Annotated in this window: 53 protein-coding genes, 1 tRNA gene and 7 pseudogenes (2 of these 61 running past the window's edge); 43 read left to right on the top strand and 18 right to left on the bottom strand. The window is 36.6% G+C overall.

Annotation, left to right across the window (positions count from 1 at the left end):
- From ACZ47Z_RS02325 to ACZ47Z_RS02355, 7 genes are all read left to right on the top strand, one after another.
- On the top strand, positions 1 to 136 hold the 3' portion of the coding sequence (locus ACZ47Z_RS02325) for a hypothetical protein (protein ID WP_054752112.1). Its footprint begins 548 nt before the window's first position; only the last 136 of its 684 coding nucleotides appear in the window; its start codon lies off the left edge, out of view; it ends in the stop codon at positions 134 to 136.
- Between the two features lie 86 nt (positions 137 to 222).
- A complete protein-coding gene (locus ACZ47Z_RS02330; RefSeq protein WP_464525825.1) occupies positions 223 to 648 on the top strand; it encodes a P-loop NTPase fold protein in 426 nt (141 codons plus the stop codon).
- Between the two features lie 40 nt (positions 649 to 688).
- Positions 689 to 1,555: a P-loop NTPase fold protein gene (locus ACZ47Z_RS02335; RefSeq protein ID WP_464525826.1), complete on the top strand. Its 867-nt coding sequence runs from the start codon at positions 689 to 691 to the stop codon at positions 1,553 to 1,555.
- An 809-nt stretch (positions 1,556 to 2,364) separates the two neighbouring features.
- Positions 2,365 to 3,009, top strand: coding sequence for an ATP-binding protein (locus ACZ47Z_RS02340; protein ID WP_464525827.1), 645 nt, complete (start codon positions 2,365 to 2,367; stop codon positions 3,007 to 3,009).
- A 188-nt stretch (positions 3,010 to 3,197) separates the two neighbouring features.
- Positions 3,198 to 3,998 carry a hypothetical protein gene (locus ACZ47Z_RS02345; RefSeq protein WP_054752122.1) on the top strand — a complete coding sequence of 267 codons (801 nt, stop codon included), beginning with the start codon at positions 3,198 to 3,200 and terminating at the stop codon, positions 3,996 to 3,998.
- A tRNA-OTHER gene (locus ACZ47Z_RS02350) sits at positions 3,984 to 4,082 on the top strand. The genes ACZ47Z_RS02345 and ACZ47Z_RS02350 overlap by 15 nt, the downstream gene beginning before the upstream one ends.
- Positions 4,083 to 4,124: 42 nt before the next feature.
- Positions 4,125 to 4,676 carry a hypothetical protein gene (locus tag ACZ47Z_RS02355; protein WP_117860672.1) on the top strand — a complete coding sequence of 184 codons (552 nt, stop codon included), beginning with the start codon at positions 4,125 to 4,127 and terminating at the stop codon, positions 4,674 to 4,676.
- Positions 4,677 to 5,209: 533 nt separating this feature from the next.
- Here ACZ47Z_RS02355 and ACZ47Z_RS02360 read toward each other — a convergent pair.
- From ACZ47Z_RS02360 to ACZ47Z_RS02395, 8 genes and pseudogenes are all read right to left on the bottom strand, one after another.
- Positions 5,210 to 6,399 (bottom strand): annotated as a pseudogene (locus ACZ47Z_RS02360) (site-specific integrase).
- 35 nt (positions 6,400 to 6,434) lie between these two features.
- Positions 6,435 to 6,590, bottom strand: coding sequence for a DUF3173 family protein (locus ACZ47Z_RS02365; protein WP_117498799.1), 156 nt, complete (start codon positions 6,588 to 6,590; stop codon positions 6,435 to 6,437).
- Positions 6,591 to 6,620: 30 nt separating this feature from the next.
- Positions 6,621 to 7,520, bottom strand: coding sequence for a sensor histidine kinase (locus ACZ47Z_RS02370; RefSeq protein WP_464525828.1), 900 nt, complete (start codon positions 7,518 to 7,520; stop codon positions 6,621 to 6,623).
- A gap of 9 nt (positions 7,521 to 7,529) precedes the next feature.
- Positions 7,530 to 8,267, bottom strand: coding sequence for an ABC transporter permease (locus ACZ47Z_RS02375; RefSeq protein WP_054752124.1), 738 nt, complete (start codon positions 8,265 to 8,267; stop codon positions 7,530 to 7,532).
- A 15-nt stretch (positions 8,268 to 8,282) separates the two neighbouring features.
- Positions 8,283 to 8,978, bottom strand: a complete 696-nt coding sequence (locus ACZ47Z_RS02380) for an ABC transporter permease (protein WP_054752127.1) — start codon at positions 8,976 to 8,978, stop codon at positions 8,283 to 8,285.
- The gene (locus ACZ47Z_RS02385) at positions 8,956 to 9,894 is read right to left on the bottom strand and encodes an ABC transporter ATP-binding protein (protein ID WP_054752128.1); all 939 of its coding nucleotides are present in this window, start codon (positions 9,892 to 9,894) and stop codon (positions 8,956 to 8,958) included. Before ACZ47Z_RS02385 ends, ACZ47Z_RS02380 begins: the two co-directional genes overlap by 23 nt.
- A gap of 101 nt (positions 9,895 to 9,995) precedes the next feature.
- Positions 9,996 to 10,682, bottom strand: a complete 687-nt coding sequence (locus tag ACZ47Z_RS02390; RefSeq protein ID WP_055303146.1) for a response regulator transcription factor — start codon at positions 10,680 to 10,682, stop codon at positions 9,996 to 9,998.
- Positions 10,683 to 10,851: 169 nt separating this feature from the next.
- On the bottom strand, positions 10,852 to 11,721 hold the full coding sequence (locus tag ACZ47Z_RS02395) for a conjugal transfer protein (protein ID WP_157050414.1): 870 nt from the start codon (positions 11,719 to 11,721) through the stop codon (positions 10,852 to 10,854).
- Positions 11,722 to 11,756: 35 nt separating this feature from the next.
- Between ACZ47Z_RS02395 and ACZ47Z_RS02400 the strand changes: the two genes are divergently transcribed.
- Complete coding sequence (locus tag ACZ47Z_RS02400) at positions 11,757 to 12,374, top strand: sugar O-acetyltransferase (RefSeq protein ID WP_054752135.1); 618 nt, start codon at positions 11,757 to 11,759, stop codon at positions 12,372 to 12,374.
- A gap of 107 nt (positions 12,375 to 12,481) precedes the next feature.
- Here the strand turns inward: ACZ47Z_RS02400 and ACZ47Z_RS02405 are convergent, their stop codons facing one another.
- Positions 12,482 to 12,835, bottom strand: coding sequence for a cupin domain-containing protein (locus tag ACZ47Z_RS02405; protein ID WP_054752137.1), 354 nt, complete (start codon positions 12,833 to 12,835; stop codon positions 12,482 to 12,484).
- A gap of 143 nt (positions 12,836 to 12,978) precedes the next feature.
- Here ACZ47Z_RS02405 and ACZ47Z_RS02410 point away from each other — a divergent pair.
- From ACZ47Z_RS02410 to ACZ47Z_RS02425, 4 genes and pseudogenes are all read left to right on the top strand, one after another.
- Positions 12,979 to 13,056 (top strand): annotated as a pseudogene (locus ACZ47Z_RS02410) (winged helix-turn-helix transcriptional regulator); the annotation flags it as partial.
- An 82-nt stretch (positions 13,057 to 13,138) separates the two neighbouring features.
- Positions 13,139 to 14,047, top strand: coding sequence for a LysR family transcriptional regulator (locus ACZ47Z_RS02415; protein ID WP_464525829.1), 909 nt, complete (start codon positions 13,139 to 13,141; stop codon positions 14,045 to 14,047).
- An 89-nt stretch (positions 14,048 to 14,136) separates the two neighbouring features.
- Positions 14,137 to 14,721, top strand: coding sequence for a LysE family transporter (locus ACZ47Z_RS02420; RefSeq protein WP_464525830.1), 585 nt, complete (start codon positions 14,137 to 14,139; stop codon positions 14,719 to 14,721).
- A gap of 53 nt (positions 14,722 to 14,774) precedes the next feature.
- Positions 14,775 to 15,121, top strand: a pseudogene (locus tag ACZ47Z_RS02425) (alanine:cation symporter family protein).
- Positions 15,122 to 15,426: 305 nt separating this feature from the next.
- On the opposite strand, the gene ACZ47Z_RS02430 reads toward ACZ47Z_RS02425, so the two are convergent.
- Both ACZ47Z_RS02430 and ACZ47Z_RS02435 read right to left on the bottom strand, forming a co-directional pair.
- Positions 15,427 to 16,281 (bottom strand): sugar phosphate isomerase/epimerase family protein, encoded by an 855-nt coding sequence (locus tag ACZ47Z_RS02430; protein WP_055146643.1) that lies wholly within the window; start codon positions 16,279 to 16,281, stop codon positions 15,427 to 15,429.
- A gap of 195 nt (positions 16,282 to 16,476) precedes the next feature.
- Entirely contained in the window at positions 16,477 to 18,048 is a 1,572-nt protein-coding gene (locus ACZ47Z_RS02435; protein ID WP_464525831.1) for a Na+/H+ antiporter NhaC family protein, read from the bottom strand.
- 501 nt (positions 18,049 to 18,549) lie between these two features.
- On the opposite strand from ACZ47Z_RS02435, the gene ACZ47Z_RS02440 reads away from it, so the two are divergent.
- From ACZ47Z_RS02440 to ACZ47Z_RS02475, 8 genes are all read left to right on the top strand, one after another.
- Entirely contained in the window at positions 18,550 to 19,362 is an 813-nt protein-coding gene (locus ACZ47Z_RS02440) for a BtpA/SgcQ family protein (RefSeq protein ID WP_054752152.1), read from the top strand.
- Positions 19,363 to 19,384: 22 nt separating this feature from the next.
- Entirely contained in the window at positions 19,385 to 20,209 is an 825-nt protein-coding gene (locus ACZ47Z_RS02445; RefSeq protein ID WP_147322148.1) for a Cof-type HAD-IIB family hydrolase, read from the top strand.
- A gap of 35 nt (positions 20,210 to 20,244) precedes the next feature.
- Positions 20,245 to 21,036, top strand: a complete 792-nt coding sequence (frlD, locus tag ACZ47Z_RS02450; RefSeq protein ID WP_117542073.1) for a fructoselysine 6-kinase — start codon at positions 20,245 to 20,247, stop codon at positions 21,034 to 21,036.
- Positions 21,037 to 21,088: 52 nt separating this feature from the next.
- Entirely contained in the window at positions 21,089 to 21,955 is an 867-nt protein-coding gene (locus ACZ47Z_RS02455; protein ID WP_055146655.1) for an amidohydrolase family protein, read from the top strand.
- Positions 21,956 to 21,960: 5 nt separating this feature from the next.
- Positions 21,961 to 22,389: a secondary thiamine-phosphate synthase enzyme YjbQ gene (locus tag ACZ47Z_RS02460; protein ID WP_054752161.1), complete on the top strand. Its 429-nt coding sequence runs from the start codon at positions 21,961 to 21,963 to the stop codon at positions 22,387 to 22,389.
- Positions 22,390 to 22,620: 231 nt separating this feature from the next.
- Entirely contained in the window at positions 22,621 to 24,021 is a 1,401-nt protein-coding gene (locus tag ACZ47Z_RS02465) for an MATE family efflux transporter (protein WP_242953192.1), read from the top strand.
- 115 nt (positions 24,022 to 24,136) lie between these two features.
- The gene (locus ACZ47Z_RS02470; RefSeq protein WP_117569742.1) at positions 24,137 to 24,856 is read left to right on the top strand and encodes a GntR family transcriptional regulator; all 720 of its coding nucleotides are present in this window, start codon (positions 24,137 to 24,139) and stop codon (positions 24,854 to 24,856) included.
- Positions 24,857 to 24,877: 21 nt separating this feature from the next.
- Complete coding sequence (locus tag ACZ47Z_RS02475) at positions 24,878 to 25,645, top strand: GntR family transcriptional regulator (RefSeq protein WP_004614184.1); 768 nt, start codon at positions 24,878 to 24,880, stop codon at positions 25,643 to 25,645.
- Between the two features lie 112 nt (positions 25,646 to 25,757).
- Here ACZ47Z_RS02475 and ACZ47Z_RS02480 read toward each other — a convergent pair whose 3' ends face one another.
- The gene (locus ACZ47Z_RS02480; RefSeq protein WP_055158210.1) at positions 25,758 to 27,287 is read right to left on the bottom strand and encodes an FGGY-family carbohydrate kinase; all 1,530 of its coding nucleotides are present in this window, start codon (positions 27,285 to 27,287) and stop codon (positions 25,758 to 25,760) included.
- A 64-nt stretch (positions 27,288 to 27,351) separates the two neighbouring features.
- Positions 27,352 to 28,905: an amidohydrolase gene (locus ACZ47Z_RS02485; RefSeq protein WP_054752165.1), complete on the bottom strand. Its 1,554-nt coding sequence runs from the start codon at positions 28,903 to 28,905 to the stop codon at positions 27,352 to 27,354.
- A 557-nt stretch (positions 28,906 to 29,462) separates the two neighbouring features.
- Between ACZ47Z_RS02485 and frlC the strand changes: the two genes are divergently transcribed.
- The 7 genes from frlC to ACZ47Z_RS02520 all read left to right on the top strand — a co-directional run bounded on the left by frlC (position 29,463) and on the right by ACZ47Z_RS02520 (position 36,048).
- Positions 29,463 to 30,299 (top strand): fructoselysine 3-epimerase, encoded by an 837-nt coding sequence (gene frlC, locus ACZ47Z_RS02490; protein WP_054752167.1) that lies wholly within the window; start codon positions 29,463 to 29,465, stop codon positions 30,297 to 30,299.
- A 170-nt stretch (positions 30,300 to 30,469) separates the two neighbouring features.
- Complete coding sequence (locus tag ACZ47Z_RS02495) at positions 30,470 to 31,816, top strand: amino acid permease (protein WP_278461549.1); 1,347 nt, start codon at positions 30,470 to 30,472, stop codon at positions 31,814 to 31,816.
- 35 nt (positions 31,817 to 31,851) lie between these two features.
- Complete coding sequence (locus tag ACZ47Z_RS02500; RefSeq protein ID WP_054752169.1) at positions 31,852 to 32,583, top strand: GntR family transcriptional regulator; 732 nt, start codon at positions 31,852 to 31,854, stop codon at positions 32,581 to 32,583.
- A 17-nt stretch (positions 32,584 to 32,600) separates the two neighbouring features.
- Entirely contained in the window at positions 32,601 to 33,395 is a 795-nt protein-coding gene (frlD, locus tag ACZ47Z_RS02505) for a fructoselysine 6-kinase (protein WP_022075166.1), read from the top strand.
- 22 nt (positions 33,396 to 33,417) lie between these two features.
- Complete coding sequence (locus tag ACZ47Z_RS02510) at positions 33,418 to 34,143, top strand: GntR family transcriptional regulator (protein ID WP_054752171.1); 726 nt, start codon at positions 33,418 to 33,420, stop codon at positions 34,141 to 34,143.
- Between the two features lie 10 nt (positions 34,144 to 34,153).
- Positions 34,154 to 34,954: an alpha/beta hydrolase gene (locus ACZ47Z_RS02515; protein WP_055146685.1), complete on the top strand. Its 801-nt coding sequence runs from the start codon at positions 34,154 to 34,156 to the stop codon at positions 34,952 to 34,954.
- A 29-nt stretch (positions 34,955 to 34,983) separates the two neighbouring features.
- Positions 34,984 to 36,048 carry an SIS domain-containing protein gene (locus ACZ47Z_RS02520; RefSeq protein ID WP_055146688.1) on the top strand — a complete coding sequence of 355 codons (1,065 nt, stop codon included), beginning with the start codon at positions 34,984 to 34,986 and terminating at the stop codon, positions 36,046 to 36,048.
- Between the two features lie 365 nt (positions 36,049 to 36,413).
- On the opposite strand, the gene ACZ47Z_RS02525 is transcribed toward ACZ47Z_RS02520, so the two are convergent.
- Both ACZ47Z_RS02525 and ACZ47Z_RS02530 read right to left on the bottom strand, forming a co-directional pair.
- Positions 36,414 to 37,358, bottom strand: a complete 945-nt coding sequence (locus tag ACZ47Z_RS02525) for an IS3 family transposase (protein WP_464526040.1) — start codon at positions 37,356 to 37,358, stop codon at positions 36,414 to 36,416.
- On the bottom strand, positions 37,313 to 37,990 hold the full coding sequence (locus ACZ47Z_RS02530) for a helix-turn-helix domain-containing protein (RefSeq protein ID WP_015528018.1): 678 nt from the start codon (positions 37,988 to 37,990) through the stop codon (positions 37,313 to 37,315). Before ACZ47Z_RS02530 ends, ACZ47Z_RS02525 begins: the two co-directional genes overlap by 46 nt.
- Positions 37,991 to 38,201: 211 nt before the next feature.
- On the opposite strand from ACZ47Z_RS02530, the gene ACZ47Z_RS02535 reads away from it, so the two are divergent.
- A complete protein-coding gene (locus ACZ47Z_RS02535; protein ID WP_083475163.1) occupies positions 38,202 to 38,321 on the top strand; it encodes an ABC transporter transmembrane domain-containing protein in 120 nt (39 codons plus the stop codon).
- A 42-nt stretch (positions 38,322 to 38,363) separates the two neighbouring features.
- Positions 38,364 to 38,657: pseudogene (locus ACZ47Z_RS02540) on the top strand (ABC transporter ATP-binding protein); the annotation flags it as partial.
- Positions 38,658 to 38,669: 12 nt separating this feature from the next.
- On the opposite strand, the gene ACZ47Z_RS02545 reads toward ACZ47Z_RS02540, so the two are convergent.
- Entirely contained in the window at positions 38,670 to 39,266 is a 597-nt protein-coding gene (locus ACZ47Z_RS02545; RefSeq protein ID WP_054754275.1) for a TetR/AcrR family transcriptional regulator, read from the bottom strand.
- Between the two features lie 132 nt (positions 39,267 to 39,398).
- Here ACZ47Z_RS02545 and ACZ47Z_RS02550 point away from each other — a divergent pair, with 132 nt between their 5' ends.
- From ACZ47Z_RS02550 to ACZ47Z_RS02605, 12 genes and pseudogenes are all read left to right on the top strand, one after another.
- Positions 39,399 to 41,327 carry an NAD(P)/FAD-dependent oxidoreductase gene (locus ACZ47Z_RS02550; RefSeq protein WP_117542330.1) on the top strand — a complete coding sequence of 643 codons (1,929 nt, stop codon included), beginning with the start codon at positions 39,399 to 39,401 and terminating at the stop codon, positions 41,325 to 41,327.
- 265 nt (positions 41,328 to 41,592) lie between these two features.
- Positions 41,593 to 42,696, top strand: coding sequence for a Gfo/Idh/MocA family protein (locus ACZ47Z_RS02555; RefSeq protein WP_117542329.1), 1,104 nt, complete (start codon positions 41,593 to 41,595; stop codon positions 42,694 to 42,696).
- A gap of 20 nt (positions 42,697 to 42,716) precedes the next feature.
- A complete protein-coding gene (locus tag ACZ47Z_RS02560) occupies positions 42,717 to 43,145 on the top strand; it encodes a C-glycoside deglycosidase beta subunit domain-containing protein (protein WP_117542328.1) in 429 nt (142 codons plus the stop codon).
- Positions 43,146 to 43,160: 15 nt separating this feature from the next.
- Positions 43,161 to 44,135: a sugar phosphate isomerase/epimerase family protein gene (locus ACZ47Z_RS02565; protein ID WP_464525832.1), complete on the top strand. Its 975-nt coding sequence runs from the start codon at positions 43,161 to 43,163 to the stop codon at positions 44,133 to 44,135.
- A gap of 16 nt (positions 44,136 to 44,151) precedes the next feature.
- A complete protein-coding gene (locus ACZ47Z_RS02570) occupies positions 44,152 to 45,534 on the top strand; it encodes an MFS transporter (RefSeq protein ID WP_117542326.1) in 1,383 nt (460 codons plus the stop codon).
- 164 nt (positions 45,535 to 45,698) lie between these two features.
- Positions 45,699 to 48,125, top strand: coding sequence for a GH39 family glycosyl hydrolase (locus tag ACZ47Z_RS02575; protein WP_464525833.1), 2,427 nt, complete (start codon positions 45,699 to 45,701; stop codon positions 48,123 to 48,125).
- A gap of 188 nt (positions 48,126 to 48,313) precedes the next feature.
- Positions 48,314 to 49,360, top strand: a complete 1,047-nt coding sequence (locus ACZ47Z_RS02580; RefSeq protein ID WP_464525834.1) for a Gfo/Idh/MocA family protein — start codon at positions 48,314 to 48,316, stop codon at positions 49,358 to 49,360.
- A 19-nt stretch (positions 49,361 to 49,379) separates the two neighbouring features.
- A complete protein-coding gene (locus ACZ47Z_RS02585; RefSeq protein WP_464525835.1) occupies positions 49,380 to 50,294 on the top strand; it encodes a sugar phosphate isomerase/epimerase family protein in 915 nt (304 codons plus the stop codon).
- An 11-nt stretch (positions 50,295 to 50,305) separates the two neighbouring features.
- The gene (locus ACZ47Z_RS02590; protein ID WP_464525836.1) at positions 50,306 to 51,247 is read left to right on the top strand and encodes an ROK family glucokinase; all 942 of its coding nucleotides are present in this window, start codon (positions 50,306 to 50,308) and stop codon (positions 51,245 to 51,247) included.
- 17 nt (positions 51,248 to 51,264) lie between these two features.
- On the top strand, positions 51,265 to 52,353 hold the full coding sequence (locus ACZ47Z_RS02595) for a substrate-binding domain-containing protein (RefSeq protein WP_464525837.1): 1,089 nt from the start codon (positions 51,265 to 51,267) through the stop codon (positions 52,351 to 52,353).
- Between the two features lie 200 nt (positions 52,354 to 52,553).
- Positions 52,554 to 53,968: pseudogene (locus ACZ47Z_RS02600) on the top strand (sugar ABC transporter ATP-binding protein).
- Between the two features lie 19 nt (positions 53,969 to 53,987).
- The gene (locus tag ACZ47Z_RS02605) at positions 53,988 to 55,001 is read left to right on the top strand and encodes an ABC transporter permease (RefSeq protein ID WP_464525838.1); all 1,014 of its coding nucleotides are present in this window, start codon (positions 53,988 to 53,990) and stop codon (positions 54,999 to 55,001) included.
- A gap of 222 nt (positions 55,002 to 55,223) precedes the next feature.
- Here ACZ47Z_RS02605 and ACZ47Z_RS02610 read toward each other — a convergent pair whose 3' ends face one another.
- A complete protein-coding gene (locus tag ACZ47Z_RS02610) occupies positions 55,224 to 55,475 on the bottom strand; it encodes an AraC family transcriptional regulator (protein ID WP_054754294.1) in 252 nt (83 codons plus the stop codon).
- Positions 55,476 to 55,604: 129 nt separating this feature from the next.
- On the opposite strand from ACZ47Z_RS02610, the pseudogene ACZ47Z_RS02615 reads away from it, so the two are divergent.
- Positions 55,605 to 55,823: pseudogene (locus ACZ47Z_RS02615) on the top strand (thioredoxin family protein); the annotation flags it as partial.
- 25 nt (positions 55,824 to 55,848) lie between these two features.
- Positions 55,849 to 57,541, top strand: a pseudogene (locus tag ACZ47Z_RS02620) (FAD-dependent oxidoreductase).
- A gap of 10 nt (positions 57,542 to 57,551) precedes the next feature.
- On the opposite strand, the gene ACZ47Z_RS02625 reads toward ACZ47Z_RS02620, so the two are convergent.
- On the bottom strand, positions 57,552 to 57,671 hold the 3' portion of the coding sequence (locus ACZ47Z_RS02625; RefSeq protein ID WP_464525839.1) for a Crp/Fnr family transcriptional regulator. The gene runs 540 nt beyond the window's last position; 120 of the gene's 660 nt are visible here — the last part of the coding sequence; its start codon lies beyond the right edge, outside the window — the gene reads right to left on this strand; its stop codon occupies positions 57,552 to 57,554.

Here is a 57,671-nt window from a genome sequence, read left to right on the forward strand (position 1 = left end):
TTGTTGTGTGTCAGAGCATACGGATAATCTTAGGTGTGGTAAGCCTGAGGTTGAAAGTGGGGATGAGAAGATGAGGATGCTGATACGGTCAGAGAAAGTACAAAGGCTAATGAGAGATATTACTTTGAAAGAATAGTTTAATAAGACTATATTTTTCATAATGCATAATAAATGATACATTAATAACACAAATTTTTAGCAGAAGAGCAAAGGGAAATGTGAATGCAGGAAACAGTTGATGTTTTGAATAGAGGACAATTTATTGATATGTTATATCAGCTTGTCAACACTATGTCAGATTTAAAACAAGGAAAAATATTTTCAATTGATGGAACTTGGGGATATGGAAAAACTTATGTATTAGAAGAACTTGAGAGAAGATTATCTCCTGTTGTTAATGAAGAAACCTATGATGATAAATTTTATGTTTTTCATTATAATTGTTGGCAATATGATTATTATGAAGAACCTTCTGTTGCGATAATATCAGCAATGCTAGAGACCTCTGAAAATTCACTAGAACATAGAATTAACAAAGTGGCAAAAGCAGGTTGGGAAACAGCGAAAGAAATATTGACAGACGTAGCTGGACAGTATGTAAAAAATAAAATAGGTGTTGATATTGTAGAAACAAACATTTCAAAGTGAAAAGACGGGCATTGATAATCAAAAATTTAAATTTGATCAAATGTTTGCATTTAAGAAAACTTTAGATGAAACTAGGGAAAAACTTAAACGAATGTCGGAAATAAAAACTGTTGTAATAGTTGTAGATGAACTAGACAGATGTATGCCTGAATATGCAGTTAAAGTTCTTGAGAGACTTCATCATTTATTTGAGGGTATCCCCAATACAATTGTTATTATGGCTGTTGACAGTAAACAACTTGAGAATTCCGTGAAAAAAATCTTTGGAAATGCAGTTGATACAGGTAGATATCTGAGAAAATTTATTAGCTTCAATTTGGAATTAGGCGTGGGAGAGCTTCAATCTAAATATGTAGAAAGATATAATTATTATTTTGAAAAATTTGAGGAAAGGGATGCGGCAGCAGAGGAGTTACAAACATTAGTTACTTTGTGCCAAATTGACATTCGAAATTTGAATAAGCTAATTGAAAAATTGGATATAATTCACACACTTGCATTTAAAGGGAAAATGTCAGAATCAGTTTTATGGTTTGAATTAATGTGGGGAATGATAAAATATAAAATATCTTTACCTAATAAAGAAGGAAAATATAGTGATTGGTCTGATGATTTGTATTGGCTACCTGAAATAGACCATGCGACCTATGGAGGGCTAGTTAACTATCTTTCTAAAGATATAATTGAATATTTAAAAGAGAAAAAGAACATTGCTATGACACATACAAGAATAATAGGAATGAATAGTGAAGAAATAATGGTTTCGAATGATTTCAATGGAGAGGCATGGCATATATTAGATCAGCTTTTGGCACATAAAAAAACGTTATATATGGACCCTGTTAATCAAACAGTAGATATTGATGAATGTAAGAAGTTTATTGAATTTGCAAAAATATTATGGTAGTCTAAAATTCAGTAGGTTCATATCTCAGAATAAAATTAGTTAATTTATATGTGGGCTATAAAGAAATAGAGTTGGCAGATTTGATAAAAAATCTTGAAAATATTATTCTGGCAATTTAGCTAAAGGAGCGGAATGAATTTGTTATTTAACTTGGCATATTGAATTATATGTCAGGTTAAAAGCCAAGTTAGATGTATAATTAGAATAATTCGATGCCTTTTTCAACGCATAAAAAGCGACGAAAAAAGCGATGAATTATTATATCAATCAAAAGAAAGTTAAAATTGATGTCAGATTAGTTCAAAACCATAATGAAGCTACATAAACTTAATTAAATTCATTCATAGCATCCACATATTCCTGTAATCCATTAGGTTTACAAGCCAATTCAGCATATAGCAGAGGACTTTCCTGTGCCAGCCGATATAGATACGCGATATCATCAGGTATATCGAGCGAGACGGCTGAATTGCATTTTTCACAACTGATAGTAAGAGGCGTGCCGGTATATGTATCATTGATGGCATTAACAATAACAGAATTTGTATCAGGTTCATACATACCAAACAAGTAACAAGGGTTATTTTATTTCATGGTGTTCTCCTTCCCACAGATACTTGGCACAATCAAGCAGATCAATGATGGCTGTAAGCATATTGTTATAGTCGGTTTGCAGTTCCTTGATTTCATCGCTTGTAGGGAGATTGTTTAAAGCTTGATGTTCACAGCATTCGGTAAATGTTTTCTGCATTTTAAGTAATTGCAGATACAGAGCATTAATAGTCTGTACAAGATATCCGGATAGAGCAGTGCTTGAAGGGGTAGTAAATGCATTGATTCATAGAAATTATATGGAGATAGGCAGCGAAGTCCATATAGATATGTTTGATGACAGAATTGAAATATATTCACCGGGTGGAATGGTAGGCGGAATATCTTTAGAGGGAAAAGATTTATTGAAAATTCCATCAAAGCGAAGAAATCCGATATTAGCTGATATATTCAGCCGCTTGAAGTACATGGAGCGTAGAGGTAGTGGATTTAAGAAAATATTGGCAGACTACGAGGGTCAGGTTGAATTTGACGAGACCAAGAGGCCAGTCTTTGATGCAGATAATGATGATTTTACATTGACTTTGTATAATCTGAATTATGGCACTAATTATGCAACACAGGTGAATGAAAATGTCATAGAAAATGTCATGGAAAATGTCATAGAAATTTCGGAAGAAAAAATGAAGCAGTTAATGCCAGAGTATTCTAAGAAGAAGCTTACTAAAGCATGTGAGATCCTAAAAATGATTTCCGAAAACCCGAATATTTCTATTGATGAATTAAGAATAGCCTTAGATGTCACAGATAGAACAATTGCTAGATATATATCAGAATTAAAGGATAAAGATATCATAGAACGAAAAGGGCCAGATAATGTTGGTAAATGGGAAATTAGGTAGGTAAATGACAGTAAATTTGGCACTCAATGTGACACCCAAACTTTTACTCAAGAATATTCCGAAGTTAGTCTCAATGAAGTTTCTCGAGATTTGAGACTGAGGAGGTTCAAAATCATGGACATAAGCAAAAGGAATTGGAAATTATTTCGAGAAAGATTATCAGGCCGGTTTATTAGGAAATAGATAAAATGTATGAGAAGAATGCACTAAATAATTTTAAAGATGTATTGGGAAAATATTGTGCAATTAATCAGTTTGTTGAATTGTCAAAAAGGTGTTTTGTGGTTGAACATCAAAACGAGATACAGAAAAGGGATACATTTGTGAAGTTAGCAACAGAATATGCAGTAACTCTGACAAATTATGATGCAGATTCGATGGTTTGCGAAATATGCAGAAGTTATATTGTTAATGTTCATTTGTGTTTTGAAACATTTTTGAAAGATGTATGCCGGCAGATAAATAAATACGGAAAGAATGAATATAAACCGAGAATTCAAGAAGAGTCATATTTATCATGTGCAGTCAGAAATATTTGTGGTAATAACTTATCTGATGATATGAAACCTTTGTATGAGTTATGTGAATACTATCGACTGATAAGAAATACTTCGGTTCATGATTTATGTGAGGTTGATTCTCATGAAAAAGAATATCGTAAATTACAAAAGTATAATTTTAAGACCGAGGCTAAATTTTCAAAGCTAGTAGCACCAAATAAATATGAAGAAATATCATTCGATGATTTTGTTATGTTTTCTAGATCTTGTGTTGAATTGGCAACATACATTTTTGAGAAAATGGCTTATGATTATACAAAAATAGCTTTGGATATTCCAGATAAGCAAATAAGTAAATGGCGGAAATATAGTAAAAACCGTCAAGAGAAAGCGCTTTGCTCGTACATAAAGACCTTGTATAAGGTGGATGAAGAGTTCATAGAGCAAATACCAAAACTTATTAGCATGATTATTGACCCGATAGTCTAATGGTAGGGCGTCCCCCTTCATAAGTGCATTTGCAACAGTGCACTTATGAAGGGGAAAGATGTGGTTCGAATCCACATCGGGTCTTTTTATAGATATTACTAACGAAAACGCAGGAGAGAGGTGTTAATGATGGCGAGTTCTTATTATCAAAACTTAATTAAACGTGTTTTAGAAGCATCTACAACGGATAATTGGGAAATAGCAGTGCGGGAATGGGATATTGTTGATTGTGAAGAAGATGAGGAACATGCATCAGAATGTGTATGTGGAAAAGAGAATCTGAGATACTTATTTACGATTAGAAATAGAGAAACAGGTAGAAGTTTATACCCGATAGGATCTTCTTGTATAGAAAAATTTGAGCGAGATGATTTAGATTATGAAGTAGATGTTCAAATGGATATGTATCGTTTAGCGCATGCTATGGAAAGAGGGGAACGAATAGAATTAACTTCAAAGTACTTTTCGAAGAAATTACTATATGCATTGTATGAAGAAGGAGCATTTGCACCCAATAAATATAATAGGTATGATGGAACAAATGATTATCAGTTTATGTTGGATATGTTCAATAAAAGAAATAAGAGTGAGATTACAGAACAGCAGCATAGAAAGATAAGAGGTTTGATAGCATATTCCATCAAGCCATTTTTAAGAGAACGACTAAAATATAAGTGAAGTTTATATAAATAACAATAGAAACAAATAGTAATTTAGCAAAAGGCATGATTTATCAGATTTTTACTGACGATTGTAGCAGAAAGTAAAGTATACCTGAGCAGACAAGTTAAGAGAAATCTTGCAAAGGCAATTGATTTTATTCAGTACATAGAAATTTTGTGGTACTGCCAATTAGTACCACAAAATTTCTAGTTGCAGAAACATCGTCTGGAGATTATAATTTCCATAGGTTGACTTGCAAACCATCAGATTATTATTTTCTGAATAGTAAACAAACCTGCAAGCCACCAGAACTACACACAATAATGACAATATAGCAATGGTACTGGATTGGTACTAAAAATATGTGAAACGAAAAATAACGTGTGGAAAAGGTACAACTTATCAATACACAATAGTATAGATAACTGTATTGAAATAATCTGAATCAAACCAGACTCTGCGAGTTTGAATAGTTGAAGCTGAGCTGTAAAGCCTTTGTTTACAAGGGTTTTACAGCTTTTCCTTTATAGGATTGCATTTTCATTGCATTATTTTTCTTCAACTGTTCTGTGATAGATTGCTGTATGTTGATTGCTGGTATAATTAGCAATGCTTTCAGTAGCAGATTGTACTTGTAATATTCCAGTCAGTTTTTTAGCAACTTCAAGATTCGTATTTGGATACAGATGACCATAAGTGCCGAGTGTTGTCTGTATTTTTTCATGTCCTAAACGTTCCTTGATAAGTAAAGGATTTTCGCCCATGCTGATAAGCAATGAAGCGTGTGAATGTCGCAAGGCATGAATTTTAATACGATGAACACCTGCTAAATTTGACAACTTTTCCAAAGCTCTGGGAAGCGTTGTTTTACTGGTTGGAGTTCCGTTATAACTTAGTACAAGTGGACAATCGGGAAGAACCTGTTGTTGAACACTTTGCCAAGCCTTTAGCTCATTGAGTGTATCTGAATCAATATAAATAGTACGGATACTTGCCTGTGTTTTCGGCTCAACGAATTTATAGTCCGTCATTGTTCGGTAATATAATGTTTTGGTAATGCTAAGCAAGCCTGTTTCAAAATCTATGTCTGACCAATGTAATGCTGACGCTTCGCCAATTCGCATACCAGTCATAAATAATAACCAGAACGATATAAACAGATAATGTTCATAATAGTCTTTCTTACAGAGTAAGGAAATAACCTTTTGAAATTCTTCTAATGTCCAGAAATCAACTTTGGTTTTCTTGCTTTTGATATTGCCTATCATACGAGAAGGATTTTTCTTCGCAATTCCAAGAACAATAGCTCTGTCAAATGCGATAGAAAGCATTCCCTGTACGATACGAATGTAATTAGGGCTAAAATCTTTTGCAAGTTTCAACTGCCAGTTTTGAACATGGATAGGTTCGATTTCGTCTGTTTCCATTTTGTAGAAATAGGAAAAATGTTTCTTGATGGTAGTAGCACGATTAAGATAAGTGCTTTCTTTTACCTGTGTTTTATACCATGGCAGGTAGGTTTCTTCTATAAATTGCTGAAAAGAAACGCCATCTTTTTTGTTGTTAATTCTTCGGTAGAAGCTAACACCAGTTTTGAATATTCTTCCTTTGCTTCTTTTTTCGTTCTGAATCCACTTCGGTATTTCTGTATCTGTTTTCCGGTAATGGGATTGTAGCCTAAATTAGCTCTGAAATAATAAGTTCCGTTATCTGCTTTCTTAATAGGGGCTTTTGCCATGATTTCACTCCTTACATGATATGCAAGAAGTACAATCAATCGTTTGTGTCTGATAATGTAATCCCTAATAATTCTTCCACGGCTTCTTTGGGTACTCTGTCCAATTTACGGGATTGGTAATAAGTATGCCCTTTTTCAATCATAAGTTTTTTTGCTTTTCTTATGATGTCTGCCGATGTCCACTCTTCAATGAATTATCATACGAATATATCTTCAATACTTTATAATTCAAGAGTAATAATAAGGCTATTGGCATGTACTTTTGCAACAATATTTCCGCCAAGAATGGCAACAAGTGTTTTTACTACCGCAAGTCCCAATCCTGTACTTCCATTATGTCTTGATTTATCGCCTGTATAAAAACGGTCAAAAAGTCGATTGCAATCAATTTCTGAACTGTCACTCATTGGATTTTCAATGGTAAATATAATATTATTATTTTCTTTCTCCATAAGTGTTATTTTTATCGTTCCAACAGAATACTTAATTGCATTTGTCAACAGATTTTGTAAAATTCGTTCTACCATATTTTTATCAGAATATACGTATATTGAATAATCTGGGAGATTTATTTCGGGTAAAATATTCTCCTTTTCTAATGCAACGGCATTTTCCGTAATTAAATTTATTAACATATTAGATATATTAAACTTTTCTTTTTCTGGAACTGTCTGCTGTTCCTCCAAAATAGAAAGGTCATAGAATGTTTCTACCAATTCTTTCATTTTTTCGGCTTTGCTAAAAATCACTTTTACACGCTGTGCTTGACTGGATTCCAAATTTTCTTTTTGCAATAATTGTAAATGACCAAGAATGACTGTAAGAGGTGTACGCAAATCATGTGATATATTAGCAACAGATTCTTTTAAATACTCTTCATTGCGTAATACGCCTGCAACAGCCTGTCGTTGTCTGATATTATATTGATTCAATATACCAGCCAGTTTTTCTAAATCTTTATCAATCAACGAAATGTCTAACATCTGCTGTGAATTTCCAGAATTCAATTCATTAACTTGATCCGCAAGATTACGGATTTGTTTTTTTAATTGAATATATCGAAATAGCAGTATTACTAAAAATATTATTATGATAATTAAAATCCATTCTATGTTAGACATTTTCTCCACCTATTTAAAATCACATTTACAAAATTTTATCCACGAAAGCAATACCAATATACCAGACCATATACATCCTACTAAAATAGCTATCGGTTGAAAAAAGGTTTTCATGCTGACAACGATTCTGATTTGATAAGTAGGTAAAAAACCGACTGGTAATCTCAACATCATTCCATAGCCAAGATATAAGCTAAGACCAAAAATAATAATTGCTGTAACCGAAGTTGCTTTTACAGCATCCTGTAAATAGCAACAAATAAGTATTGCAATTAGAAATATCGCACTATTAAGCAGACAAGAATAAATGATTGCTTTTATAATATTGTAAAAAAACATTCCCACGTCTGCAACACCAAAGCGTCCAAATTCCCTTATGCACCCTGAAACTGGATAGACAAGAGCCATAAGATTAAAAGCAATTAAATACGATATTATTTTACTTGTAAAAATTTGTTTTCTGGAATGTCCAGCACTGACCTCTAAGTTTATTGTTCTCTTAGAAAATTCCTGTCCTAAAATCAATGCAAGTATAGCCGACATGATGATAAGAAGAAACGTAGAATCATACACCATTCCATTAAAAATATCAGCAAGAGAAGAAGCAATTTCTTCTGTCGATCCCATGACCTCTGTAACATAAGTATCTGCTGTAAAAAATCCTAAAATAAATATTCCAATCATACCACACCAGTAAATAGAATTATGTAACAACTGATATTTTTCCAGTTTTAATAATTTATCCATAAAAAACACCTCCGGTTATTTCAAGTCTGTATGTAAAAAAGCACTACCTGCAATGAAATATAAAATAAAATTCCATAAAAAATCTACAAACAAGCAAAAGTTTGTCGAATAGACCTTTTGCAATGAAATTAACCTAAGTTGTCCCATTGGTATTATTCTGCTGATTATTTGTGCAGATTCACTGTTCAGCAAAAAAATCATAACAAAAAATAAAACCATTGAAACTGTCAGTGTTTTCCCCATATCACGAAAAATAAAAGCAAAAAACATCGGTAATGCACACAGTGTTATCATGGCAAACAGAGTTAGTAAAACCATAGTATATGTGCTATCATTCCAAAAAAGTTTTTCTCCAATATAAAATTGACTAATAATTCCATGTACAAATAATGGAAATACCAGAATGATAATACAACCTATTTGAGATACAATTAACTTTACTCTAAATATAGAACTTCTTTTATGTCCGGCAGTAATATAAGTATTTAAAGTTCTTCCACTAAAATCACTTCCAATGAACAATGCTATAAACACTATAATCAAAAAATAGAGTAACGGAATATTGTATAATGATGCCATAATTAAGTTTGAAGAGCGTTCTTTACTATCTAACAGCAATATGCTACTTAAAAGGAGATTGAATATTCCAATTCCCCAAAAATACCAACTGTGAAACAACTTATATAACTCAGTTTTTAGGAGATTTGACATCTTTTGTTCCTCCTATTTTGCTCAAAAAATAGTCCTCCAAAGTATCGCCAGATACAGAAAGTCCTGTTACAAGAATGTGCGATTCTGCCAAAGCAGACGCAACTGTCTCTAAATCATTCAAATAATCATACAAACGAATTATGCCATCTGGCATTAGTTTAAAGTTATCTGTATGAAGATTCTCTTCCAAAACCAGAACCGTTTTCTGAACATCTGTTGTTTTAATTGCTATATGTCGTTTACACCGTTCATTTAATTCATAATCAGAAATCTCTTCTATAATTTTTCCATGGTCAATCAGAATAAATTCTGATGCTGTTTGATACAATTCTTCTAAGATATGGCTTGAAACCAAAATGGTCATACCATATTCTTTATTCAAAATTTTTAATAAATTTCTGATTTCTACAATTCCAGCAGGGTCAAGACCATTGATAGGCTCGTCTAAAATCAATAGTTCTGGTGTATTTAAAAGTGCAATCGCTATCCCCAATCGTTGACGCATACCTAATGAAAAATTGCGGACACTCTTTTTACCTGTATCTTGCAATCCAACCATATCTAATGTCCTTTTAATAACTGATTTATCTGGTATGCCTCGTTGAATACGCTGTACTTCCATATTTTGATAGGCAGTCATTGACGGGAATAGAGCAGGCGTTTCAATCATACTTCCAATTCGTTTACGCTGTTTCTGCAATTCTTCTGTTCTAGAATTTCCCCATAAAGAAAGTGTACCACTTGTTGGAAACGCAAGCCCTGTGACTAATCTTAAAAAAGTAGTCTTACCTGCTCCGTTTTGACCAATAAATCCATAAATTTTTCCTTTTTTTATTTGTAAATTTATGTGGTCTAATGCTAATGTTTGTTTATATTCTTTGGTTAAAGACTTTGCTTCTAAAATAATTGAACTCATATCCCAAACCTCCTTTACTTAAACCAGTATAACGGGCAATTTTAAAGAATTTCTTAAATCGTAATGAGAAAAGTTAAAAAAATAATAAAGCTAAGGAACGTTTAATCCTTAGCTTTATGTAGGCGGTAGCCAATGCCCCAAACAGTATCAATAAATTCTGTATCAGAGCATATCGCTTTTAATTTATTGCGTAAATTACTGATATGAACATTAAGTGTATTATCTTCAGCAATATATTCTGTATCCCAAACACTTTGAAAAAGATTCGATTTTGAAAATACTTTATCTGGATATTTCATCAACAATTCTAAAATGCCAAATTCTTTAGCGGTTAAGGATAATTCTATTCCATTCAAAAATGCTGTATTTTTCTCTAGGTCTAAAGTCAAATTGTTATATTGCAAACATTCTGTCTGGCTATTTTGAAATTGTACTCTTCGCAGATTACTTTCAATTCTGGCAAGCACTTCTTCCATATCAAAAGGTTTTGTGATATAATCGTCTGCTCCCAGACGAAGCAAGTCGATTTTATTTTGTGTAGTTTCTTTCGCTGAAATGATAATAACAGGTATCGTAGATTTCTTGCGTACATCAGATAAAATAATATCACCACTCCGATAAGGAAGCATAATATCAAGTATAATCAAATCAATTTTTTCTTTATTCAAAAAATCCAGAACATGAAGTCCATCATATTGGCAATGCACAGCATATCCTTTTTCTTTTAGAAAATCAGCCAATAACGCATTTATTTCTAAATCATCTTCAATAATCAATATTTTATTCATTAGCCTACCTCATTCCTGCAATGCTACTTTCCCATTATACATTTAAGGTTGTATTTCCTCAATACCATTGCAACCAATTATATGAGAGGGATTCTTATTTTGTCAATCTAATTGTAAGCAGAATAGTATAGATTGGATAAACAATTACCATACTATTCTGCTGTAACATTTATTCTACAATCTTCCAGTTATCGTCCTTATGAAGCACAAGCTCATACTGTGAGATTTGCGTCATTTTCGACTTGTTATCCAGATACTTTACGGACACGCTGACTTTGAGGTTGTCGCCGTCTTTGGTAAAGACAGGGTTTACCAGTTTCGAAAATACATAGTCGCCGGATACAGGAGCAAGCACACCGTCTTTGACATAGTAGGCAAGTTCCTTTTCCGTAGCTGTCGGATAGAGCTTAAAGAATGTTTCCAAGAAAGCGGTAGCGTCCTTAACTGTGTCGGAACTGACACTGACATCGGCTTCCTGTACTTTCGGTTCATACTTTGATTTCTGTACCGACGGAGCAAGGGTAGGATTCTGGGTAATGACCATTGCACCGTCCTTATCTACATGAACGGTCACGGTATAGTTTTCTGTGACTGCCTGTGTCTGTTCTACATTCCAGACCAGCACATTTGTAACCGTAACACTGGTTGGTATGTCCGTTCTGATGGTATCAGCGTTCAAGTCCTGTAATTCTTTGGTAAGGTATTTACTGATTTCCGTTGTTCTTGCTTCAATGGCTTCCTTGTTGGTATCCCATGAGTAGTAGGCTTTCGCAAAGTTCTTGACGAAATTCTCAATACCGTTGGTATCGTTCAATCTTAGTTGAATGATTTCTTTTTCATGTACCGTGTGGGTGTCAATGACAGTAAAGTTCTTATACACACTAAAGCTGGTGCTTGCCAGAAGCACCGCCCACAACAGCAGGACAGATTTTTTATGTGTCCCGACTTTCATGATACGCACTTTCTTATTCGTAGGTGCTTTCTCTGTTTTTTCTTTATATAAAAAAGTGCTGTAACTGAAGAAAAAACATGATATCATGCGAGTAACAAACCAAAATTTGGAGGCTATTGGAAATGACTGAAAGAGAAAAAATGCTAAGTGGAGAGTTATACGATCCAACAGATAAAGAATTGGAGCAACTACGCCTGAATGCGCGTAAATTAGCAAGAAAATACAATTTGATAGATGAAGATCAGCCAGAAGAGCAAGCACAGATATTGCAAGAATTACTGCCAACAACAGAGGAGCTTCCGTATTTGCAGGCACCTGTTTACTTTGATTACGGATGCAATACTTTCTTTGGGAAATTCAGTTCTGCTAATTTTAATTTTACATGTTTAGATGTAGGTGAAATACATATAGGCGATCATGTGATGATTGGTCCAAATGTTACATTGGCAACTCCTATGCATCCATTATTACCTGAAGAACGCAATATCCGAAAGAGAGAAGATGGTAGTTTTTATAATCTTGAATATGCGAAACCAATCACTATAAAAGATAATTGTTGGCTGGCATCTAATGTAGTTGTTTGCGGTGGTGTCACCATAGGAGAAGGGTGTGTAATTGGTGCAGGAAGCGTTGTAACAAGAGATATTCCACCTTATAGTCTGGCAGCTGGAAATCCATGCCGGGTTATTCGTAAGATAACTGAGAAAGACCATATGCCAGATGTAATTGAAAAGAATTGAAAACTTCAAGTTTGAAAAATTGAGAAATCGTAAAATGGAAGAAAAAAGAAATGCACAGTTCTTAGCTTATCGGGAGCTGTGCATTTCTGTAAATAAATACTTTTAATTTAGCCGATTACGGCATCCTCTGCTGTAAAATGTTCCAGAGAATTTTCTTTTACCTGAATGCAGATATAAGTAATTCCGGAAATATCGGATGCAAAAAACTGACGCTTTGCAGCAGGTGCGATTTTTAGCCAGTCTCCAGTTGAAAGGCTGATTTCTTCTCCATCAATTATGGCTTTGCCGTTACCTGAAAGAATTCCATAGATTTCTTCATTTTCTTTATGAGAATGAACAAATGGGATATTTGCTCCTGCAGGTAGTTCGTTTAAACTGATTTCTGCACCTGTTAAAGACAACTTTTCATGCAGCTCAATTCGGTTTTCCTTTCCAATAGTTGTTTTTGTGTAATTTGCCATAATAATACCTCCATAGTTAATTTGTAGTTTCAGGGTTGCGTGGTATTAGTATAGTGTGAGACATATGCAAAAACAAGTACGCACCTTTTTGTAACTGTACATTCAAAATTGAATGTATTACAATAGACTCGGAGGTGAGAATTATGCGAGCAAAAGAAGAATTACCGGAATGCCCGGTTGCAACAGCAGTATCTCTCATCGGAGGAAAATGGAAATTATTATAAATCAATCATAGATTGATTCTTTGTTTGGAATTTAAGCAACATAGAAATCGAGATTTGTAAGAATAAAAAGGAAAAAGAAATGACGGTTCAACAATTAAAATATATTTTGAAGGTAGCAGAAGTTGGCTCTATTACTGAAGCGGCAAAAATGCTTTTTATATCACAGCCAAGTCTGTCCAACTCCATCAAAGAAACGGAAAAAGAGGCTGGTATCACCATTTTTCACCGCAGCAGAACCGGAATTACTCTGACAAAAGATGGTGCTGAATTTCTCGGTTATGCTCGTCAGGTAATACAGCAGATGGAACTGCTGGAGGATCGGTATGTTACAAATCTTCCGGGGAAAGTGACATTTGGAGTATCTTCTCAGCACTATACTTTTACGGAAAACGCTTTTGTGGAGTTAGTTAAGCGTTTTGGACAAGAACGATACGCTTTTTATTATAATGAAACCGGAACACATCAGATATTGGATGATGTGAAAAATCGTGTCTGTGATTTAGGCATCCTTTATTTATCGCATGAAAACGAAGTCGTCATGCGGAAAGTGATAGAGGAAAACCATCTGGTGTTTACCAAGCTATTTTCAGCAAAGCCTCATGTTTTTTTGCAAAAAGATCACCCATTGGCATCGAAAAAAGTAGTTTCCGTCCATGACCTCGCACCTTATCCGCGGCTAAATTTTGTACAGGGAGAGTATGAATCTGTCTATTTTTCAGAGGAACTATTCAGTTCCATTCCGGTGGATAAGGAAATTCGGGTCAATGACAGAGGGGCTATTGTCAACTTCATGCTTGGACTGAATGCATATACTATTTCAAGTGGCATTTTCCCGAAATATTTGAACGGAGAAAATATCATCTCCGTTCCGCTTGCAGAAAATGAAACAATGCATATTGGATATGTGCTGAATGAAAATCAGGAATTAAGCGAACTTGGAAAAAGCTACCTGGAAGAATTACGGAAATATGCTCCAGCCAATCCATAGTCATAGGCTATGGATAATCATATAAAATAGGTGTTATGTATGTACCGCTGTTTGCTGATATAATAACAGCAGAAAGGTGGTTGATGATTATGCCTATGGCAGTGCTGAGCAATTTTCTGATTTATTGCGTTATAAATGCTTTTACTCCGGGACTGGGAAATATTCTGGCATTAAATACCGTAACAAACTATGGATATAAAAAAGGAAAGCCGCTGTTCTTTGGGATTTTTGCAGGCTACTATGTAGTACAAATCTTATGTGCCATTTTCGTATATGGGGTTAATTCTTTGCTTCCAAATACAATGGAAGTGATGAAGTATATCGGAGCAGCCTATATCCTATGGCTTGCGATTCATATTGCTTTCAGCAAGCCGTCAACAGAAAACGCAGAGCAATCGGCATCGTTTCTGAAAGGCTTCATGTTGCAATTTGTCAATGTGAAGATTTATATGTTCGGAGTTACCGCACTAACGGGTTATGTTGTAGAATATATGTCCTCCTTTCCGGCTTTGCTGTTTTTTGAGCTGGTTATTGCAACGATCGGAACGATCGCAACCTGTACTTGGACTGGCTTGGGCGTACTGATTCAGAAGTTTTATCTGCGGCATTTCCGTGTTATTAACATTATCCTTGCACTAACATTACTGGAGTGTATTTGTGGAATGTTAAGATAATTGTTGCTTTTAGTGAAGCATAATCTGGATTATTTAAAATGATTACAGTAGCAATGGTATTTTTTTCATTTACAACTCTGCTCGGAAACTGTTTTTATTGTGACAATCTTTTAATCTACATTCACAAAAAACAGCCGGAAAAAGCTTTTATGAAAGGCTTCAGACTGGTATCGGCACTTGCAATCTTTCTGGGAGCAGGAATGGAGATGTCTCTTTTGTGGGATCTTTCCGATGCACTGATGGGGTTATGGCACTCATTAACATTCCGGTTATCCTGATTTTATCAGAGCTTGCATTTAAAGCGGTCCAAGATTATGAAGCACAGTTAAAGAAAGGAATTAACCCTGTTTTTAAAAGCGCAGACATCGGGCTTAGTCAAAAAACAGATTTCTGGAGATAGGTTTAACAAAAGCTAAAAGAATAATAAGATGATTACAATTAATACCGCCGATATAGGATATAATAAATCCTTCAAGCGAGTTCTCTTTTACCTGGATACATAAGTGATTTCTGAATCTTCTTAAGCAAAGAAATGTGATGGAAAGGACCTGCAGGACACATTGCAGGCAAACCGGAAAAGGTGCGTTGGTATGGCGGCAGAAAGAAAGACCAAGAGTTCCACATTATGAACTCTTGGTCTTTCTTTTTTCGGGACTTATTCTTTTTCCACAACCCCTTTTGCTTATATTTAAATTAAGTAAATATTTATTTAAATATATTTTTCTTTAGATAATCAACAGATCTTTCTACTGAGCTATGAGGATCATCCCAATATATTGAATCGTTTATTTCTAAATCGATAATACCTGTATAGTTATGCTTTTCAAGAATTTCGATGTATTCTTTTAGTGGATAATTACCATCCCCCAGAATATAATGTCCGGAAGGATCGCCATCTGCAAAATGGATAAACTGTATAGTATCTTCACCAAGAACCTTGTAATAATCTTCAAGATTCTCATGCGCTACTTCCATAGCGACCAAATCGACACAAGTCTTTAATGCTGGACTATTGACTTCTTCCAACATAGCTTTCATTTGTGGCAAGTTGACCAACAAATTACTCTCGTATGGTTGAAGTTGTTCAAGTAAGATTGTAACTCCACGTTTATGCGCCATTTCACATACTTTACTAATTGTTTCAACTGCACGCTTCCAACTATCTTCTCGAGGAATATCGAGAGGACCACAACCAGAATTCATAAATAACCTAGTTGTTCCTAAAGTAAGAGCATCATCAATAGCCATATCAAAGTAATCAATTGTTCGATCGCGAATAGGTTGTTCAGGAGCACTCAAGCTGTAGGGATATGCTAAAGTTTCTGGCGTATACATTACAAATTTAAGTCCTAAATCTTCAGCTTTTTTTCTGATCTCACGAAGTTTTCGTTCGGCGGCAGATGAAGTGAGATAATCTAATCTGCAATAATGTGGCGATGCTCCCCATAAGTCGAGATTTTTAACTCCACAACGATGCATGGAATTAAGATAATAATCGAGTGTATAATGAAAATATTGTACACCCATAACAGCTACTTGATCCATTGTGATATTTGACATAATAACACCTCCATAATTTTTTTGATATACAAGTAGTTAAAATAAGATACACTATAATAATAGAATATCATAACTTGTATAAATGTCAATGGTTATATTTCATTATTTAGTACATATTAAAATAAAAATTTGTTTAGAGAATATAAAACTAAAAACAATGGATGTACGTAACGATAATGTATACTTCTCTTTATGTTAGAGTGATAACATTGGGTCTTGTTGTGTTGAACAAATATCTTTTTTGTTTAATATTGTTTTGGAACGACGATGCATGATGAAAGTAAAAATACACAGAATGAAAATAGACGTTCCAAGTGAAAGTAGTAGGTTTCCATTTGTAATACCAATAATTAAATATCCGATTAAACTACATCCAGCGACTGTTAGAGCGTAAATCATCTGTGTTGAAACATGGGTAAGATGGTTTACACCAGCACCCGCACTAGAGAGAATAGTTGTATCAGATATTGGAGAACAATGATCTCCAAAAACACTTCCAGCTAACGTTGCAGCAAGAGAAGAGAGTAGCAATTCAGGACAAATTGATTGAGCAACAGGGATTATAATAGGAATTAAAATACCAAAAGTTCCCCATGAAGTTCCGGTGGAAAAACTTAAGAATGCAGCAAGTATAAATACAAGTGCAGGAAGCAAAGCACCTGGAAGTCCGGTAGTTTCTATAAAAGTTTTTACAAAAACAGGTGTACTAAGTAAATCGCGACATACACTACCGATTGTCCATGCTAGCATAAGTATACAACCGGAAGTAATCATTTGTTGCATGCCTTTTGTAAAGTTATCCATGAATTCTTTAAATGTCATGATTTTTCTCGGTATATACATAAAAAATGCAGTAATAATTCCAGCAAAACTTCCCCAAACAAGGGCTTGAGCTGCAACACAGTTTCCTAGAGCAGCGGTGATAGTGTGAAGTGAAGGATCATTGCTCCAGTAGCCACCATTGTAAAGCATGCCAAGGATTGCAGTTACAATGAGTACAAGAATTGGAACAATCATATCAGCGACACGTCCAGATTTTGGCTGTGCCAATGAATCTTTTTGTTCATCAAGTCCGCCGAGGAAACCTCTTTCAGCTAATACCTCCTGTTTTGCCATAGGACCAAAATCCAAGGAAAAGACACAGAGGAGAAAAACCATAAGAAGGCTAAGAATGGCGTAAAAATTGTATGGAATAGCCGTAATAAAGGCTTTAAATTCAGAGTCAAAAGCACCTGTATTTTTAAGATAACTACCGACAGCAGCTGCCCAACTTGATATAGGTGCGATGATACAGACGGGTGCAGCTGTTGCATCAATAATGTAAGCAAGTTTTGCACGGCTGACATGATGTCTGTCAGTTATAGGTTTCATAACTGTTCCCACTGTCAAGCAATTGAAATAATCGTCTAAAAAAATCAAACAACCAAGCAAACTAGTAAGTAATAGAGAGGAACGTTTTGTACGAATGATTTTTGATGCCCATTTTCCATAAGCTTGAGCTCCTCCAGAAGCATTGATTAGATAAACTAATCCGCCCAACAAAAAACAGAAAATGATAATATTCATATCAGCTTTTTGTATCATAACGTCAAATACAGTAGAAACGGGACCAACAATCGGATTCATACCAGAAGCGATAGAGTAAATAATGGTTCCAGATAAAACACCTGCTATAAGTGAAAATAGAACCTCTTTTGTGATTAATGCAAGAATAATAGCAATCATAGGCGGAAGAATAGACAACCACCCAACATATACAGCATCCATAATAAAAATCTCCTTATCTGTTTGTTTTTTAATAGTAAAAAATAGAATTAAAAGAATTGCCACGATTAGGTAAGGAGAAAAATTTCATTACCTAACATGGAGAATTCCGTTTTAGGAATTCGCACAGAATTTTCCGTGAAGTAGTTAACACGTGTTCTCATAAGATAGACCTCCTTATATTATAAAGTAGTAGTGTTTATAGACCCTCTCCAAGGTCTGTATGCTACGCAAATAAGTGGAATAACATAATTTGTATTAAAAAAATAAAATATGTATATGTACTAGATGAGTGAATTATACCGCGAACTGGAATTGTATGCAATAAAAATAAAAAGAATATGATAAGATTGTGTAAAATAACTAAAAACCGTACATTTATAAATTATAGATATTTTTTTATAAGATAATTAAAATAGAATATTGACAATATTCATACAAGTGATATAATTTATACATATCGAATGTATCAAAAAATACAAAGTTGTTTAGGAGGCGAAGGAGATGTTATGGACTGAAAAGATGTTTGGAGTTAAGAAACCAATTATTGCAATGCTCCACATTGATCCACTACCAGGAGATCCATTATACAAGTCGGAAAATGATATGGATAAGGTGGTAGAACATGCACGTGAAGACTTACATGCACTACAAGATGGTGGTGTAGATGGGATTATTTTTAGCAATGAATTTAGTTTGCCCTACCAGCGAAATATGGATATGGTGACTCCTGCGGCAATGGCATATGTAATTGGGAATTTACGATCTGAGATTAAGGTACCATATGGAGTAGACGCAATTAGTGATGGGCGAGCATGTTTAGAACTTGCAGCTGCGGTAAAAGCGCAATTTGTTCGCGGAACATTTTGTGGTGTGTATGTGGGTGATGGTGGACTTTATAATAATGATTTTAGTAGTTTACTAAGAAGAAAAGCCGCACTTCCTTTAGAAGATTTGAAAATGTTATATTTTATTAACCCAGAATCGGATCGGAATTTAGATACTCGTCCATTAGCAGAGATTGCTAAGAGTACAATTACGAAAGCAGCACCAGATGGATTGTGTATTTCAGCAAATGCAGCTGGTCAAGATGTAGATGATACATTAATTGCAAGCGTAAAGGAGGCTAATCCTGAAATAGTTGTGTTGTGTAATACAGGATGTCGTGTGGATACTATTGAAAGAAAATTAACAACGGCAGATGCGGCTGTTGTAGGAACCACATTTAAGTATGGAGGTATCTTTGAAAATCGAGTTGATGTGAACCGTGTAAAGGAATTTATGCAGGTTGTTTACAAGTATCGAGAAACATTGTAATATCAAGATAAAGGAAAAGAAAATGAGACGAAAACTGCTAGCAATGGATATAGACGGAACTGCTGTACGTGACGACTCTAGTTTAGGGGAAAAAAGCAAAGAAGCAATTAAACTAGCACAGCAAGAGGGACATAAAATTGCATTTGTAAGTGGCAGAAGAGATAGTGATATGGGGTCATTAAAGGATGAACAATGGCTTGTGGATTATCAGATTCTTAACACTGGGGGAAAGATACTACGATGCAAGGATAGAAAAGTGCTTCATAATGATTTAATTCCTCCGCATGTGTGTAAAAGGCTAATTACACATTGTCTTGAGCAGAATATACAGCTTCAAATTTATAATGGTATGACGTGGCAAGTTACAAAGATGACAGATGAAACCCTAGAGTATGCAAAGAATGTCGGTGTAATTCCTGAAATAATTAATTCGCTTGAAGAAACAGATTGGAAGTATGGATTGGAAGGATTTATGGCAACACAGGATATGACCGATGTGGCCGCTTATATTGATGAGTGTATTCCGGAGGTATACTACGTAAGTTCGGAGCCGAACTGCATTGATGTTATGGCTAAGGGTGTGTCAAAATGGAATGGAATACAGTTACTTGCAGATATGCTTGAAATTTGTAAAGAAGATATTATAACTGTTGGAAATTACTATAATGATTTGGACATGTTGCAGCATGCAGCAGTAGGAATAGCTGTAGCAAATGCAGTGGATGATGTGAAAAAAGAAGCAGATTTTGTAACAGAGAAGAACAACAATCAAGATGCCGTAGCAGAGATTATTACAAAAATGTTAAATCATGACTATGATGTAGTTGTAGAAAAATGCAATGAATGAAAGAATTAAAAAAGTAAAAAAGGAGGACAATGAAAATGAGAGTTGCAGAAATAGGAGACAATTGTATTGATGTTTATGAACGTATTGGGAAAAAATATCCAACAGGGAATGTTGTTGATACAGGTGTGAATCTTCAAAAACTTGGAATCCCTGTTTCGATTATCAGTACAACAGGTAATGATGAAAATGGAAAATGGATGTTAGAGACATTAAAAAAAGAAGGGGTAGACATTAGTCATTTAAAAATTGGCGATGGTGCCACAGCAGTAACTTATATGGATATGGATGGAAAAGACCGTGTGCATGGCGATTATGTAGAAGGTGTATTGGAGAATATTGTTTTTGATGAAGAAGATATTGAATTTGCGGCAGAGCATGATCTCGTTCATACAGCACTTTGGGGAAAAGCTGAGAATACCTTACCGATGATTGCAGCAAAAGGAATTCCAATTGCTTTTGATTATGCAGATAGACTGGATCATCCGTTAGTAGAAGAAACCTTACCATATGTTACTTATGGATTTTATTCTTATCATGAAGGAAGGGATGCTAAGATTGAAGAGTTTTTAAAAGATAAAGTGAGTCGTGGAATGAAAATTGCTGTTGTCACATTCGGTGAAGATGGTAGTCTTGCATGGGATGGTGAAAGATTCTATGTAGGTGGTATTGAAAAGGCAGAAGTAGTCAATACAGTTGGAGCTGGAGATAGTTTCATTGCAGGATTTCTTTATGGAATATTGAATGGTAAAAGTATAGATGAATGTTTAAAAAAAGGTGCAGAAGTAGCGGCTTCGGTAGTTCAGGTATTTGAACCATGGGTAGAGTAGAGTATGGGAAAAAGAAATTAGATATTGATAAAATACAGAAAGGAAGAGAAATATGTTTATAGATATGCATGTTCATCCAGCTTTTTATGAACCAATCAATCAAGATTCAGAGTTGGAAGAACTAAGACATAATACATTAGATATTCATAAAAATGGAACGGCGCCATTGGAACATATTTTTAATCAAATGAAATGTGCAGGCTTGGATTATTTATGCTTACTTCCAGAAGATTATCGTACACAGCAAGGTGGAAAAGTGCTGGTAAGCAATGAGGAAATTAGTCAACTTGTTAACATGGCACCAGATAAGTTTATTGGATTTGCGGGGGTTGATCCGTTTGCAGAAGATGCGGCTGAAGAATTGGAGAAAGCATTTGCAGAATTAAAATTAAGTGGTTTGAAATTACATCCAGGTAAAGGGCATTTTTATCCAACGGATGAAAGAATGATGCCACTGTATGATATTTGTGAAAAATATGAAAAACCAATTATTTTCCATAGTGGAATGTCATGGGAACCGGATACATTAACAAAATATTGTCGCCCAGAAATGTTTGAGGAACTGGCAGCAGCAAGACCAAAATTAAAAATTTGTCTTGCACATTTTGGATGGCCATGGTGTAGAGAGACAGCTATGTTGATGTTGAAGTATACTAATGTATATACAGATACTGGCGCATTGTATTTTGATAATGCTAAGGAGTTTTATACACAGATGTTGACAAGAGATGTTCCGATGACATGGATTGATCGGAGTTTGAGACATCAGGTAATGTTTGGAAGTAATAATCCGAGATTTGAGCAAATCAGAATGGCACATGCAATTAAAGAACTGGGATTTCGTGAAAGTACTTTGGATTTAATTTGTGGGGAAAACGCAATTGAGTTCTTAGGTGGAATTCCTAATAGAAAGGCGTAAAGAAGATGTATGTTGAATCAATTACATTATTAACAAAAGAATATAATGAATATACAGTAATTACTCCGAAAGTTTTGGATATTGTAAAAAGAAGTGGAGTTCAGAATGGAACCGTTACGGTTCTTACAAAGCACACAACAACAGGTGTAACTGTGAACGAAGCATTAGAATGTCTGGAAAGTGATATTGAGAATTTCCTGGGACGATTAATACCAGAAGATTATCCGTATAGCCATGCAAGAATGCTTCGAGATTATGGTAGTACAGCAGGAAATCCAACAGGACACTTGAAAGCAATGCTTACTGGAAATCATTGCCATTTTCCAGTGATAGATGGTGAAATGGTAAGAGGTGGTGCTCAAGAAATATATTTCTGTGAATTTGATGGGCCGGCACATCGTACAATTAACGTGATTATCCAAGAAGAAAAATAAAATATATACCGCTCATATTCTATTGACTGAAGTCAGAGATTTGGGCGGTTTTTTTATGCAAATGAAGATACTGTTCTTCAGTGTTTATACGATTGTGATAATTGACATAAATATGCCTCAATGATATAATTTGAAATAGACAAGTGGTAAAAAAAACAAACAAAAATAGTGGTAAAATAAAACGTCATATATAATTCGAAAGCTAATACAAGTGAAATGGAGGCGACAATCATGCCTGATTTGAAAGAAAAAAATAGGATAATCTTGAAGAATTCAAAGATGCATGAATTGTGGGATTTAGGAGCACCGACAATACTGGAACAGGCTCTGCAAACCATTGTAGCTTATGTAGACACTGCAATGGTTGGTCAGATTGGTGCGATTGCAAGTGCTGCTGTCGGTCTGACAACCACTGTAAATTGGTTGTTAAATGGAATTTTGTTTGCTGTTAGCATGGGAATGCTTTCGTTTATTGCCCAATATACTGGACAGGGAGATTTGGAAGCTGCTCATCATACTTCAGCACAGGCAATTTGGATTATTTTTGTTCTTGGCGTGATTGAAACAGTGATTGCTTTAGCAATTAGTCCGGTGTTGCCAATGTGGATGGGCGCTAGTCAGGAAATATGGAGAGATGCAAGTGAGTATTTTTTTATAGTAAACTGTCCGTTGATATTGAGAGGAAGCCTGATTATATTTGGAAATGTATTAAGGGCAAACAAGGATTCGAAAACACCTCTTTATATAAATATTGGTGTGAATTTTTTGAATATTATATTAAATCAGCTTTTAATTAGCTCTCATACTACGATTTCAGTATTTGGAATGTTGCTCAGTATTCCGGGAGCTGGATTGGGAGTAAGAGGTGCCGCTATAGCGACTGCAATTAGTCAAGGGATAGGTGGAGTTACTATTTTTTGGGTTGCAATGCAAAATCCATTGGTGACACTAAAAGGAATGAAGGTGAAACCGGAAGGAAAATTGTTAAAAAATTGTTTTAATGTTTCCTTGCCTTTAATTGGAGAGAGAATTGTTATGGGATGTGGTTATGTTGTATTTTCAGCATTAGTAGCGGGACTTGGAACACTAAGTGTAGCAGCTCATTCGATTGCACTTACAATTGAACAGGCTTTTTATGTGCCAGGATATGGTATTCAAACTGCAGTCAGTACACTTGCTGGAAATGCTGTGGGAAAAAAAGACGAATTAGAATTAGAATCGGTTGTACGTTCAGGACTTATTGTGGCTGTTTCTATTATGACAGCAATGGCCATAGGTCTTTTTTGCGGAGCAGAAGTGATTATACGTTTCTTTACGAAGGATGAGCAGGTTATTGTGCTTGGAGTGTCATTACTGAGAATTGTAGCAATTAGTGAGCCTATGTATGCAGCGTTAATTATATATGAGGGTATATTTCATGGTATTGGAGATACAAAAATGCCATTTATATTTGCAATATTAACAATGTGGGGGATAAGGATAGGCCTGACATGGATTTATATTGGTATGTTTGGGCGTGATTTAAAAATGGTGTGGTTTTTCATGATTATGGATAATATTAGTCGATGTATATTGCTTTGGGGCTTGTACCGGAGAAGAAAAAGAAGCTTGCTATTATTTGATGAATATTAAAAACACATAATCGTTTGAGTTTGGTATATATTTTGGTTGGAAAACGAAGAAAAAGATGATAGAATTAGCTTACATTTGAAAGTGGTCTGTAAACAATGGTAAGGAGAATAAGAATATGGAATATCGTATACCACCGGGAACTGAGGCTGTGGAAAAATTGGAAGATTTTATTGTAGTAAATCGATTGGCTCCGAATACAAGAATTCCATCAGAGAGAGATTTGTGTGAAATGTGGGGAGTAAGCAGAACGACACTGAGACAGGCGGTAGATACACTTGTTGGTCGTGGGGTGTTATATAGAGTTAACGGAGCGGGAGTTTATGTATCTGTAGGAAAGAAGAATCGAAACATGGTTGGAGTAGATTCAATGGTAGGAGAACTTCGACAGCAGGGATCTATTTTGGCAAAAAAGATTATTTCTGTAAGAAAAGTTGAAGCAACTAAACAGATTTCTAAGAAACTTCATGTTCTGCTCGGACAAGAGGTTTATGAGTATATTCTTCTTAGAAAAATAGATGATGTTCCATGTATTTTGGAAACAACATATCTTGATTGTGAACGATATCCAGATTTTGAAAAGTATTATACTGATAAAACTAGCATGGGTCGAATTTTGAAAAATGTATATCATAGAAAGCAGATTTCGGGCGAGGAGCATATTAGTGTTACATATGCCAGTGAACAAGAAGCAGCGTTGTTGGAGATAATACCGGATTCTCCTTTGTTTTTTACATCTGGAGTTGTGAAAGATGAAGAAGGAGTGATAATTATGTATTATAAACAATTAATTAGAGGAGATAAATTCAAGCTTGTTAGCAGAATAGAGAGTGAATAATGAGAAAAGCAGGGCAGATTTATGGATAATAAATTGAACTATACCGAAGAAAATGAAGAGCGTGAAGACGGAAAATTAAGTTATCGTACACCAATTTATCTTCAATTGAGAGAAATTATTAGAAATCGAATAGAAGAGGGAGAGTACCTTCCAGGAACAGCAATTCCGTCTGAAAATAAATTAGCAGAAACTTATGGTATTAATAGATTGACTGTTCGCAACGCAGTAGATACATTAGTTAATGAAGGAATTTTGAGACGTGTTCAGGGAAAAGGTGTTTTTGTTGTTGGTGATAAATACGAAGAAAACCTGGATGAACATGGTGGGTTTGTTAATGTAATGTCTTCAGGAACAAAAAGAGTTTCGATAAAGGAGCAGGCAAAAATATATAGACCAGCAGGAAATAAGTATGCAAATTATTTTAATATTGAGCCAGATGATTTAATCTTTTGTGTACGACATCAAATAACTTTGGATAGTGAGCCATTGGCAATTGAAGATATATATGTACCAAAAGATGTTTTGCCGAAGTTAGAAGTAGTGAACTCATCAGTTTTTACAATAAAAGATATTTTTGCATTTTATGGAATAGAAATTTCCAGTATGCAGCAAACAATGGAGATTATAGATGGAACGAGTAAGATAAAAAAATTATTAGATATTCCAAATGGAGTAGCATTAATTATGTTGAGTTGTGATTACTGGGACAATAATGGTAGAGCGATTGCGTATAGCCGCTCTTTTATCAGAAGTGACAGGACTTCATTTACAATTCAGCTTCATGAATAAAATAATAGATTTAAAAAGTACAGCAGAAGAGTTATTAAAAACTCATACAGCTGTACTTTTTGTTTGATGAAAGAATTATCACATAGTCTTTATAAAGTCTAATCTACAAAGATTAGTCTGACAAACAATGCATTAAGTTTACAGTAGCAGGATAAAGAGAATCATAAATATTCTGATATTTTTTATATGCTTCATGGTTTTCTTTATTAGGATGATAGGTTTTTCCAGGTTTAATGAAATCTGTAAGTTTGTTGAAAGATTCAAAGCCTGAATATTTGATTCCCGATGCAGCCATTAGAGCATCGCCAAAACTCGCACCTACAGTAATGGCAGGGGTACTGATTTCTTTACCAGTAACATCTGCAACAATTTGCATCCATAAGTCATTTTTAACACCACCACCTACGGCAAAAATCTGGTCGATAGGAACATCGTGCTCAAGCATGATCTTTAATTGCTGATTTACTGAGTATGCAACAGATTCCAAAGCACTTCGGTACATATGCTGACGCGTGTGAGCAAGCGTTAATCCAAATAGAATTCCCCTTGCAAGAGGATCATTTATTGGAGTTCTTTCACCAGCAAAATAAGGGAGTGTAATAAGGCCATCGCTTCCAACAGGAATTTTATCCAAATCTTGCATCATGGTGATATAAGCATCAGGACCACCATTTTGCTCTAGTTCGAGTGCATCTGGGAAAATTGTATTTCTATACCATTTAGTAAGAGAGCCTGCAGCATTAGTGCCGGCAGATATATCACAAAGTCCTGGTACAATAAATTCTTCACGCCATAAACGTTCATCATCAACCAATTCTTTTGTCCCGAGAATCATATAAATGGAAGAACCGAATTGAATCATCATTTTACCAGGGGCAACAACGCCAGTGCTGATTGCTTCTGCGCCGGAGTCATCTGTTCCTACAATGACTGGAGTACCAACTGCAAGACCCGTTTCCTTTGAAGCGGTTTCAGTTACATAACCTGCGATATCATTTGCTTCCTTCACTTCTGCTAGCTGATCAGGGCGGCAAATTGGTAGGCAAGTTTCAGGATTTGGTGTTCCATCATTAAAATAAAGTGGATTAAAACTTGCAAGTCCTAAAAAACGATCGACTACATAATTACCAGTAAGTTTTGCTGCTATAAAACTAGAGCCTGTTAGAAACTTGTGGGTTTTTGCATATATATCTGGCTCTTTATTTTTTATCCAAAGAATCTTAGGCATTACATCACTGGAGCATAATGGACGTCCGTACCACTGTCGGATCTGTTCTTCCCCATACATTTCTGTGAGTTGTTCTATCTCATCGGTTGCACGTGCATCAATACCATATAGGATAGCTTTGCGTAGAGGTCGACACTGATCGTCGACAGGTAGGCAGTCGGCACCAAGTGCACTTGTTCCGATTGCTTTAATGTCAGATGGTGAAACTTTGGATTTTTCAATCAGTGCATTGCTTATAATACATAAATCTCCCCACCAATCTTTGTCGGCATCATGTTCATAGTGACCTGGGGCAGGATTTGTCATTGCATGTTCAGTTGTATGTTCTGCTATAATTTCTCCGTGAGAATTGATTAATACACCTTTACTAGAGTTTGTTCCAGTATCAATCCCCATAAAATAAGACTCTTTCATAAATATTTCCATTCCTTTCTTAAAGAGAATATAAACTGTTTAGATAAGAGAGATATTTTTTTATTTATTCATGGCTATATACGATTCGTCCGTTGAGAAAAGTTACTTCTACTTTGCGAGAACGAATTTCTTCAATAGCTGTTTCAAATAGATTTCCGTCGAATACGACAATATCAGCTTTTTTTCCTTTTTCCAGTGTGCCGAGCTCTTTCTCTTGATATAGATTATAAGCACCGCCAGCACTCCATGCAGTTAGCAACTCAGGAATAGTCAGCATATTTTGTTTGTTAAATGGCTCTCCACCTTCAGGGAAGTATCCTCCGACTGCATGATAAATAGATTCTGGGATATCATCAATAAGAAGTGGAAGATCAGTTCCGCAACTTAATAACACATTGCTGTCAGCCATTTTACGTCTGTTCCAATAATACTGTCCGCGATCCATACCAATCTTTTCTTCAATCATGGCAAGTTTGTCTTTTCGATTTGCGATAGATTGAATTTGAGGGTATATTTCAGCAATTACGCCTAATTTTCCCATACGCTCCAAGTCTGTTGGATCACTGAATTCAAGATCGGTAATACTGTGACGATTTATAAGTTTTCCATTTTCATCTTTTTGGCAAGAGTCATAAATATCTAATACTTTTGAAATAGCAGCATCTCCTTGAGCATGTAATGAGAAACGAAATCCTTCGGTATCAGCTTTAAAGGTATCGTTTGCTAAAAGATCCCAATCAATGTCTTGTGCACAGGTCGTATCTGCGCAGGAATAAGGTTTTTTCAAATCACCGCAAAGTTCGCTTATAGAACCGTCGGTCATTTGGTTATATCCAGAAAAACGAACAAACTCTCCTTTAAATTTTTCACGCATTTCCTTGCCATATGAGAGATTAAAAGGTTCAGCAACAGGTTGGCTCATAAAGTTTACGCGGATAGTTAAAGCGTTTTCGGATTCTAGTTCTGCGAGAATGTCGGTAAATCCGTAGAAATCATCGAATCCCATTTCTTTGATGGAAGTGATTCCTTTACTGTTCATCATTTTAATATAGCGCTTAAATTCCGGAATTATAAAGTCTTTATCTCCAAGTAAGTCTGGTAAAAAGCGAACATAACTCTCCGGATAACAGGTTTCCGGGGTAAACTGATAACGATTTATAGCAGCTTGATTCATCCAACAAGTTTCGCAGCCTTTTGCAAACAGAAGAACAGGGCGAGTGGAAAAAGCCTCATCTAACAAATCTGTTCCATTAGGTTGGATTGTATCGGAGTTCCAACCATGTCCCAAAATAGGTTTGTCTGCAGGAATTCCTTTCGCATACTCTTTAATTGAATTCAGTATATCTTCTTGAGAAGTAGCTGCGGATAAGTCTATTCCAACAAATCCTACAGAATAACCTGTGAAAAAGCAATGTACATCGGAGAATCCAGGCGTAATTGTTTTGTTCCCATAATCAAGATATTTTGTGTTTGTTCCTATTAGTTCAGTAGGAGCCAATCCTTTTCCGATAGAAAGTATCCGGTCGTTTTTGATAGCAATATATCCAGAGAAGGGTATTTCCTCTGTGGCTGTAAAAATACAGTTTGATAATAAAATAAGATCTGCGTATTCAGACATATTATTTAAACCTCCTAATGATTAATGATATTTGTAAAGACATAACTTATATATAGGAAAATAAAGATATTAAGAGTAAAAGTGAGGCGACATCAAATAACAGATGAACCTTAGAAAGGTCAGATATCCAGCAACAAAAAAATCAAAGCTGAATGCTCGTTCCTTAATGAATAAAAGTCATCGAAGTGTTCTAACAGATATTGCACACTATTTATTAGAACACTTATAAGTTATCATGGTGCACAAAGCATTGGCAATTGGATGGATAACTAAAAAATAAGTAACAAAATAAGTGTATCTGATGAAACTGGTATAAATATAAATCAAAAACATACCACTATGTGCATAATGCATAAAAAGAAGAGAAAATAAAGAGAAAATAAAGAGGATAAAATATGCAGAATAACATAATTGGTATAGAATTTGAATAACAAACAACATGGTTATGGGATTTTATACATTTTTTATAATTGAATTTTAGACCTCTTGCGAATAGAAAATTGTGCTTAATTATTATATAATTTTACCAACAAAACACAACAAGGAGGAATGAAAAAATGTTAAAAGTTGGAATGTTTACATCGGGATATCAGAGGAATCCGTTGGAGCATTGTTTTATGGATGCTAAAGAGTACGGTTATGATTATATCGAGCTTTGGGGTGGGCGTCCACATGCATATGCACCGGATCTGAAAGCGGGAGATATTAATGAAGTTCGCCGATTAATTGAAAAGTATGAAATGCCGGTGCTTGGTTACACACCGGAGCATAATGCCTATCCTTACAATTATATGATTGGTTCAGAGGCTCAGAGAAGAGATGCTGTTGATTATCTGAAACTGTCTCTTGAAATGGCAAAAGAGATGGGTGCGGAATTTGTACTTACAAGTCCTGCAAACGGCGGATATCTTGCTACATATGATCAGTTGTGGAGCAGATTAGAAAAAAATATTCAAGAGTTGGGAGATTATGCAGCAAAACTAGAAATCAAGCTGGTAGTTGAAGCTTTAACACCGTATGAATCTAATTTCTTTACAAGAGCAAATGATTTGGTGGAGCTATTTAGAAGAGTGGATAATCCATATGTAGTCGGCATGTGTGATATTGTTCCACCATTTGTACAGCATGAAAGTATTATGGCATATTTTGATAAACTCGGAAATAAGATGGATCATATGCATATTATTGATGGAGAAAATGGATCAGACACCCATATGATACCAGGAGAGGGAAATATTCCAATTAAAGAAATGCTATATGAAATGAAACGAATAGGTTATGATAAAACTGCAACACTTGAATTGGTTACAAATTATATTAACGAACCACGTTTTTATGCGAAACGTGCCATTGATAACATGCGTGAGCTAATGGCCGAGGCAGGAATCGTTTAAATGTGAAAGTGAATAAATAAAAAGTAATAGATTATTTAAGAAATTGTGATAGCGAAGATAGATAGCTGTTTACAATATAAAAGCATCGAAGATAATAGAAAATTAAAAAAAGAAAAGTCGTGCACAAGATTTTTCAATTATACTCTGTTTAAAAGGAAAGGAGAGTTTTTATGTCTGAAAACAAAAACGAACTTGGTCGTAAACTTGGACTTGGCGCTGTTATTGCACTTGGCGTTGGTACTACAGTAGGCTCTGGTATTTTTTCATCTTTATCTGAGGTAGCAAATGCTGCCGGTAGTAGCTTGTTTCTGGTATTAGCATTCATTATAGGGGGATTGCTTCAGATTCCAGCAAACTTTGTATATTCGGAATTAGCATCTGCCTATCCAGAGGATGGTGGACAATATGTTTACTTCCGTGAAGCAGGATCTCGACCACTCGCATTCTTGTGTGGATGGATCAGCTTTTGGGCAACTGACCCACCGTCAATTTCAATCATGGCTTTAGCAATTGTGAATTATCTTGCATTTTTTGTTCCGATTCATGGTTTTGTATTAAAGCTGGTTGCTGTAGTATTTGTATTAATTTTCATGGGAGTACACATGCGTTCGGTAGAAGGCGGTGGAAAATTCCAGACAATTATTACAGCTCTTAAAATTTTACCATTTGCATTGGTTATTGGTATTGGTTTATTCAATCTTCAGGGGGATATTTTATTATCTTCTGCACCTTTGGAAGGATATGCAAAAACTGGAATTGCTGCGCTAATCGCAGGTGTAGCTTCAACAACATGGTCATATGATGGTATGGGAGCTGCTTGTTATATGTCAGGCGAAATTAAAAATCCGAAAAAGAATATGCCTTTGGGTCTTATTCTTACAGCAGTTATTGTACTAGCTCTTTATGCAGGATTAACATTTGTAGCTTCTGGAATTCTTTCTATTGATGAAATGGCTACATCTGATGCTCCAATCGCATTGTTGGCATCTAAGCTTCCAGGAATTGGACAGTATGCAGGTACAATTGTTGCAATTATGGCAATTATTGTTGTAATTGGTTCATTATCATCTTGTATTATGTACCAGCCACGTATCGAGTATGCTATGGCGAAAGATAATTTATTCTTTAAATCTTTTGCAAAAGTTCATCCAAAATACGAAACTCCTTATTTTTCAATTATCGTACAGTGTGCGGTTGCAATCGTATTAATTTTTGCTTCAAACTTGTCAGCATTGCTAGGATACTTTACAATGGTAGCATTATTAAAGAATGTGCTTACATTCGGTACAATCTTTGTGCTTCGAAAAAAAGGCAAAGAACATGGATACGATCCATCTTATAAATGCCCAGGTGGTCCAATTATGCCTCTTATTGCAATTATTATGACAGCTACACTTATTTGGGGCCAGCTTACATATGCGCCAATGCAGAGCTTAATTTGTGCGTTTGTGGCAGTAGCTACAGGACTTCCAGTATTCTATTATTGGGATAGAAAAAATAAAAAAGAAAGTGCATAAGCATTAGCTTAATATGTTGAGAAGGTGAGAACTGTATGGAGAAAATAAAAAAAATTCGTCCGCAAGATATGGCGATGGAGCAGATTCAATGGTATATACAAGAAAACCAACTAAAACCACATACACAGCTTCCGAGCGAACGGGAGTTGTGTACAATGTGGCAAATGAATCGTTCCACTCTCCATACAGCTATTCAACAACTAATTGAAGAAAGAAAACTATATAGTGTAAAAGGATCTGGAACCTTTGTGGCACCTCCGAGATTAGTTAGGAATATAAAGGGAATTCAGTCTACTTCGGAAGCAATGAGAAAAACAGGGTACTTTCTTTGGACAGAAGTATTAATCTCTAGAATTGAGACGTGTGATGGATATGTTGCAAGAAAACTTCAGATAAAAGAGGGAGATAAAGTATTTCATTTATATCGCTTGCGGATTAGAAACAATGTTCCTTTGATGATTGAGAATAGTTACATTAATTACGAACAGTGTGAAGGTTTGGAAGCTCACAATTTTGCAGAAGAATCTTTATATAAAGTTCTAAGGGATTTAGGCATATTGTTGACTAAAGGGACGGAGAAAGTAGAAATTACATTTGCCACAGAAGAAGAAGCTAAATTGTTGAAGGTAGAAGAAGGACAATACTTGTACTATCAGTCAGGTGTTGTAAACGACGATAGAGGAGTAGGTATTGAGTTTTTTAGGATTATGGCGAGACCAGATCAGGTACAATATACGAATGTTCTAACAAGGCGAGACACCAGATAAAAAAGGAGTGATATCGTATGAGATTAGCGGCAGTTGGAAGTAACTGTATTGATTATTATAACAATATAGATGGTGGAAAAGCATTTCCGGGGGGAGGCCCGGTAAATATGGCAGTTTATACACTCCGTTTAGGAGGAGAGGCTGCATATATTGGACCAGTAGGTGATGACGTCTACGGACAGATTATGATAGAAACTATCAAAGCGAAAGGCGTTGACACTTCGCATTTGCGTGTAGAAAAAGGAAAGACAGCCGTTACCCAGGTTGAATTGATAGATGGCGAAAGAGTATTTGGAGATTACGACGAAGGCGTATTGGAAAAATATAAATTAACAGATGAAGATATTGATTATATCAAAAATTTTGATGTTGTAATTTGTGATGTTTGGGGCAAAGTAGAAGGACAGTTTAAAGAGTTGAAAGAAAAAGGAATTGTTACTGCCTTTGATTGTGCGACAAGCCCAGATTCAGAGGAAAGTGTAAAAGCGATACCATATACAGATTATCTCTTTTATTCTGTGGATACAGGAGATACTAAAGAGGTAAGAGAACAAATGGAAAGAATTCAAAAACAGGGACCTAAGCTTGTCATTTGTATGATGGGAGAAGAAGGCAGTTTGTGTTATGATGGTGAAAGATATCATCGTTTTGGAATCGTTCCTTGTGATCATCTTGTAGATAGTATGGGAGCTGGAGATAGTTATATTGCTGGATTTTTAACAGGAATTGTAGATGGACTTTCTATAGAAGGGGCAATGGAAAAAGGTGCAGCAAATGCAACAGAAACATTAAAGTATTTTGGAGCATGGTAACTAAAAAATAAGGAGCCGAAATATGAAAACTGCCTGTAAAAGAATGATCACTCAGCAAGTGAGTGAGATTTTAAGAATAGAAATAGAAGATGGTGATTTATATCCTGGTACAAAAATACCTACTGATACAGAATTGGCTGAAATGTTTGGTGTTCAGAAGCAAATCGTGAGAACAGCCATAGAAGTCTTGGTCAAAGAAGGATTGTTGAAATATATTTCTGATAAAGAAGTATACGTTTTAGGACATAAAATCGAACGAAACATGGAGAAGTTAGAAGGCTTTACGCAGACGATGGTAGATAGGAATATGAAACCATCTTTTAGAATTGTGTCTAAGTATCTAAGAATGGCAGGAAATTTGTATGGAAACATGTTCGGCATTAAACCAGAAGATCCTATTTTTTATATTAAGCGCATGTGTTATGCTGACGGAGATTCGATTTCTTTAGAGGAATTATATATACCGCATTATTTAATTCCCAAAATGGAGGGGATTGATTTATCGGTGTTTTCTGTGTATGAAGTATATGAAATGTATGGGATTCATTTAGCGGAAGCAGAGCAGACATTGGATTTGGTTCGTCCTAGTTTGAATGATGCAAAACTGTTGGGAATAGATGCAGGAACACCCGTGATGTTGTTTCAAAGTCTTACGTATGATACGGATGGAAGGGCAATCGAATTCAATCGCAATTATGTGCGTGGTGATAAATGTAACTTTAATGTACAATTTTCAGATAAAAGGTAAAATTAAAATAATGGGATTATTTACAGGAAATTTTTATTCCAAAAATTTAAGAATGACAACACAGATTAATGTTATTTTCCCAGATGTTTCTAATGATGTAACACCTCTTTATGAGGGAACACCGAAGGTTCTTTATTTACTTCATGGACTGTCAGGAAATAGTGATGAATGGACGCGATTTTCTAAAATTGAATATTATGCAAAAAAATATAATTTCATAATAATTATGCCTGAAGTTCAACGTAGTTTTTACACAACAGGAAAAGTTGGAATTGATTATTTCCATTATGTTGCAGATGAACTTCCAGCTATTTGTGGGAAATGGTTTCATTTGGATCAAAGACGAGAAAATACATTTATAGCTGGAGAGAGTATGGGTGGATATGGTGCAGTGAAGATTGCATTGAATAGACCAGAGAAGTATGAAGCTGTGGCAAGTTTATCAGGAGTACTCGATTATGTAGGATTTACGGAGATGGTACTTGCCGGAAATTGGGAAGATATGTCGCCACAAGAAATACAGAGTTTTCATGGAGAAGCAGGAAAACCAGAAGAGTGGGAAAATCCACTGTTTTTGGTAGAGAAACTTGCTAAAGACGAAAATCGTCCAAGGTTAATTCAATTTTGTGGTACAGAAGACTTCTTATATGAAAATAATCAGAAATTTAGAAAAGTCGCTGAAAGTAATGGTTATGGTCATGTTTATATGGAAGGACCAGGGGATCATGAGTGGCCTTATTGGGATAAAATGATTCAACGTGCTATACAATTTTTCTTAAATTTAGATTTGCAGACAACGAAATTGTATTAAAAAGAAAGTAGTGAAAGGAGATATCAACTATGAAATATGAAGCAAAAGCGTGGAAAGAAACAGAAGGAGCTTGTTTGCGTAATTTTAACGAGCAAGCACAGATTGATAGTGTGAATGGAGCACTTGCTCTTCGTCCGCAGATTGAAAAAATTATTGATCAAATCTGGGAAGAAGGATTTGATGGAATCTATTTTATTGGTATTGGAGGTACTTATGCTTCCAGTATGCAGGTGGAAGTATATATGCGTGGCCGTTCAAAGCTTCCAGTATTTGTTGAAAATGCAGCTGAGTTTTTGACTACAGGAAACAAAAAATTTACAAATAAATCTGTAGTAATTATATCTTCAGTATCTGGAAATACAAAAGAAATGGTTGAATTAGTGGACAGAGTACATGAAAAAGGTGCAAAAGTATTTTCATTCATCGATAATCCAGGTACTACTCTCACACAGCCTGACAAGCAAGATTATCTGATTGTTTATCCAATGAATGAGCAGTTGAAATTTTATATGGTTGCAAATTACTTGATGTATAAAAATGGTGAATTTGATGATTATGACCGTTATAATAAAGAGATGGAAGCTAATCTTGCGGATGTATTAGCTCAGGTTGAGAAAGATTCCGATGAGTGGGCATATGAGTATGCAAAAAATAAGGTGGCATTTTGGAAAGAACATAAAGATCTTCCTCATTACTTTATTGGATCAGGAAATCAGTATGGGGCAACCTATTCCTATGCTATGTGCTATTGGGAGGAGCAGATGTGGATCCGTACAAAATCTATTAGCTGTCAAGAATTTTTCCACGGAATGCAGGAGATTATCGTTGAAGATACACCAGTTACTCTGTTTATGGGAGAGGATGAACAACGACCATTAGCTGAGCGTGTTGCAAAATTTCTTCCACGTGTAAATGCAAACTATACTATTATTGATACAAAAGAACATGAATTAAAAGGAATTAGTCCAGAATTTAGAGGAACAATTTCTCATTTGGTAATGCATGGTGTTAATAATCGTGTAGATGCATATATGGAGCTGTTTTTAAGACATCCACTTTCTATTCGTAGATATTATCGTCAGTTTGATTATTAAGAATTAGATTTTTAAAAGATATTGGTAGAATGAGTGCTGTTACACTAAGTAATTGTACAGAGACTCTTTGCTATGTAAATAGTCAGGTGAAAAGGTTAATTGAACTATTTCACCTGACTATTTTTAGAACTATAAAATCTGGCGGGGCGAAACTCAGGTCATTGCTCAGTAACCACGAAATAAATGAAGATGATTAATCGGAATGGTGATAAGCTGTTGATGACATTAGCGGAAAATATAGAGCGATAATAAAAGTGTATATAAAAATTTGCAAGGGGCTGTCGCTTTGAACTGCTCCCCGTCAAGTAGACAATTGAAAAAATATAAATTTTTCCTACCAGCAGAAATTTATCTGCTGGCAGTTTTTATGCAGCTTGCAAGTAAATTTCATGTTTTTCCATTGGTGTTAAAATTCCAAGATTCCTTTGCAAACGTTTGTTGTTGTAGTAATCTATATAATCTTCGATCATTTTTACGAGAGTACTTCTATCAGTGAATCGTTTTCCATAGTATCGCTCTCTCTTCAGAATTCCCCAAAACCCTTCCATTGGTCCATTGTCGATACATTTAGCAACTCGCGACATGCTTTGTATTATTCCAGCATTTACAAGTTTTGTATGAAATGTCCTGTTCGTATATTGGAACCCCCTGTCACTGTGAAACAGTGGCTGCGCACCAGGATTTCTAAGTAAAGCATTGTCTATCGTATCAAACACCAAAGCATTGTTGTTCTTATCACGAATAACATACGAAACAATCCGTCTATCATATAGATCCAGTATTGCACTTAGATAAACTTTATGCTTTTCCATTCCAATATAATAATGGAATTCTGTCACATCAGTGAGCCATTTTTCATTTGGTGCTTTGGCAGTGAACTCCCGATTAAGTATGTTTTCCGCTATATACTGAGGGTTTGCAGCCTGTCTTGTGCATCCGTTGTTAGAATACTTGACAGTTGATTTTATATTAAGTTTACGGCAAATGCGTAGTACACGTTTATCGTTTACATCAATACCATGATATCGTTCCAAATCATCTCTGATCCTTCGATAGCCTTTATCCGGTGACTCTGTATGAATCTTTTCTATCTCATCAGCAATGAGTCTATTCTTTTGTTCACTTTCAGGAATTTCTCTATGCAACCATTTATAGTAAGCGGCTCTGGAAACTCTGCCAAGTTTACAAAGTGCAGCGATTGGATAATTATGTTCTTTGTGTTCTTCTCTGATTGCCTGATATATATGTTCATGACGAATCAGGCTTAGCCCCGCCTCCTCTCTATTTCTTCGAGTTTTTTTAAGAAAGATGCCTCCATTTCAGCACGTTCTTTCTCTGCTTTTAAAATTTTAACTTCAGCACGCAGCTTTTCTAATTCACTCATTTCATCGGGACGTTTTCGTTTGCCACGGTTATCTCTTAAAGCTTCCACTCCACCAGCTTCATATTTGACTATATAATTGCGAGCCTGTTGATAGGACACCTGGTATTGTTCTGCTGTTTGGGCATAATTACGATCATGTGCGATACAATACTGTACTATTTCAACCCGTTCTTCAAAAGTGGTTTTTCTTCCTTTGGTCATGACAATGCTTCCTCCTGTTCCAGAAGATTTTAATTCTACATGACCATTATACTTCTTTATCCAAGTTTGTAACTTACCTTTTGAACGGATCCCGTATTTTTTGCAAATATCATTTTGAGAACCATGGCCTGCTAAATAATCTAAGACTGCTTGTTGTTTCAATTCTTTGGAATATTTTTTATTTCCTTTCAATGTGAATGCATTTACTCCCATAGATTCATAGTTTCGAATCCATTGTTGGACAGATGCAAGACTTACATCAAACATATCGGCAATTCGCCGTTGGCTTTCTTTTCCATCCAGATATAGATTTACAGCATATGTCTTATCCTCAACAGATACTTTTCTTTTAGACATAAAATATGCTCCCTCCTAAGTGACAAGTTTTTATTATTTCACTTGTCTACCTAGAAGGGAGCATATCAACGAAAATTCATTCGTTAAAGCGACAGCCCCTTTTAAAGATTACATGCTTTCGATTAATGCATTTTTTCGTTTATAATGCGATTAATTCACTTCTCTTTAGAATGAAAGTGTGTTTTTTTTAGTTATCCCCAAATTTAAGAAAATGCAGAAACTTACAGATGATATGAACCGTGTTACCCGTGAAAATTTAACAGGTCTTTCTGTTGTACGTGCGTATAATGCAGAAGACTATCAGGAAAAGAAATTTGATAAAGTGAATTAGGAATTACATTAGTTGCCATGTATATATTAAGTTATATCTTTTCTGCTTACGATCGCCTGTGCAATGATTGCTGATAAACCGATGCTGATTTTGGATGAAGCAACCAGTTCTGTAGATACCCGTACAGAACAGCAGATTCAAAGTGCTATGAATAAACTGATGGAAAACAGAACATCCTTTGTTATTGCGCATCGGCTTTCCACGATTAAGAATTCAGACCTTATTCTCGTATTGAAGGATGGAGATATTGCTGAAAGTGGTACCCATGAGGAACTATTAGCCAAAAATAGATTCTATGCTGAGTTTTACAATAGCCAGTTTGAACAGGCATCTTAATTACGGATGATTTTAGCCAAACTCTTTCTTGATACTGGAAAACACTCCGTTTATGACAGTGTCAGTCATTATCTTCAGCATGGTTTCCTTTGATATCTGTGTGCTTTCCAGATGCCACCATTTCATTGAAGTAAGGATGGTGGAGACTATAATTTGAGAAAAGAAAGCAGCACTTTCAAGCTGAGAATCGGAAACATGGTATGTATCAACCAATTCCTTTAATATGTATTTGCGATACATTGCCTGCATTTCATCAAAAATATTCACAGGGAGAGTTTGATTATACATCAATAATAATACTTTCCTGTGACTTTCAAAATAATTGATCATAGGTAGAAAATACTGTTTGAAACTAGCTTCATTTTTAGTATTACAGGATATAAAATGTGGATCAATCACCGGTTCAAACTGACTCATTAACTCTTCTACTATTTTTTGAATCAAATCATACTTATCTTCATAATTCCGATAGAAGGTAGAACGGTTGATCTTGCATTCAAGAATCAGCATCTTGATGGTGATTTCTTGAAAATCATGTGTTTCTAACAGTTCGAGAAATTTAGACTGAATAGTCTGTCTGGTTTTTAATACTCTTAAATCCGTACTCATGTTTCACCTCTGTGAGATATCCGGTATGAAAAAGATTAGTTATGCAACTTTTTTGCCCCTTTTGTCGCTTGTTAAAAAACGACACTATTCTACTATTATTATATAACAAATTAAATGAAAGGAAAAGAGATTATGCAAAACAAATATTATCCACAATTGTTTAAAAAAGGAAAAATCGGGAATGTAGTGATTAAGAATAGAATTGTACGAAATTCTATGGGAACATATCTGGGAAATCCAGATGGTACGGTAACAGACCGCCAGATTAAGGCATATGCAGAGGCAGCAGAGGGGGGCGCAGGACTGATTTTTATGGACAATGCAGTTCCGGTTCCGATGACATCCTGTGGTTTACGGGCAGATTCAGATGAATATGTTGCTGGACTTACACTTTTGGCAGAGGCTGTAAAACAGCATGGTGCGGTTGCAGGAATGCAGATTGCACATCCTGGTCGTGATGCAGGTTTCGTAGGAAGTGCTGATGTAATTGGTGCTTCACCGATTACCTATGAACCATGGTACGAAGCAGGAGCAAAAGTTCCGAGAGAGCTTACGATGGACGAAATTCATGAACTTGTAGAAAGATTCGGTGATGCTGCATTGCGTTGTAAACATGCAGGATTCCAGATCATTGAAATTCACGGAGCAGCCGGATGTATTCCGACCAATTTCCTGTCACCACATGATAATCAACGTACAGATATGTATGGAGGCTCTTTACATAACCGTATGAGACTGCTGCTGGAAATCGTGCGCAATATGAAAAAGAAATGTGGTCCGGATTTCCCAATCGGTGTGAAATTAAGCACGGAAGACTGGGAGCCGGAAGGAATCCGCATCGAGGAAACGATTGAGGTTGCAAAGGCACTGGAGAAGGAGGGCGTATCCCATTTGAACATTATGGGCGGAACCCACGCTACGGCGTCGATGGAATTCTTACTTCCAAATGCATACAATGCAGAACATACAAAAATGATTAAAGATGCTGTCAACATTCCTGTATTCATTGGACATAATGTATTTACACCTGAGGATGCAGAACGTTTGTTGGAAGAAGGCGTAGGAGATTATGTTGCATTAGGACGTTCCCAGCTTGCAGATCCTTGCTGGGCTAAGAAGGCAAAAGAAGGAAAGGCAGAGGATATTAAACCGTGTATTAACTGTCTGATCGGATGTCTGGACCGAGGCTTGCTGTCTCATACTCCAATCCACTGTACAGTGAATCCGACTTTGTACAAATTCGAAGGTCCGGAGATCACACCAGCAGAGGAACAGAAGAATGTAGCTGTAGTTGGAGCCGGTCCTGCAGGCAGTGAAGCTGCCCTGACACTCGCAAAACGTGGTCACAAAGTTACAATTTTTGAAAAGAGAGATTTTGGCGGAGCGATGATTGAAGCTTCTGTTCCTGATAATAAATCTAATATCAGAAGATTGATTCAATACTATAAGAATCATATCGAAGCAAATGATGCAATTACAATCGTAAAAGAAGAAGCAGACTTTGATAAGATTGCAAATGGTGGATTTGATGCGGTGATTCTGGCAATCGGCGGTAAAACAAGAACGCTAAAGGTAGCAGAAGACGGTAAGAATACTTTGATCTATGCAAATGACTATCTGAATGGAAGCAAGAAAGCAATTGGTGATAAGGTTGTAGTTATTGGTGGTGGAATCACAGGTGCAGAGACTGCGTTAGAATTAAAGAATGAAGGAAAAGATGTTACTATTGTGGAGATGGCAGATCAGTTCCTTGCAAGCAACAGTTCTGCATGCCAGGCATATAGCATCTCAATTTCTCAGACAGATATCAAGATTATCACAGGAAAACGTCTTGTTGCCGCAGAAAATGGAAATGCAGTAGTGATGGATCGCTGGGGCAATACAACAGAACTGGAAGCAGACAGCATTGTTATTGCAGCAGGATTTATGCCACAGTATGAACTGGCAGAACAGCTGGAAAATGAAACGGAACTGGAAGTGTACAATGTTGGTGACAGCAAACAGGTTCGACAGATTTATGACGCAATTCATGAAGGATTTGTTGCTGCAAGACAGATTTAATACAAATAAAGTAATGATATTCAGGGGCTGAATGGCATGAATTGCTATTCAGCCCTATTATTTTTCAATATAGTATCATAAAAGTCAGAAATGAGTTATTCATTTTTGACTTTTTTGATTTCCCCCAATGTGAAAAGCTAAAAACATGTATTTTTCAATAAATATATAGTATGAAATGAGGCAAGAATTGGATGTTTTCACTATGCTAATATTTATTCAGATCAAAAACCACAGTAAAAAACACACAATACAAGGAGGAAAAAAAATGAGTAAATTAAAAATTGGTATTATTGGTTGTGGTGGCATCGCTAATCAGAAACATTTCCCGGCATTAAAGAATAATGCAGATCTGAATGAAATCGTAGCATTTTGTGATATTCAGATTGACCGTGCCGAGAAAGCAGCCGCAGAATTTGGTGCAGAAGGTGCACAGGTAACAGCTGACTACAGAGAACTTCTGGCTAACCCGGAGGTAGAGGTTGTACATGTTTGTACTCCTAACGTATCCCACAGTGAGATTACAATCGCAGCTTTTGAAGCAGGCAAGCACGTTTATTGTGAAAAACCAATGTCACACAGCACAGAAGAAGCTGAAAAGATGGTGGCAGCATGGAAAAAGTCCGGTAAGCAGTTCACGATTGGTTACCAGAATCGTTTCCGCGATGAGGTTATGAATTTAAAGAAGTCCTGTGACAAAGGAGAACTTGGTGAGATCTATTATGGAAAAGCACATGCAGTTCGTCGTCGTGCAGTTCCTACATGGGGCGTATTCATGGATAAAGAAGCACAGGGCGGCGGCCCTCTCATCGATATCGGAACACATGCTCTTGACATTACATTATGGTGTATGAACAACTACGATGTAGACAGTGTAACCGGCTCTGTATTCTACAAGCTTGGACAGAAAGAAAATGGACCAGAGGGAAATCTTTTTGGACCATGGGATCCTAAAACATTTGAAGTAGAAGATTCTGCGGTTGGATTTGTTAAGATGAAAAATGGTGCAACAATCGGTCTTGAAGCAAGTTGGGCACTCAACATGCTTGACTCTAGGGAAGCATCCACAACACTTTGTGGAACAGAAGCCGGAGCAGAAATTCATTCCGGTATGAGTTATCCAAAGAACGAACTGATTTACAATCGTGCACGAAATAATCAGCTGATGGAAGAGAAACTTTCCAGTGTTGGAAGCATTGCTTATTTTGCAGGTGGTGCCGGAGAAGAGGGAACCGTTGACAACCGTCAGTGGCTTGAAGCAATTCAGAATGGAACAGAACCTTTGGTTAAACCGGAAGAAGCATTGGCAGTAACTAAGATTTTGGATGCGATTTATAAATCCGCAAAAACAAATGAGACAATTAAATTCTAAGAAAGAATGAGGAGAATAAGATGGGACTTGCACTTCGATTAAACTTTGTTGATGTTGTATGTGATGATTCACTGAAAAATTTCTGGGCAAATGGAAAAAAGATTGGTTATCAGTTTGATGTACGTCTGAGCTATTATAGAGGACATTTTCTTTCCACGATAGATGAAATCGGTGTAAAGGTTGATGGTGTTGATGTGCCTACAGAGAATATTTCTCTGTGCCTTGACGGTAAAGAATACGGTGTAGCAGAGCTTCATGATCTGGTTAATGTGTTCTGGCCAATCATTGAGCCGGCTACAATTAAAGTATTCCAACCGGGCGGCCTGAGTGAAGGAGAGCATGATGTAGATTTTACACTTTACTTCAGATCCCCATACATGGCGCTCAGTGAGACAGAGTATCAGAGCATCGACAGTTGTGGCAGCAAGAGACTAAATGTTCAGAATTAAGGAGGAAATAAAAAGATGAGTAATGTAAAGCTTGGTGTAACCCTGTATTCATTTTCTACAGAATATTGCCAGGGGAAAATGACTCTGGAGGATTGTATTCGTACTGCGAAGGAACTTGGAGCAGCTGGATTTGAGATTGTTGCAACTCAAATGATTCCTTCTTACCCATATGTCAGTGATAAATTCCTCGGCGAATTAAAAGCTATTTGTCAGTATTATGATATGGAACCAGTCAGCTATGGAGCAAACTGTGACAGAGGACTTCGCGGCGACAGAAATCTTACAGGTGATGAAATGGTAGCTATGGCTGTTCGTGATATCAAGAATGCCCATAAAATGGGATGTAAGGTAGTACGTGAGCAGTGGCTTATGGGACCGGAAAACTTTGCAAAGCTTGCACCATTTGCGGAGCACTATGGTGTAAAGGTTGGTATTGAAGTTCATAATCCGGAGACTCCAATCACACAGTCCACAAAGGACTACATTGCAGCAATTGACAAGAGTGGCAGCAAATATCTCGGCCTGATCCCTGATTTTGGATGCTTTGCAAATAAGCCAAACAAGATGAACTGGGATAACGCTCTTGCAGATGGTGCCGATGAAAAATTGCTTGAAATGGCTCGTGATATGAAGTATGATAATGTTCCATACGATGAAGCTGTAAAGAGATTGACTGCAGCAGGCGCTAAGAAGGTGGAACTGACTACAATGCGTGATATGTACACATTCCTTACTTTCAAGAAGGATGTTTCCGCAGAACTTCAGGGACTTAAGGATATTATTCCATATTGCATCCATATGCACGGAAAGTATCACTATATGTATGAGAATCTTCAGGAGGCAGCGATCCCTTATGATGACATTATGAAGATCGTGAGTGAGTCTGATTATGATGGCTACATCGTATCTGAGTACGAAGAGTATAATTCCGGTCATTCGATCGAAATGCTTCGCAGACACTTAAAGATGATGCACAACTATGTAGACTAATTATGAGGGTAAGCGGATGAATGATAAAACACAGTTAAAAAGAGCTTCTAAACTGGGAGTGATTTTCTATAGCTGTGGAGATCTTGCCTCTCAGTTTGTGTGGACATTTATTGGTTCCTATCTTACGATATTCTATACGGATATCGTGGGATTGGCACCGGCAGCAGCGGCAGCAATTATGATGATAGCCCGTGTATGGGATGCAGTTAATGACCCAATGATGGGTGCTATCGCGGAACGAACCAGATCGAAACTAGGCCGTTTCAGACCTTACATATTGTTTGGTTCCCCACTGCTTGCTATTTTCTCAGTATTATGTTTTACACATCCATTTGAGGGATCTTCCACAGCAGGCGTTATTTATGCAGCGGTAACTTATATCATAACGGGTATGCTTTATACGTTGGTTAACATTCCTTATGGTGCTCTGGCATCTGTTATGACAGAAGATGCAGAACAGAGAAATCAAATCAATGCTTCCCGTAATGTGGGTATGAATGTAGGTATTTTGATCGTAAATGGAATTACAGCAAATATAATGCTTTTCTTTTCAGGAAAGGGAGCAGAGGTTGCCAATGGAAATGGATATTTCATGACAGCTCTTGTATATGCGATCATTTCTATTCCTTGTTTCCTCGCAGTATTCTTTACCTCTAAAGAACAGGTGGTTCCGGAGGTGACAAAGGAGAAATTCTCTTTAACGGCAACAATTAGTGGACTTGTAAAAAATAAAAACCTGATGATTCTTCTCGTGATTATGATCCTCCAGATGGCAGCATGGATGGGAAGAATCGGAGTTGTAATCTACTACATTATGTATTGCCTTGGATCCTTTACGTTGATTCCTGTTATTATGCTTGCACCATCCGTATGTGGTATCGTTAGTTCCTTACTGGTACCAAAGGTAATGAGCAAGCTTGGTAAGAGAGTGACACTTCAGATTGCTGTAACATGTCAGGGACTTGCCCTTCTGGCAATGTACTTTACACCGTTTGACAATCTGACTCTGATCATCATCGAAAGTGGATTGGTTGGCTTTTTCAACGTTTCCTTCCCATGTTCACTTTCCCTCCTTGGTGATGCGATCGACTACAATGAGTACAAGACAGGCATACGTAATGATGGAATCGCATATGCTACCTATGGTCTGGCACAGAAACTGGGTAATGCAATCGGTGCTTCTGTAGGTGTCTTACTTCTTGCTGCATTCGGTTATGTGGCAAATGCCCAGCAGACACCGGAAACATTACATGGAATTAATATGGTTGTAAATCTCATGCCTGCCATTATCTTTTTCCTGACAGCTATCTTCGCATTTACGTGGAGGTTGAAAGATAGTGAAGCGGATGAGGTTCGTGCAAAACTGCATGAGAGGAAGAGCAAAGAAAACATTGAATAATTGAAACATAAATTTCCTATTATAAAAAATTGACCGTATCTGATTGGACTGCGGTCAATTTTTTTATTGCAAAAGGATAGTTGTATTAGGTAAAATATAGAGAAAAGATGGGCATTGCAGCTGATCCATGGTGTTTAGAATAGAGTAAAGATTGGGGTGTTGGTATGAGAGAATATATTAAGAAGAACAAGATGGATGTGCAGATTTTAAGCAGATTACCCAAAGATACACATTTCCATCAGGAGGTAGAATTAGTCTATGTGATGGAAGGGGAACTAAGACTTTATGTGATGGAAAGGGAATATCATTTGAAAAGGGGGGATATCTGTGTGATCAATTCCAATGAAGAACACAGAATCGAAACTCAGGGTGAAATAACGACAGCCCATCTTTTCATTACATACTCATTGATTCGTTCTGTATATAATGGAGTAAGTTCGTTTTTTTTCTGTAACTCGACCAGTGAGGATGATGAGCGTTATGAGAAATTACGGGAATTGTTGAATCAGTTGCTAAAGAGAAAAATGTTTTGCGAGAAGGAAGCGGAAGAAGAACAGCATGAATATGAATATCTTTCTGTTTTTTATAAGGTGCTTGGATATCTGACTTCCAATTTTATAAAAAAGGCGAAGACGGATGCAGGCATGTCAATGCAGCAGAAATCTCAGATGCGGACATTGCAGATCAATGAGTATATTATGAATAATTATAATCAGCCGATCAGTCTGAAGTCACTTGCTGACACGCTCTACCTCTCAGAGGGATATTTGTCACGATATTTTAAAAAAATATATAATATGAGCTTTTCTGCTTATTTAAGGCAGGTTCGTCTCTCCCATGCCATGAGTGAACTTATGTATACGGATAAAGCGATTCTCCAGATTGCTCTGGATAATGGATTCTCCAGCATTTCTTTTTTTAATAAGGTGTTTAAGGAAGAATATGGAAAGTCTCCATCTCATATTCGAAATAGTGCGAAGGAAATGGAAAAAAAAGAAGAAGATATGGATTCTCTGGTCTTAAATCAAAAACTGGAAAAGTTTATCTATTCTATGGAGGAGGAACAGGAAAGTAAAAAAAGGGCGAAAATAATCAGAAAGACATTTCAAGTGGAAGACGGGGAGAAAATTCCTCAATTTTGGAATACGGCAATTAATATTGGCCAGGCATCAGATCTTCAGAATCATGAAGTCAGAAAACAGATCCTTCGGATGAAAGATTCGATGCATTTTAGATACATTAGGTTCTGGAGTCTTTTTTCAGATCGAATGATTATGAGAAACGATGAAGAAATTGGCCAGTATAATTTTACTAAGCTAGATAATATACTGGATTTCCTGGTAGAAAATGGATTGAAACCGTTTTTTGACATGGAAGAAAAGATAAAACGTGTAAACAGAACGGATAAGGATTTCCTTTTGTATGAAGAAAAGAACAATAAGGTTGATTCGCTTCAAATATGGGAGGAATTTATCAGGCAGTTGATTATGCATCTGGTAAGGCGCTATGGTATTGAAGAAGTAAACACTTGGAAGATGGAGGTGATTTTTGATGGATACTGTTTGAAAGGGATAGATCCGACAGATAGCTTTTTTCAGATTTTTAAATGTACTTATTCCATAATAAAAAAACACGCGCCTCATATGGAGATAGGAGGATGTGGTTTTTTCCCGGATTATTTGTGTCACCTGGAAAAAAGAGGAATGAATTTTTGGGAGGAGTGGATCCGACGTGCCCCTCTTCCTGACTTTTTTTCTTTTATGATTTATGCATATGAGGCAGATCCGGAAGGAAAAGAACGGTTTGGTAAAAAAAGTGAGGATCCGGATTATTTGAAAAACAGTATCCGCAAAATACGTGCGGAGCTGATACAGCATGGATTGTCTGGACAGAAGATTTATATAACGGAATGGAATCTGACGGTATCTGACAGAAATAAATTGAATGATCACTGTTTCCACGGCGCTTATGTCATGAAAAACATTATCGATGTTTTTGGTGAAATCGATATGTTGTGTTATTTCACCGGGACGGATATATACACAGAGTATTATGATACAGTATGGTTGATGCATGGAGGGGAAGGGCTTCTTACACGTGATGGAATTGCAAAGCCATCTGGATTCGCTTTCCGCTTTCTGAAAAAATTGAAACCATATTTTATAGATAAGACAGAAAACTGTCTTCTGACAACAGATAGAAGAAATCAGTATAGTTTGGTCTGCCATAATATGAAAAATCTGAATTATATGTATTATCTTCAGAGCGAGGAAACGCTGGAGTGGGATAAGCTTTGGAAGAATTTTGATGAATGGAATCCTTTGACATTGAAGCTTTGCATAAAGGGCGTTGAAAATGGAAATTATCAGATGACTATACAGAAAATTAATGAGAAGAGTGGAAGCATTCAGGATATATGGGCGGATCTGGAATATATCCAGGATCTGTCTGATAGTGAGATCAAGTATTTGCACAGAGCTACTGTTCCCAGGATGATCATACGAAAATTCTGTGTGGAGGATGAATGCATAGAGATAGAACTTCGAATGCGTCCTAATGAGATTGGATATATTAACCTGGAGAAAATGTGAAAATAGAAAAAAAGGTCAAAATCAAAGCAGTTGATTTTGACCTTTTTTCTTTTGCCTGTACTCTAATCTCAAAAAGGTAAAGAAATGACTTGCTGTTGAGACAGCACAAAGGTAGTTCCCATGACATGAAATGATTAAAATTAAGATATCAAAATACAGATGAAGAATATAAACGAAAGGAGAAAGACATGAAAATCAAATTGGGTATTATCGGATTTGGCGGAATGGGAAAGTGGCATGCAGAAAATGCCCCTCGTGCTGGCGTTGAAATTGCAGCAGTATGTGACATCGAAGAAGAAAAACAGCAGGATGCACTTAAAAAGGGATATAAGGTTTATACGACAGCAGATGAACTGTTAGAAGATAAGGAGGTAAACACAGTTATCTTAACAGTTCCAAACTATCTGCATAAAGAAATGTGTATCAAGGCTGCTAAAGCAGGTAAGAATGTCATTACAGAAAAACCGGCAGCTATGAATGTACAGGAGCTCGATGAAATGGAAGCGGCCTGCAAGGAAGCAGGAGTATTCTTTACTGCTCATCAGAACAGAAGATGGGATCGGGATATGCTGATAGTAAAGAAAGCATATGACGAAAACATGCTTGGAAACATCTTTACGATTGAATCGAAGCTTCATTCAGGAAATGGATATATGCATGAATGGCATATTTACAAAAAGTATGGCGGAGGTATGATTTACGATTGGGGTGTACATCTCATTGATCAGATTCTGTTCATGATGCCGGGAGTAAAAATCAAGTCAATCTATGCTGATATTCAGAATGTACTTCATGAAGAAGTAGATGATTATTTCAAGATTATCATGAAGATGGAGAATGGGATTACAGTTCATATTGAACTTTCCACATATATTCTGGAGTACCAGCCAAGATGGCTTGTAGGTGGAGATAAGGGTACCATGATTGTGAAGAACTTTGCCTGTGATGGAAATATCTACAGGACAGGAAAGATGCTTGAAAAGCTTCCTCCTCAGATCACTGAGACAGAAGCCGGTCCAACCAGACAGTTTGCGCCTGTACCACCAGGAGGAATCGTAACAGAACCACTTCCGGAGATTCAGACAGATTGGGTAGATTTCTACAGAAATGTGGATGATGTATTAAATAGGCGTGCGGAATCTAAAATTAAGATATCTGAGGTAAGGCGCGTACTTGCTGTTATGGAAGCGGCATGGAAGTCTGCAGAAACTGGAGAGGCTATTTTATTCGAATAAAAAACAGGAGGAAAAAATAATGAAGTTAGGTTTTATCACATCAATTTGCGAAGGAATGACATTTGAAGAGGTAGTAGATTTTGCTGCAGAAAATGGTCTGGAATGTTTGGAGGTTGCATGCTGGCCAAACTTTGGAGCAAAAAGAAGATATGCAGGAGTAAGCCACATTGATGTAGCTACTCTTACACCTGAGAAGGCAGAGGAAATTAAAGCGTTATGTGCTTCCAAGGGTGTGGAGATTTCTTCACTTTGCTATTATCCAAATACTATGGATCCGGATCTTGAAAAAAGACAGTCCTACATTGATCACATTTATAAACTGATCGATGCATCTGCAATGCTTGATGTTAACATGATCACTACATTTGTTGGAAGAGTTCCAGATAAGACATTTGCAGAAAATCTGGAGATTTTCAAAGAAGTATGGCCGCCAATTGTAAAATACGCAGAGGAAAAGGGCGTTAAGATCGCTATTGAAAACTGTCCGATGCTTTTCACAGATGATGAATGGCCGGGCGGACAGAATATTATGACAACGCCTGCAAACTGGAGAAAAATTTTCGAGATTATCGACAGTCCAAACTTTGGTATTAACTATGACCCGTCCCATTTTGTCTGGCAGCAGATTGACTATATTAAACCAATTTATGAGTTTAAGGATAAAATTTTCCATGTTCATTACAAGGATATTAAGGTTTATCAGGATAAGCTGGCTGATGTTGGAACAATGGCTACACCACTGCAGTATATGTCCCCGAAACTTCCAGGTCTCGGCGATGTTGACTGGGGAAAATATGTATCAGCTCTGACAGATATCGGATATGACGGATATACCTGTATCGAGGTTGAGGATAAAGCATTTGAGAACAGCCTTGAGGATGCGAAGAAAGCGGTTATTTTAAGTGCAAAATACCTTAGAAACTTTGTAATATAGGAGAACAAATAATGAAGAAATATGCATTTGGTGCAGATATTGGAGGGACCACCATCAAGCTAGGTCTGTTTGAGACACTTGGCAATTTGATTGAAGTCTGGGAAATTCCCACAAGAATTGAGGAGAATGGGAAATATATTCTGATAGATATTGCTGCGTCTATAGAAGAAAAACTGAAAGAGAAAAGAATCTCAAAACTAGATGTTGAAGGCATTGGAATGGGTGTCCCGGGACCAGTCGGCAGAGACGGCAATGTATTAAAATGTGTCAATCTGGGCTGGGGTGTGTTTAATGTAGAGAAGGAAATGACAACTCTCACAGGATTTAAGGCGAAAGCTGGTAATGATGCCAATGTTGCTGCTCTTGGAGAAATGTGGCAGGGTGGTGGCAAAGGTTACAGTGACATTGTAATGGTAACGCTTGGAACAGGTGTTGGCGGTGGCGTAATTATCGGCGGTAAGATTCTTACAGGAATTAACGGAGCAGCCGGCGAGATTGGACACATTCCCATGAAAGATGATGAAGAATTTGCCTGCGGATGTGGTAACAAGGGATGTCTTGAACAATATGCTTCTGCAAATGGAATCGTTATGATCACAAAGAGATATTTGGACGCGCACCCAGAGGAAGAGACAACGCTCAGAGATGTGGAAAAAATCACATCAAAGGAAATCTTTGATGAGGCGAAGAAGGGAGACAAGGTCAGTATACTCATGGTAGACGAGGTTGGGCGTATGCTTGGTAAGGCCCTCGCAGCGGTCGCATGTGTGGTCAATCCGGAAGCATTTGTTATTGGTGGTGGCATGTCTAAGGCGGGTGATATTCTGATTGATGCAATCAAGAAATATTACACGAAATATGCATTCCATGCTTCAAGAGAGACGGTGTTCAAGATGGCAGAACTCAGTAACAGTGCCGGAATCTATGGAGCAGTAAGACTTGTTCTGGAGTAGAATTTAAGGAGAAGAAAATGAAAAAAAGATTTTTTGCAGGATTATTAGCAGTAGCAATAGCCGTAAGTTTTACAGCTTGTGGCAGCAAAACAGGAACAGCAGATGCAGATAAAAGTACGTCAACAGATGCAGATGCAACACATATTTACGTATTAACAGCAGCTGAGGATCACGGCTGGACAGGTTCTGTTGCAACTTTCGCAAAGGAGAAGGTTGAGGAAGTGAATAAAGAAGGTACATATACTGCGGAGGTTATCACATCAGCTGACGCTACTGAGCAGATTACAAAAATCGAAGATATCGTGGCAAGTGATGAGGAGAATATCGCAGTAGTAATTCAGCCAATGGATGATACAGTACAGTCGGCAATCCAGCAGCTTGTAGATGCTAAGATTCCTTACGTAGCATTTGACCGTATCATTGATGCAGTTTCAGATTCAGCAGTTTCTAATGTCAAAGGTGACAACGAAGGTATTGGTGCTGGTGCAGCGGCTTATTTCGTATCATTAGGACTTCAGCCAGGGGAGGCTGTTTATGTGTATGAAGGAGATACTTCTTCAGTAACAACACTTCGTGACAAGGGTTTTACAGAGTACCTCACAGGTGAGATCGATTTTGCGGGCAAAACGATTTCCGATGATTTAAAGTGGTCAGAGGATGATCTGGATGCAATCACATATTCAGGAGCTATGAATTGGAGCCGTTCAGATACAAAAGAGTCATATGAGTCATTAATGGGAGACAGTTCAAATGCAGCAATTAAATGGTTCTATGCAGAGGATGATGAGCTTGCAATGGGTATCTTAGAGGCTCTCAATGGTGGTGGAATCAGTGATTCTACAAAGACAGCAATCTATGAGACACGGCCGGTTCTCACAGGATGTGGAGGACTTGATGAGTACTATGAGGTATTAAGAGGAAATTCATATGCAGACATTGTTGATAATTTTGACGGAGTAATGTCAGTAACATATAGTCCGGCTATGATCCAGAGCGCAATTCAGGATATGGTTGACTACTTAAATGGAGAGACAGTAGAGCAGGATCATGTGATCGAGTGTGAAAACGTAGTACCTGAAAATGTAGCTGATTATCCGTCGTTCTAAGAACTAAGACAATAACATTTTTTGAGCTAATAATTTCATAATTATCGGGATTCCGGAAGAGAGAGGCGCACATTCTCTTCCGGAGTTATATTATTTGAAGAAATTTTTATTTCCATAGGAGAACGGATATGAATCTTTTAGAAATGAAAAATATCTATAAATCCTTTAATGGTATGCTGGTTTTGAAGGATGTCAGCCTGATGGTAGAGGCAGGCGAGGTTCACGCTCTTTTAGGTGAGAACGGGGCAGGAAAATCCACGCTAATGAATATCCTCACAGGTGTTTACCAGAGAGACAAAGGAACAGTTGTGTTTGACGGCAAGAATTATAACACAATGACGATTGCTGAATCTGAAAAGATCGGAATTGCATTTGTACATCAGGAATTAAATTTATTTAATGATCTAAAAGTATACGAGAATATTTTTCTGACGAACGAATATACCGGGTCATTTGGACGTTTGGATAAGAAAAGAATGATCAGGGAAGCATCAGAGTTATTTGAAAGAATGGGAGTAGCAATTGATCCGCTGGCACTGGTAGATAATCTAAAGACCAGTGAAAAACAGTTATTAGAGATTGCGAAAGCATTATTACATAATGCAAAGCTTCTGATTCTGGATGAGCCAACAACATCTCTGAATAACGATGAGATTGCTCATCTGTTTGAGATTATCAAGAGATTAAAAAGATCAGGAACAGCATTTATTTTTATTTCCCATAAGATGCCGGAGGTCTTTGAACTTTCTGATCGCTATACAGTATTTCGAAATGGAGAGTTTATTGGAACTGGCATAACAGCAGAAACAACTCCAGAAGATATAACCTCTATGATGGTAGGAGTAAAATACTCTTCCGAAGATCTCTACGAGCCAAGAAAGACAGGTGAAACTGTGCTGAAAATTGGGCATCTATCAGGAAAAGGTTTTCATGATGTCAGTATGGAAGTGAAACGTGGACAGATTATCGGACTTACAGGACTTCAGGGATCTGGAAGCAGTGAAATCATGCAGGGTATCTTCGGTGCAACGAAAGTGACTGGCGGAAGTATAGAAGCATTTGGGAAAAAAGTACCTCTCGGTTCTATTCATACTTCTATGCAGTCAAAAATTGCAATGCTGGCTTCAAATCGAAAAGAAAACTCTGTAATCTCAGATATGAACCTTTTGGAAAATATGTATATCTCCGAACATACCCTATCGGCCCAAAAGTTTCGTATAAGAAAAAAGAGGAACAGAAGAAGTTCGACCGATATAAAGCCATGTTAAATATCAAGGCACAAAAAAGCTCAGATGGAATCAATTCATTAAGTGGCGGTAACCAGCAGAAACTTTTTCTTGCCAGATGGCTCAATACAGAAGCTGATATTTTACTTCTCGATAATCCAACACAGGGAATAGATGTGGGAGCCAAAGCAGAAATCTATAAATTGATTCTGGAATTAGCCAGTAAAGGAAAGAGTATTCTGATTAATACTCTGGAGATTCCGGAACTACAGAAAGTAGCCGATTATTGCGTTATTTTCTATGAAGGAAGTATCATCAAGATACTGCCGCACGAAGAAATTAACGAGCAGACAGTAATGATGTATTCCGTAAATGCTGTCAATAAATAATAACCAGAGGAGGAAGATCATGAGCGAAAAGAAAAAATCGGAACTTATCGCACAAATTTGGTTCCAGCATAGTTATATATTTGTATTTATTCTAATTTTTATTGTATATGCGGTTACATCCAATGGACTGACCTGGGGCGGAGTTATGAACATCTTTCGCCATTCAGCGGTAATCGGAATAATTGCATTGGGCATGGGACTGATCTGCCTGACAGGTGAAATTGATCTGTCGGTTGGTTCTATGCTTGCGTTGGTGGGAGGTTTCTCTGTAGTCATATATAATATAACCGGAAATATTTTAGTGACTTTATTATTCGCAATCGCAGGTGGCGCAATCTGCGGATTTATCAACGGTGTATTAGTTGGCGGCGTGGAAATGCCGGCATTTATCGTAACACTGGCAACCATGCTGATCTACAGATCCATTGCACAGTATGTGTGTCAGCACATTCCCAAAGATCTGTGTGGAGGCGGAAGCTCTGTATACCGCATGGATACAAAAATTGCCAGTTATCAGACATTTTACCAGTTAGGGAATGGAAAGATTGCTTCAATACCATATGTTGGCATTGTTCTCCTTATAATGACACTTTTATTTATCTACATTTCCACCAGTACAAAGTTTGGTAAGAAAATATATGCAATCGGCAGCAATCAGAAAGGGGCAGTTCTTGCAGGTATCAATGTCAGCCTGATGAAGATCATTGTATTTGTGATTGCAGGAGTTCTTGTAGGAATCGGCGCATTCCTCTGGATCGCAATGAATGCATCCTGTGATCCAGCAACATCAGGAAAAAACTATGAAATGTATGCAATCTCAGCAGTTGTGCTCGGTGGTATCAGTATGTCAGGTGGGAAAGGCAAGATGCTCGGTGTACTGTTTGGAATTATGTCATATACTATCATTGACAAGATTATTGTGGCTTTAAAAATGGATTCGCTTATAAATGATGCGATTAAAGGAACCATTCTGATTCTTGTCATTTTGATCCAGATTGCAGGACCAAAGTTGAAGTCGAAATTAAATAAATAAGTTTTTAGCAAATCAGGGTTCAATTTCCTAATTCTTTTTATTACTTAAATATTGAATATACTCATTTCCCCATATTTCTAACTCATGCAGTACTTTCCTGAATGATTGCTTTGGTGATACTGTAAGTGGATGGAAATATGAGGGAAATCAGATGATTTTATACGCCCTATTCAATTTTTTATCGTATTCCGGTATTCTCCGGGGATCATATCAAATACTTTTTTAAAATGCTGAATAAAATTTCTTAAATTGTCTGCATAAATGATATTTACTGATTCCTGTAAATCCTGCAATAGCTTCTAAGGTAATATCCTGCGCAAAATGATGTTCCAGGTAACTTTGAAGAAGACTGATTGTATCAGGTATTTCTTCAGTCTTCTGAAATTCTTTCAGGCATTCTAAAATATAAAAGAGCATTTTCTCCAATTCAAAAGAAATATAAAAATCACGATTGATCATCGGTTCGTTTTGCATTCTCAGCTCTCTGAACAGTTACTAAATTAAAAAAAATTAATCATAATAATAATGTGATGATATCACAGAAAATAAATGAAGTTCAGATTATAATAAAGCCATAAAAGAAAAAACAAGGAGGACTGTAAAATGTCTGCTATTAATATCAATAAGAATAATTTTCAGAATGAAATAAAGAATTCCGAGAAACCTGTTCTTTTGGATTTTTGGGCTCCTTGGTGTGCACCTTGCCGTATGTTGGCTCCTGTCGTATAGGAGATTGCGAGTGAACGTGCAGATATCAAAGTTGGAAAAATCAATATAGAGGAGCAGTCTGAACTAGCAAATAAGTTCGGTATTTTAGAAATGCTTTAAAGAGGAAAGGTGGAAAAAGATGAAGATAATAATCGTAGGCGGTGTAGCCGGAGGAGCTACAGCCGCAGCAAGAATCCGAAGACTGGATGAACATGCAGAAATTACTGTGTTTGAAAGATCCGGATACATATCCTATGCGAATTGTGGGCTTCCATATTATATTGGAGATGTGATCACAGATCCGGAAGAACTTACACTACAGACACCTGAGAGTTTTTTAAAACGCTTCCGCATTAATATGAAAATTCATCATGAAGTTATCTCCATACATCCGGAACGTAAAACTGTTTCAGTAAAGAATTTAGAAAACAGTGAAATATTTGAAGAAAATTACGATAAACTTATCCTTTCTCCAGGTGCAAAGCCAACACAGCCGAGACTTCCTGGAGTAGGCATTGATAAACTTTTTACACTTCGTACAGTAGAAGATACTTTTCGGATAAAGGAATATATAAATAAGAATCATCCAAAATCGGCTGTATTGGCTGGTGGCGGTTTTATTGGTCTGGAACTGGCAGAAAATTTGAGGGAGCTTGGCATGGATGTTACAATTGTTCAGCGACCTAAGCAGCTGATGAATCCTTTTGATCCGGATATGGCATCCATGATCCATAATGAAATGAGAAAGCATGGAATAAAACTGGTATTGGGCTATACTGTAGAAGGATTTAAAGAAAAAGACAATGGAGTGGAGGTCTTATTGAAAGATAATCCATCTCTTCATGCTGATATGGTAGTACTGGCAATTGGCGTTACACCAGACACAGCATTAGCAAAAGAAGCCGGTCTGGAACTTGGTATCAAGGAAAGTATTGTAGTGAATGACAGAATGGAAACTTCTGTATCAGAACATTTATGCTGCAGGTGATGCAGTTCAGGTAAAACATTATGTTACTGGCAATGATACGTTAATCTCTTTAGCGGGACCTGTCAATAAACAGGGAAGGATCATTGCTGATAATATTTGTGGTGGTGATAGTCATTACTTGGGTAGTCAGGGAAGCTCCGTTATCAAAGTGTTTGATATGACAGCAGCCACTACAGGTATCAATGAAACCAATGCCAAAAAGTCAGGATTAGAGGTAGATACAGTAATTCTTTCTCCTATGAGTCATGCCGGTTACTATCCTGGTGGAAAAGTGATGACAATGAAGGTGGTTTTCGAAAAAGAGACTTATCGTTTGCTTGGTGCTCAGATTATTGGATATGAAGGAGTTGATAAACGTATTGATGTACTGGCAACAGCAATTCATGCAGGGCTGAATGCAACCCAACTGAAAGATTTGGATCTCGCATATGCACCTCCTTATTCCTCTGCCAAGGATCCTGTAAATATGGCCGGATTCATGATAGACAATATAGCAAAAGGGACCTTAAAACAATGGCATTTGGAAGATGTGGATAAGATTTCTAAAGATAAAAATGCTGTGTTGCTGGATGTGAGAACGGTAGATGAATTTAGCAGGGGCCATATTAATGGATTTAAAAATATTCCTGTAGATGAACTGAGGAAACGTATCAATGAAGTTGAGAAAGGAAAGCCTGTATATCTAATATGCCAGAGTGGGCTGCGCAGTTATATTGCGAGCCGTATTCTGGAGGGAAATGGATATGAAACATACAACTTTTCCGGCGGATTTCGCTTCTATGATGCAGTGGTTAATGACCGTACGCTGATCGAAAGAGCACATGCATGTGGTATGGATTATTAGAAAAACAGTTTTATGATCTTTGTAGAGTTTCCAATCTTTTCGAATCAAGGATTGTGATTTTGCCGCGGGAGAGTCTGACAAGCCCCTCGCCTTGAAAGTATCGAAGCATTCGAGTGATAACTTCCCTGTG

The organism is Mediterraneibacter faecis, assembly GCF_055383675.1.

Coding starts and splice junctions, on each gene's coding strand:
- ACZ47Z_RS02330 (WP_464525825.1), top strand. CDS start 223: ATGCAGGAAACAGTTGATGTTTTGAATAGAGGACAATTTATTGATATG.
- ACZ47Z_RS02335 (WP_464525826.1), top strand. CDS start 689: ATGTTTGCATTTAAGAAAACTTTAGATGAAACTAGGGAAAAACTTAAA.
- ACZ47Z_RS02345 (WP_054752122.1), top strand. CDS start 3,198: ATGTATGAGAAGAATGCACTAAATAATTTTAAAGATGTATTGGGAAAA.
- ACZ47Z_RS02355 (WP_117860672.1), top strand. CDS start 4,125: ATGATGGCGAGTTCTTATTATCAAAACTTAATTAAACGTGTTTTAGAA.
- ACZ47Z_RS02370 (WP_464525828.1), bottom strand. CDS start 7,520: ATGTCTAACATAGAATGGATTTTAATTATCATAATAATATTTTTAGTA.
- ACZ47Z_RS02375 (WP_054752124.1), bottom strand. CDS start 8,267: ATGGATAAATTATTAAAACTGGAAAAATATCAGTTGTTACATAATTCT.
- ACZ47Z_RS02380 (WP_054752127.1), bottom strand. CDS start 8,978: ATGTCAAATCTCCTAAAAACTGAGTTATATAAGTTGTTTCACAGTTGG.
- ACZ47Z_RS02385 (WP_054752128.1), bottom strand. CDS start 9,894: ATGAGTTCAATTATTTTAGAAGCAAAGTCTTTAACCAAAGAATATAAA.
- ACZ47Z_RS02390 (WP_055303146.1), bottom strand. CDS start 10,682: ATGAATAAAATATTGATTATTGAAGATGATTTAGAAATAAATGCGTTA.
- ACZ47Z_RS02395 (WP_157050414.1), bottom strand. CDS start 11,721: ATGATATCATGTTTTTTCTTCAGTTACAGCACTTTTTTATATAAAGAA.
- ACZ47Z_RS02400 (WP_054752135.1), top strand. CDS start 11,757: ATGACTGAAAGAGAAAAAATGCTAAGTGGAGAGTTATACGATCCAACA.
- ACZ47Z_RS02405 (WP_054752137.1), bottom strand. CDS start 12,835: ATGGCAAATTACACAAAAACAACTATTGGAAAGGAAAACCGAATTGAG.
- ACZ47Z_RS02415 (WP_464525829.1), top strand. CDS start 13,139: ATGACGGTTCAACAATTAAAATATATTTTGAAGGTAGCAGAAGTTGGC.
- ACZ47Z_RS02420 (WP_464525830.1), top strand. CDS start 14,137: ATGCCTATGGCAGTGCTGAGCAATTTTCTGATTTATTGCGTTATAAAT.
- ACZ47Z_RS02430 (WP_055146643.1), bottom strand. CDS start 16,281: ATGTCAAATATCACAATGGATCAAGTAGCTGTTATGGGTGTACAATAT.
- ACZ47Z_RS02435 (WP_464525831.1), bottom strand. CDS start 18,048: ATGGATGCTGTATATGTTGGGTGGTTGTCTATTCTTCCGCCTATGATT.
- ACZ47Z_RS02440 (WP_054752152.1), top strand. CDS start 18,550: ATGTTATGGACTGAAAAGATGTTTGGAGTTAAGAAACCAATTATTGCA.
- ACZ47Z_RS02445 (WP_147322148.1), top strand. CDS start 19,385: ATGAGACGAAAACTGCTAGCAATGGATATAGACGGAACTGCTGTACGT.
- frlD (WP_117542073.1), top strand. CDS start 20,245: ATGAGAGTTGCAGAAATAGGAGACAATTGTATTGATGTTTATGAACGT.
- ACZ47Z_RS02455 (WP_055146655.1), top strand. CDS start 21,089: ATGTTTATAGATATGCATGTTCATCCAGCTTTTTATGAACCAATCAAT.
- ACZ47Z_RS02460 (WP_054752161.1), top strand. CDS start 21,961: ATGTATGTTGAATCAATTACATTATTAACAAAAGAATATAATGAATAT.
- ACZ47Z_RS02465 (WP_242953192.1), top strand. CDS start 22,621: ATGCCTGATTTGAAAGAAAAAAATAGGATAATCTTGAAGAATTCAAAG.
- ACZ47Z_RS02470 (WP_117569742.1), top strand. CDS start 24,137: ATGGAATATCGTATACCACCGGGAACTGAGGCTGTGGAAAAATTGGAA.
- ACZ47Z_RS02475 (WP_004614184.1), top strand. CDS start 24,878: ATGGATAATAAATTGAACTATACCGAAGAAAATGAAGAGCGTGAAGAC.
- ACZ47Z_RS02480 (WP_055158210.1), bottom strand. CDS start 27,287: ATGAAAGAGTCTTATTTTATGGGGATTGATACTGGAACAAACTCTAGT.
- ACZ47Z_RS02485 (WP_054752165.1), bottom strand. CDS start 28,905: ATGTCTGAATACGCAGATCTTATTTTATTATCAAACTGTATTTTTACA.
- frlC (WP_054752167.1), top strand. CDS start 29,463: ATGTTAAAAGTTGGAATGTTTACATCGGGATATCAGAGGAATCCGTTG.
- ACZ47Z_RS02495 (WP_278461549.1), top strand. CDS start 30,470: ATGTCTGAAAACAAAAACGAACTTGGTCGTAAACTTGGACTTGGCGCT.
- ACZ47Z_RS02500 (WP_054752169.1), top strand. CDS start 31,852: ATGGAGAAAATAAAAAAAATTCGTCCGCAAGATATGGCGATGGAGCAG.
- frlD (WP_022075166.1), top strand. CDS start 32,601: ATGAGATTAGCGGCAGTTGGAAGTAACTGTATTGATTATTATAACAAT.
- ACZ47Z_RS02510 (WP_054752171.1), top strand. CDS start 33,418: ATGAAAACTGCCTGTAAAAGAATGATCACTCAGCAAGTGAGTGAGATT.
- ACZ47Z_RS02515 (WP_055146685.1), top strand. CDS start 34,154: ATGGGATTATTTACAGGAAATTTTTATTCCAAAAATTTAAGAATGACA.
- ACZ47Z_RS02520 (WP_055146688.1), top strand. CDS start 34,984: ATGAAATATGAAGCAAAAGCGTGGAAAGAAACAGAAGGAGCTTGTTTG.
- ACZ47Z_RS02530 (WP_015528018.1), bottom strand. CDS start 37,990: ATGTCTAAAAGAAAAGTATCTGTTGAGGATAAGACATATGCTGTAAAT.
- ACZ47Z_RS02535 (WP_083475163.1), top strand. CDS start 38,202: ATGCAGAAACTTACAGATGATATGAACCGTGTTACCCGTGAAAATTTA.
- ACZ47Z_RS02545 (WP_054754275.1), bottom strand. CDS start 39,266: ATGAGTACGGATTTAAGAGTATTAAAAACCAGACAGACTATTCAGTCT.
- ACZ47Z_RS02550 (WP_117542330.1), top strand. CDS start 39,399: ATGCAAAACAAATATTATCCACAATTGTTTAAAAAAGGAAAAATCGGG.
- ACZ47Z_RS02555 (WP_117542329.1), top strand. CDS start 41,593: ATGAGTAAATTAAAAATTGGTATTATTGGTTGTGGTGGCATCGCTAAT.
- ACZ47Z_RS02560 (WP_117542328.1), top strand. CDS start 42,717: ATGGGACTTGCACTTCGATTAAACTTTGTTGATGTTGTATGTGATGAT.
- ACZ47Z_RS02565 (WP_464525832.1), top strand. CDS start 43,161: ATGAGTAATGTAAAGCTTGGTGTAACCCTGTATTCATTTTCTACAGAA.
- ACZ47Z_RS02570 (WP_117542326.1), top strand. CDS start 44,152: ATGAATGATAAAACACAGTTAAAAAGAGCTTCTAAACTGGGAGTGATT.
- ACZ47Z_RS02575 (WP_464525833.1), top strand. CDS start 45,699: ATGAGAGAATATATTAAGAAGAACAAGATGGATGTGCAGATTTTAAGC.
- ACZ47Z_RS02580 (WP_464525834.1), top strand. CDS start 48,314: ATGAAAATCAAATTGGGTATTATCGGATTTGGCGGAATGGGAAAGTGG.
- ACZ47Z_RS02585 (WP_464525835.1), top strand. CDS start 49,380: ATGAAGTTAGGTTTTATCACATCAATTTGCGAAGGAATGACATTTGAA.
- ACZ47Z_RS02590 (WP_464525836.1), top strand. CDS start 50,306: ATGAAGAAATATGCATTTGGTGCAGATATTGGAGGGACCACCATCAAG.
- ACZ47Z_RS02595 (WP_464525837.1), top strand. CDS start 51,265: ATGAAAAAAAGATTTTTTGCAGGATTATTAGCAGTAGCAATAGCCGTA.
- ACZ47Z_RS02605 (WP_464525838.1), top strand. CDS start 53,988: ATGAGCGAAAAGAAAAAATCGGAACTTATCGCACAAATTTGGTTCCAG.
- ACZ47Z_RS02610 (WP_054754294.1), bottom strand. CDS start 55,475: ATGCAAAACGAACCGATGATCAATCGTGATTTTTATATTTCTTTTGAA.